Origin of the sequence: Paenibacillus sp. GXUN7292 (assembly GCF_050864975.1) — a bacterium.
Classification (GTDB): Bacteria; Bacillota; Bacilli; order Paenibacillales; family Paenibacillaceae; genus Pristimantibacillus.
Genome location: NZ_JBOZWO010000002.1, coordinates 1 through 57,671, shown reverse-complemented (window position 1 = coordinate 57,671; position 57,671 = coordinate 1). Strand labels below are relative to the sequence as shown.

The window sequence follows — 57,671 nt, the reverse complement described above, 5'->3', positions numbered from 1 at the left end:
TTGAGAGTCATGGTCATTATGACTGATAATTCTGCCTGCTAAAAACGGCTCGTCCGGACCATTGAAGACGAGAAGGCCTTCTCCGCCAGCTGTCTTGTACTGCTGCATTTCGAAGGTGCTTTCTCCCGACATTTTAACACCAATTACTTTTTTTTGCAGCGCTAATCTGCTTAAAAGCTGTAAAGACAAATGAAATCCGGTTGTTTGCGGAATACGATATATAATAAAAGGCAATCAAAAGCAGCACGTCAATCTTAAAAAAAGGATACACAGCGCCAAATAATGCAGCATCATTGCCCAGTTTGGCAGCTTTCAATTCTGTACAGGAAAAACAGCAAGCTTAACGAAGGAACGACCGCATCGTTGCGCATCCCTTTTCGGCGGCAGAAAAACAATCCATTTAAAAAAAAATTATATTTATGACTTGACAAAGCAAAAAATGGTCAATATAATAAGCAATAATTTCAAATAATCAAATGTGCTGATTAGAAATAGTAAATATGTATTGACTTATCAGAGAGTCGCTGGGTGGTGCGAAGCGGCAGGTTGAACATGTTGAACTCGTCTATGAACAGTTGCCTGATATGTAGGGTCAACCGGAATTCCACCGTTACAGGGATAGATGGTGATAGCCATCGAATTGAGCTCATTCCTTTTTAGGAATGAATTAGAGTGGTACCGCGGGTTAACCTCGTCTCTATAACAGAGATGAGGTTTTTTTGTTTTCAATTAAGGCTGCGCGCGCTGTAAATTGATTTCGAATCATGCTGCTTAACCCTCAATTAAGCTTTATTTTAATTAAAATACTTAGGAGGCGTTACCTATGACAAGAAATATAATTGTATTTGATACAACGCTACGCGATGGTGAGCAAGTTCCAGGAGCAAAACTGAATATGCAGCAAAAGATCGAGCTTGCCGCTCAATTGAAAAGACTGCAGGTTGACATTATCGAGGCTGGCTTCCCCGCCTCCTCTGCCGGAGACTTCAAAGCCGTACAGGAAATAGCACGCACAGTGGGCGATTCCGTATCGATTACCGCTCTTGCCAGAGCCGTAAAAAGCGATATAGATGCCGTCTATGAAAGTGTTAAATTGGCGCAAAATCCATTCATTCATATCGTGCTTGGCACCTCTAATATTCATGTCGAGAAAAAGTTCAGCCGATCCAAGGAAACCGTTATGCAAATGGGAGTAGATGCGGTGAAATATGCCAAGACGCTGTTACCTGAAGTGCAGTATTCTACGGAGGATGCATCACGGTCAGACTTTGAGTATCTATGGAGCACCATAGAAGCAGTCGTAAAAGCCGGGGCCACGATTATTAACGTGCCGGATACTGTCGGCTATGCCGTTCCAGAAGAATTCGGCCACCTTATTTATCGCATAAACGATCGCCTTAAAAACTTGAAAGACAAAGTAATTCTAAGCGTACACTGTCATAACGACCTTGGCTTGGCAACAGCTAATACGCTTGCAGCTATTAAAAATGGCGCTCAAAAAATTGAAGTGACCATTAACGGGCTTGGCGAACGCGCCGGCAACGCTTCTCTCGAGGAAGTTGTTATGGCGATGAAAGTGCGCGAAAATTACTATCAATGTGCCACAAATATTAATACGAAGGAACTGCTGCGCACTTCCAGACTCGTTACGCATTTAACAGGGCTTGATGTTCAGGTTAACAAAGCGATTACCGGCGAGAACGCCTTCGCGCATTCATCCGGCATACATCAGGACGGCCTGCTTAAAGATAAAAATGTTTATGAAATTATGTCACCCGAAGATGTCGGCGGAGAAAGCATGGAGCTTATTTTAACTGCCCGCTCCGGCCGTCACGCTTTTCGTAACGCTGTAGAAAAAATCGGCTTCAATGTGCAGGATGGGGAAGAATTCGAAAAGCTGTTTGCCAAGTTTTTAGCACTGGCTGACGCGAAGAAGGAAGTTTATGATCATGATGTATTTTATCTCGTAACGAATCATCGCACGATCGATACAAGCAATAGCCAGCTGTTTGAGCTTGCCTCCTTCCAAGTCGTTACGAATGACCTGCATCCTACTGCTACTGTCACTCTGTCCAAAGGCAGCGAGCATTCTACAAGCAGCGCTGTCGGCGACGGGCCAATCGATGCGCTTTACAGCGCCATCAAGCATGTGGCTGATATAGATGTGCAGCTTAAGGATTATAAAATAAGCAGTCTTTCCCGAGGCAAGGAAGCAATTGGCCGCGTTAGCATTAGAATTGAAGTGGATGGTAAAACATATTCCGGCCGCGCCAGCGATACAGATATAATTAAAGCGAGCGCTATCGCCTTTCTTAATGGTATTAACGCCGCTGTTCTTGATCAGCATTAATAGAAGACAAAGAGAAGACGGGTGCATCCTGTCCCCTCTTCTCTCCTTCCCTTATTTAGAAGTTATTCAAATTACAGCTTTCCGGTCAAGGCTAGAACGATCAAGCTGGCACCTGACACAACAAACCATACGATTAATCCTAGTAAAATCGGCTTTACACCTGATTTCATCATTTTGCGAAAATCTGCGCTAAGCCCTATCGCTGTGAGCGCCATAACGATCATAAACTTCGCAATGATGTCTAAATAACGCAGCATTTGATCGCTAAACAAACCTGCTGTATTCAAGAATGACGCTGCAAGAAACCATATAATAAACCAAGGGAAAACCTTCGTCACACGAAATGTGACGGTCTGCTCTTCGCTTGCCTGCCTGCTTTTTTTAATGCCTACAATAATAGCTAAAGCAAAGCAAATAGGAATAATCATTGTCGTTCTTGTTAGTTTGACGATAGTGGCATAAGCTCCTGCAGCGTCGCTATAAATATAACCTGCAGCTACTACGGAAGACGTGTCGTTAATAGCTGTGCCTGCTAAAAGCCCAAATGCAGCATCCGACATGCCAAGCCAGTGGCCGATAGCCGGAAATGTAAGAACTGCGACAACATTAAATAAAAATATAGTGGAAATGGAATAAGCGATTTCAATTTCGTCCGCCTCAACGATTGGCGATACAGCGGCTATCGCTGATCCTCCGCATATTCCTGTGCCAGCACCGATCAAGGTTTGCATTTTTAACGGTATGTTCAAGAGTCTGCCGACCCCATAAGCAGCTATAAAAGCAGATATCAAGCTAATAAGCATGAGCAAAAACGATTCTGATCCAGTACGCCAAACCTCCGTTAAACTGAGTCCGCAGCCTAAAGCAATAATGGACCATTGCAGCACTTTTTTGGAGCTGAATTGGATGCCTGCCTGTGTATATGCCGGCTTGCTCAACAAATTATTAATAAGAACGCCTATTAATATGCCAAATACAGGTCCGCCAACAATCGGCACTAATGAACCTAGCCATGTTGAGAAAAGTGCGAGCAATAAGACGAATATAAAACCTGGCGCTATTTTTTTTATCACTACCAAATTAATTCTCCTAGCCTGGGACGTACGAGAAAGCCCCTTCTTTCTATTAATATTTTCCAAAGAATATGTAAAGCTTGTAACTAATCATACTATACATTTGTCCGAATCGTTTTGTAAATATTTATATAATGCTATACTGTTACTACAACTATTAGAGGATGGTATTTATATGGCTACTTTTGATGATTTTTTAAAACTGGATATTCGTGCAGGTCAAATTGTCCAAGCCGAGCCGTTTGCCAAAGCACGCAAGCCTGCCTATAAGCTGTGGATTGATTTTGGCGAGCAAATAGGGATTAAAAAAACAAGCGCACAAATAACAGAATGCTATTCATTAGACGAGCTTATCGGCGTGCAAGTGCTCGCCATCGTCAACTTTGAACCGAAGCAAATTGCCGACTTTATGTCGGAGGTGCTTGTTCTTGGTGTATATGCGGAGAAAGGCGTCGTGCTAATTCAGCCTGGACAAGCAGTCCGAAATGGCGACCGGCTAGGCTAATAAAGCTTTTAAAATTAAATATACAATTATTAATTAATGTACCCTGCTTATGCAGGGTATTTTTTAAAATATAGAAAAGTATGTTTTCACCTTATACTTGTTCCTATATTTCACCGAGAAACGGCACATCCTTAGCCAAGGACGCGCAGCGTTTCTTCTTGGTCGGTCCCAGCTGTGACCGCAGTTAGGTGCTACACTATTTTTTCATATTTAAGCGTTTTTAGACTTTCATCCAATTCATTAGAACGAGCTGCGAATAACATAACTAGTAATGTTTGAGCTTTATTAATACGTCTGATGAGGGAGCAAAGCTAATGAGACATAAGTATATTCTTAGTAAAATGAAAAAGGAGCGTCCATTAAAACAGGATTCCGAGCTTTCTAAGCATGTTCCTGCAACGAGATGGCTGAATTCCGCAAATTTAATATCTATGCTCAAAAAATATTCCACACTTTACGTCAAGCCTGACACCGGTTCTTCCGGCCGCGGCATAATTCGTATTAAAAGGCTAAGCGATTCGACATGCCTCATTTCCTCCAAAAATGGCACAGTAAAATGTGCTATAAATGATGCCATGAAGATACTGAAAAAAAGAATGCTGCGTAACAAAAAATATATTGTCCAGCAAGGTATTTCATTGGCAAGCTACAGAGGACGCCCCTTTGATTTTCGCGTAGTGCTGCAGTATACAGATAAAAAGTGGAGCATCACTTGGATGAGCGCCAAGGTGGCAAGCAGAAAAAATGCAGTAGTGACAAACGTTGCACAAGGAGCAAAAGACAAAAAGATAGAGCCGACGATAAGCGGAGCCGACCAAAATTTCCAAACTGATAAAGTCATGTCCGAGCTGAGGGCTATATCTAATCGTATTGCCAAAAAATTAGGCTCGCGTTTTCCAGTTGGCATATTAGGACTGGATATGGGGATTGATAAGAAAGGAAAAATATGGTTTATCGAAGCGAATACCAATCCTAGCTTTCATGGGCTAAGAAAGCTGGATCCTGTGCAATACAGGAGATATTTAAGAGCAAAAAGAAAAATGAGAAGAAGCGGAATGATAAAATAGTTAATAGCTTGTTATATTTTTAAGAAGCAGACCTGCAGGTCTGCTTCTTTGTTTTTTCTGCTTATACCGTTACAACATTCACGCCAGATTGCTGCAAGCCGGCCAGCAGATGCGGATCGGCAGCCTGATCCGTTACAACATGCTGGATCTCACTTTCAGGAGCAAATATAAATAGCTGGTTTGTGCCGAATTTAGTATGATCCAGCACAATATAGCTTTCTCTTGCGTGTTTTATAGCAAGCTTTTTAATTTCTACTTCATACAAATTTGAATTGCTGAAGCCTTGCTGCGGCGTATAACCGGTGGCTCCAAGAAACACGCGGTCGAATCCCATTCTGGCAATTGTTTCGGTCGTAATCGGGCCTACCATGGAGGCTGTAGCCTGGCGCAATATGCCTCCCGTCAAAATAACCTGGACGTTGGCATTCAAAAGCTCGGTTGCTACGTTGAGTGCATTGGTCACGACAATAATATCAGGAATTTGCGTCAAATTGCGGGCAACCTGCAAGGTAGTCGAACCGCTGTCAATAAAAATAGATTCCCCGGGCTTTACGAAAGCTGCCGCTTGCTTGCCAATGCGTATTTTCTCATCCATCAGCACACCGGAACGAACCTGCAGCGTAACATCCTTGCCAATCCATACAGCTCCGCCAAAAGTACGCCGAATATCGCCCAGCTTCTCCAGCTTTTCCAAATCTCGGCGAATCGTCATTTCCGTTACGTTGAAGCGATCCTTCAGATCGCTTATTTTCAGCTCATTTTCCGCTTGTATTTGATCCAGCATTTGCTGCTGTCGCGTATTTAAGTTCATTATTATACCCGCCATAATTATTTAATCTTTCAGTTCTATAATATTATTGATCATATACCGTTTGCTAAACGCTTGCAACACATGCTGACAGCTTACTAGAAAGCGCAAGCCGGCTGGCCAGTGCTGCGTTTCATAAACCGTTCCTGTCCTCCGGCCCTCTCCATAGTCCCAGCAGATCATCATATTGCCAATCCGTAAGCTCAAGCAGCTGCTCTCTTTGTCTCCAGCCCTGCGCCAAGCGCTTCTCCACGGCCTCCCATTTTGGAACGCCGCTTGTCGCATCGGCTTGCTCCACATTGCATGCACCGACCGCGACCGCGCTATGCAAAGCCTGCTGCGGTTCCAGGCCCTTTAATATTGCTGTCAGGAAGCCTGCAATTGTGCAATCGCCAGCGCCTGTCGTTCCAACAACTTGAACGTGGTAACACGGAATTAACAGCTCGCGCCCTAGCCAAGCACTGCTGCTTGGCGCGCAAGCTCCCATCGCTTGAATACGCTCCTGCCTTGCAGTCGTACGCATATATAATCCATGCTCGCCAAGCTTGATCGCCACGACTGCGGCTCCAAGCCCGATTAACCGGTCTGCAAGCGAGGACAGCGTTGCCCCGTATATTGCGCTGAGCATACGGCTGCCGTATTGATCCTCCAGCTTCTCAAATTCAGCAGGGTCCAGCATATACAGCACCTCTTCAAAGCTAGGCAAAAATAAATCCGTATGAGGAAGGATACGCTGCAAGATGCCAGTCCAATCTGCTTGGCCAGCGTCAGAATCAGGGTCAGGCTTCGCAAGATCCAATGAGGTTGTAATGCCGAAAGACTTTACCCTGCGCAATAAAGCCTCCAGCTCAGTACCGTCATTTGTATACATCTTGCGCATGAGCGGAGGGTAGCCAAAATGAAAAAGCCGCACGCCTTCCAGCTTCTCGCTATCAACATCTTTACTTTCAAACGTATCATTCGTCCCGGTATGATGCAGAAAAACGCGGTCAAATCCGGGCGGACTTATAACGACTGTATAAGAGCTGTTCTCTCCTTCAGTAACGATCATTCCATCAGATAAGCCAGAGCCTGATTCCTGCAATAAATTCAATATAGCTTGGCCGAACTGATCCTTCCCCACTTTGCCCATCAAACGAACGGAGGCTCCCAGTCTGTGCAAGGCTATCCCTGTATTGGACACCGCCCCGCCAGTAGCGGTAAGTGCAGCGCCCACATCAACGAGCTTGCCAGGCACAAACAGTTTATTCAAATCGCTTGGCTGGTGCCGAATAGTCGGAATGATGTCTAAGCAGATATGGCCTGCTACAACAACATCTGTCTTTTGCTTGGACATATTAATCCCTCCAGCGTGCTTATCATTTAGTAAAGCTTAACCGTCTGTCCCGTTCTATTTGATTCCAGCGCTGCTGAAAATAGCGCGTGGCTGGCTGCCGTTTCCTCTGGTGTCGCACAATAAAGCGGCTGATTAACCGCGCCATGGGCCGCTTCATCACAAAACGCTGCCCACATTTGCAAGATGGAATCGGAGAAGCCAAACTCAAATATGGATCCCGTTATGCTGCTGTAAGCCGTCTGATACGGGGCGTCCATCACATGCCACGCTTGAGGACCGCCTGAAGTATAAGGGAGTGAAGCAATTTGTTTCGGATTTTTCGTGTTAAACTCTGCTGAAAACTCCGTACCGCTTATTTTAAGAAACCATGTATTGGCATGGCCAGGCGCTATGCGCTTCATCGAAAGCACCATCGGAAAAGTGCCAGACTGCTCATTTGACACCTCACAAGCCAAAATCGCATTATCCCAAGTCTCGCAAGGGACCATTACACCTGTATGATCCGGTCTTTCACTCACAACCTTGGACAGCAGAGCGCGCACATTATTAGGCTTCCAGCCTAAGCGAAGAGGCAAATGCAGCACATGCATGCCTAAATCGCCCATACAGCCATATTCACCATTCGTGCTGACTTTCCTCTTCCAATTAATCTGTTTATTCGGATCCAAATCACTGGAATGCCAGAAGCCCGCTTCCACTTCAATAATTTTACCGAATCTGCCTTCCCTCACCCATTGGCTCAGCTGATAAGCGCCAGGGAAGAAAGGAAATTCCGAAGAACAGCGCACGAGCACATGAGGATTACGTTCAATTGCATTCAAAATAGCAGCATTCGCCTTCTGATCTATGCCAAACGGCTTCTCCCCTAGCAAATGTTTGCCTGCTTCAATAATATCAATATATATTTGCTGATGGAGATGGTGCGGTACAGCGCAATAAACAGCATCTACCTCTGGGTCAGCAAGCAAATCCTTATAATCAGTATAAGTTCGTTTAACAGAATCAATATGCGCAGTAAACCACTTTGCTGCCTCTTCATTCGCATCGCATACAGCTGTAATTACAGGCTTCACATCCACAGTTGTCAGATGGCACCATCTTGCTGCCGCACTGGCAAACTCCTTGCCCATCAATCCGCAGCCAATAACGCCGAAACGCAATATGCGACTAGACATTAGCGGCCTCCCCTTTCAAAACAGCTAACGCTTCGTCCAGTGAAGCACCGTTATGTACAATAGACATAAGCGCTGAAGTCATGCCCGCCGGATTAGGATGCTGGACGACGTTGCGACCGTAAACGATACCTGCTGCACCCTGCTTCATCAGCTCAACTGTACGGCTTAATATCTCCTCGTCGCCCGCGCGTCCGCCACCGCGAACAAGCACAGGAATACCTGATGCCACTTCAATTACTCGATGATACTGCGTCACATCATCACAAGGATCCGCTTTAATAATATCAGCACCTAGCTCCACGCCCTGACGTACAAGCGGCATAATTTTTTCTATATCACCGTCAACCATATATCCGCCCTTCACATCGTTTGGCAGCATAACTAGCGGCTCTACCATTAGAGGCATGCCATATCTCTCACACTCAGTCTTTAATTTTGCTATATTTCTTACACATTGATGATGGAGCTCCGGCTGCTCCGGAAGCAGCAATAAATTTACGCATATCGCTACCGCATCCATACGGACAGCATGCTCTACCGCTTGATCAATCAATTCGCTAAACAAGGTGCGGGGAAGCTTAGTGCCATAAATATTTGCAGCATCCGTTCTTAATACAAGACCCGGCTTCTTCTTGCCCGGAATATCTTTATAAATTCTTGCCTGGCCCAAACTAAGCTGAATGCAGTCAGGATTAGCCTGAACGACGGTATCAATAGCTTGCTTCATATTTTCAATGCCGGATAAAAAAGAATACTCATTAAAAAATCCGTGATCGATTGCAACGTCAAAGCATTTGCCATCCTCTGCAAACATGCGATTTAATCTAGCTGTTACCGCTGACATAACTCCATCTCCTCCAAATGTTATTTTACAACACTTACTATAACCTGTTTCGACTATAATGTCCATATACAACTCCCTAAATGTTATAAACGAACATTTTATTTCACAAAAAAGCAGTATTACAGTCATTTACTGTAACACCGCCTTTTAAATCAGCACATTAGCATTAAAAGTCGCCCATGCCTAAATTAAACTGCCAGGAAATGCCGAATTTATCGGTTACCATACCATAGTAACTGCTCCAAAATGTCTCTTGCAGCTCCATGCCGACTTGTCCGCCAACCTTTAGCTTATGAAACGCAGCTTCAATTTCTTCCTTGCTGTCAGTTACAATAGAAAGCGAAATATTATTGCCTGCTATAAATGGCATGCCGGGAAACACATCCGAAAACATCACATTGCTTCCGCTTATATTCAGCCTTGTATGCATAATTAACGATTTTGCTTCCTCTGGCAGCGGATAATCAGGATGCTGGGGAGTTTCGCCAAACGTCATTATTTTGGGCATCTCCAATTCGAACACCTCTGCATAAAACTCCACTGCTTCTCTGCAATTCCCATTGAAATTCAAATATACATCTACCGACATCACCATTCACTCCTTTTCGTGTTTTAGCTAAAATCTGCCGGATCGAAAAATAGCAAATATTAACCATAAAGCAAGTATACCAGAAATGGACAAGCCAATCTCAACGATTGGGAAGTTCCATATTTCCGAATGCTGATTGCTAATAGCAGATCCAATAATCAAGCCTACCATAATAATGCTGAACGAAAGCAGCACGATGCTGAGCGATATTTTATTCGTAATTTGATCCATTTTATTTAAAACCTGAGCCAATTCCGGAGTAGTAATATCAAGCTTCAGCTTTCCGCGCTGCAAAATGGTGCTGAGCTTTTTCAGGTTTTTAGGAATTTGCGACAGCAATTCTATAAAATCAGGAATTTCCTCCATCCATTTCAATCCGATACGAACCGGGTTGAGCTGTTCCAGAAACAGGCGCCTGCCATATGGTTCTGCTACATCTATAATGCTTATAGCAGGATCAAGCATCGTTACTACACCTTCCAATGTAAGCAGCGCTTTTCCTAATACCGTTAATTCCACGGGCATTCGTATTTGATGCCGAAAAGCAACAGCTAGCAAATCATTGACAGATTCTCCGATACTTACGTCGCTCAACGGAATTTCGTAGTACTTGTCCCGCAGCTTATCGATATCGGCAAGCAGCTGGTCCTCATCAGCGTCCTCCGGTACGATGCCCATCTTGGATATAGCCCGCAATATGCCTTTGGAGCTCTTATTGCGCAGAGCGATAACCAGAGAAGCGAAATGGCTCTTCATATTGATGGACAGCCTGCCAACCATACCAAAATCGAGCAGACATAATGAACCATCCTGCAGCACTAGCACATTGCCTGGATGCGGATCGCCATGAAAAACGCCATCAATTAATATTTGATGCAGCATTAAGGAGGCGTATTGATACGCAAGCCCGCTTTTGTCTATACCGGTCTCTGTCAGACTTTCCAAATCAGAAAGCTTTATTCCTTTCATCAGTTGCATCGTTAACACTTTGCGCGTGCTATAAGAGGAATAAATAACTGGAACATGAACATTCTCGTGCTTGGCGCATGTTTTGGCAAACTTTTTTCCATTTTCCGCCTCAGCAGAATAATCAAGCTCCTCTTTTAACGAGCGTGCAAGCTCTGCCACAACCTCCTGCAATCTGTAGCTGCTAGCCCATTCGAAATGGCGCTCAGCTATTGCAGCCAGCTCTTTAAGCATCTCAAGATCAGTTGCCATATTCGCTGCTATGCGCGGGCGCTGCACTTTTACGGCGACAGCTGTCCCATCCCATAATCTCGCCTCATGAACCTGGCCGATCGAAGCGGATGCTATAGGTGCTTTGTCAAAAGCTTGAAACAGACTGTCAATACTGGCTCCAAGCTCTGCTTTAATAATGCGTTCGACATCGTCGTAAGGGAAAGGAGCTACTTTATCCTGCAACTGCTGGAGCTCCATAATTAACTCGGCTGGCAGCAAATCTGGGCGCGTACTTGCAATTTGGCCAAGCTTAACATAGGTCGGCCCTAAATCCTCAAGAATATGTCTAATTCTTTCCCATACGGAATGCTTCTGTTTTTCCTCATAATCGTTTTTTTGAAATTTAAGAATGACGTTAGGCAAGCCGAGATCATGAATGAGGAATCCAAACCCGTTGCGCATAAGCGCAGCTGCAATATGATGATATCGCTGCAAATGACGAATTTTTTTGTTCATGCTCATGTTCATTCCCACCTTCCGTCGTCATGACTGGCATTTTCTTAAAAGTTCGGCTGATCAGCTTTGCATTAATTGCTCCAGCTTTTCAATTCTTGCCGTTAAGGCTTGCAGCTCTTCCTTCGTGGCAAAGTCATTGCGGACGGCTTGATCATTCAGCTTGTTTTTAACGATCGTTTCTAGACGGCCTCTCAGCTGCTCGCCCTTTTCTACCATTTCATTAACGACCGATGCCGACTCCTCCCTGCTAAGCTCACCTTTTTTTACAAGCTCGTCCACAGCCTTTTCAATTTGCTCCTTGCTTTCTACAACGATGCCTAGGCCTAATGAAACCGCTCGATTGACAAAATCCTTCATCTGATTCGCTCCTTTGTTAAAAGACATGGAAAGTCTCTCCTAGCTTTCCACATTTCGCAATTCCCATACTCTGATTTAAAAGAAGTGTTATATTAGACGAAGCTAGATGAGCCAACAAAAAAAAGCTGACGATTTCGTCAACTTTTTCTATAGCGATGAAGTCCGCTTATCATTTAAAATTCGTCACCTAGCAGCTGCTTGAATTTTTCAATATCATAAATAAATATTTTTTTCTTATCAATTCGAATAATGTTTTGACTTTGGAGATCAAGCATAAACTTGGTTACCGTTTCCCTGACCGTACCGCTCATATCAGCAACTTGCTGATGGGTGAGCTTTAAATCGATCAAAACGCCGGACCCTGATTTCAAGCCATGCTTTTCAACGAGGCGATACAAACCGTTCACGATTCGTTTACGCGCATCGCGAAAAGTAAGATCCTTTATAAGCTCATTGGAAGCCCGCAAGCGCTCAAGCGCAGTATACATAATTTTAATTGCGATTTGCGGATTTTTATTCATAACCCATGTAAAATCTTTTCGTTTAAGCACATACAATACAGACTGCTCCATAATCATTGCAGAGGCTGAGCGTGTCTGTTCATTTTCTAAAACAGCCATCTCCCCAAAAAAGTCGCCTTCCCCGAATAAAGCCAAAATAATTTCTCGAGTATCACTTTCTTTATATATTTTCACGACACCGCTTTGAATGAGATAAAACTCATCACCCTCGCCTCCTTCTAGAAAAACATTCGTACCCCGATCATATTTGCGAGTAATCAGCAAAGAAGCTACTTTTTCCAATTCTTCTATTTCAAGATTTGCAAAAAAAGGAACTTCCCTCAAAAAGGCAATCGTTTTATCCATACTTCTTTCAAACCCCTCTCTTCATGTTGCAACAAACCGCTATAAAAATATAAAATAATAGCATTCTTTTTAATATATTTTATCATTCATTTTTAAATAAAGTAATTCATTCCACAATATATTTGCTTCATCCAGAATAAATGCTGCGCATCCTGTTACAAGCATGACTACTGACTATCAACAAACAGTTGATACAGCAAGGCTTAACGATGATGGAATCACGATCCATTATTGGTAAAAATGAATATTAATTTCTTGAATTTTGCACTTGATTTTACTATAATTAGATAAAAGTTAATGCGGAGGACAAGAATGACTCAGAAACAAGACGAATCCAAAAAGAGAATTCTTGATGCTGCCAAAATTTGTTTTGCGACAGAAGGCTTTAGCGGGACATCCATTCGTAAAATTTGTGAAATGGCCGAAGCCAATCTTGCACTCGTATCCTACTATTTTGGCTCAAAGGAAAAACTTTACCTTAGTGTAATTGATTATTTATATCATGATACGGAGCAGAAGCTTGCTTATATGGATAATATTCAAGACGCTAAAGCTGCACTGCATAGATTTATAGATATATTTTTACATATGCGCGCGCAAGACAAACAATTCCTTATGCTGCTCAAACATGAACTATCCTCTGGGAGTTCCCGATCTGAAGCCGTCAGCAAAATCATTACCCCCTATTTCGACCGTCTCAAAATGATTTTAATGAAAGGCAAGGAAGAACATGTTTTTCGGTATAATTCACTCAATTTAATGCTGTCCTTTATAGCCTCATTACTAATCTTCCCTGTTTATGATACGTTTCTTTTTCCTGAAGCTGTTTTTGAGCCGCAGGAAATTCAACAGGAGGTTAACGACACTACACAGTTTGTGCTTGCCGGCTTAGGCTGCTGACCTTGGCGCACACACTTATCTCTGCCATTATTATTTAAACCTTTTAATTATTGAACTGCTTCACCTCAGAAGCGCAATAGTTAAAAGGTTTTTTTTACGTATAGCTAGTAACAGCCAACTGCAGCTGCACCCATTTTATATTAAATATCATTCAGTACCTTGCATTGAACAGTACCATATGTTATGCTCTTCTTAATTCGTACTAGTCATGACACAGTATTGTTCAATGAACAGTAGTGAAGGGAGGAAGCATTTCGTGAATGTACAATTTAAAAAAGGCGTATTAAACTTATGCGTGCTGGCATTGCTGGATCAACAGGATCGCTATGGCTATGAATTGGTCCAAATGATCTCCGATCAGATAGAAATTTCGGAAGGCTCGGTCTATCCCCTTTTGCGCCGTTTAATGAAGGAAGGCTATTTGACCTCCTATCTGAAGGAATCGTCAGAAGGCCCTCCCAGGAAATATTACACGCTAACGAAGGAAGGACGAAGCTACTTGAATGATCAGCTGCGTGAGTGGATGACTTTTACAAACGGAGTGAACACATTAATTGCTGAGGGGAGAACAAAATCGGTATGAATAAGCCGGAATTTTTTCAACAGCTTAATAAGCTGTTAGCTAAACTGCCTCATAATGAAAGGCAGGAAATACTGCAGGATTATGAAGAATATTTCACCTTTGGACTGCACGATGGCAAGACGGAGGAGCAAATGATATCTGCACTGGGCTCGCCAAAGCAAATAAGTAAAGAGCTGCTCGCCGCCTATCATATAGAACGCGCTACCTCAACTACTACAGCTGGCAATATGCTGCGTGCGACATGGGCTGTCATTGGTCTCGGCTTTTTCAATTTAATTATTGTGCTTGCACCTTTTGCCGCATTGCTTGGACTTGTTGTTGCAGGCTGGCTGGCGGGCATCAGCTTCGTATTGGCGCCATTGTTTTTCTTGTTTAACATCATTATTGATTTCGAAATGTTTAATTTATTTGAATTGTTTATTTCATTGGCGCTATGCGGCCTAGGCTTTTTTATCATTATTGGAATGGTTACGGCAACAAGAGCGATTAACAATAGCTTCATTAAATATCTCAAGTTTAACATGAGGCTTGTCAAGGGAGGACTTCAAGATGAATAAATTCAAAAAAGTATCAATTATCGCGCTCTTGCTGCTGATTATAGGATTGGTTGGGGCCATCGCTACAAATAGCGAACAGAACCGTCAATTGCCTGTGCAGGAAATTGAAATTAAAGATCCGAATTACAAGCAGATTGAACTATTAACCTACGATGCCAAGGTAGAGCTTTTGCCAACTAATCGAGCCCATGCCTATATTGAAGTATCGGGTCATAAAACGAATAAAAAATTGTCCGTTTCCGTTCAAGATTCGCTTCTATTCATTAAATACGACAATAAGCAATTTAAGCTGTTTAACTTTAACATTTTTCCAAAAACAGAAGCTATTAAATTATTTGTGCCTGCAAAGCAATACGAGCAAATTAAAGTCAGCAAGCATGACGGCACACTGCTGATCGAGCAGCTTCAAGCGGAGCAATTAGTTATTACAGGGCGCGATGGGCTTATTAGATTGAAAAATACGGTGGCAGCTCAAACGACGATTAAAGGCAATGACGGTATACTTGAGCTGGAAGAAGCGGCTGGCGCAATTAACGCCGATATGAAGGACGCTATTATTAAAATGCATACAGCGAAGCTGCAGTTTCCGATCAGTCTTGCCGCAAGAGATGGTCTCATTCAGTTAACGGTCGTTGACGAGCCGGAAAATGCATTTATTAGCACTAGCATTCAAGACGGGTTAGTATCGCTATTCGGAGAAAGAAACTCAAGTATGCTATATGGCAATGGCGAAACAAAAGTAAATTTGAAGCTGAATGATGGAAAAATTACAATAAAGCGCCAATAGCCTTAATATTGCAAAAAAAAAGAGCGGACAACCGCTCTTTTTTGCTTAAAAAGTATAAGTTTTTTCACCTTATAATCTGTTCTTATATTTCATCGGTAAACGTGCCCGTCCAAAGGACGGCGGAGCCGTTTATCCTTGATTTATATTTAATTGCTCTGCTGCGAGCAGAACCGCGCCAAAAGCCGCATCCTGCTTAGCCGGATAGCACAATATTTGCGGATAATGCATACGCAATTGCTCCACTACGGCCTTTTGTATCCGATTATTTTTTAGAAGAACACTGCCTGCAAAAGCGATAGGCGCGCCTTCCTCAGCACCGAACTGGTTCATAATCGGAATCACAAGCTCGACCAGGGAAGCAGCGCTCTTGTCTGCAATTTTCAGTGCAGCATGATCATGCGCATCTAGTGCAGTAGACAGCAATGGAGCTATCGCGGCAATATCCCCTTTACTCGTTGACGGTGCATAAACAAAACCGACTATTTCTTGTATCGTGCTCAGCTGCAGCTTTTCAAAAACAAGCTGTTGAAAAATGGTTGGCTCTGCTCTGCCATCGCTTGCTTGCAGCACTGCGCTAAGAATATCGCGCCCTATACTGTAGCCGCTTCCTTCATCATCAAGCAAATAGCCGAAGCCTCCTACCCTATGCATAGAGCCGGATTTGCTTTTGCCAAAGCAAATAGAGCCTGTACCTGCAATTAAAATGACGCCTGAGCTCCCTTTGCCAGCACGATGCGCTCCATAAAGCGCGGTTACCTGATCTCCAACAATCGTTAATGGACCTGTATATCCCATCTCACGAACAAATTTCTCCAGCTGCGCCTTGACCAATGGATTGCTGATGCCTGCTGCACCAATAGCAGCATATTTGCAATCCGCCCAATCCATATTGCGTGAAATCATTTGACTGGCAATATCCTGAAAGCTTTGCTGTACTCCCGCTTCAGATTTCCCGTTAAGATTAATCGCTCCTGCCGAAAAACGGTGAAGCTCCGTTAATTCCAGGTCAGCGATAACGACTTCGGTTTTAGTTCCGCCGCCATCTATTCCTATAACATAACTCATTCGCTACACATCCTGACTACTTGTATAGATGGTAATCTTTTTTCATCGCTGCAAAACGCTCGCTTTCCTCTGAAAACTGCTCGCGAAGCTCAGCCGCTGTCCCATTATGCTCACGTAATATTTTGTCACCAGCCAAAAGATCGATAAATGGACGAGAGCCTTCTTTAATAGGTGGAAGAAATGAAAATTGCTCGGTCTGCTCTTTCACAGCAAATAACAGCTCTAATCCAATATTGACGGATTGAACGGCCTTTCTGTCCAGCACATGCAGCTGCACGCCTTGGCATAATATGCCCGCATGCTTGGAAAAGGAAGGTCTGAAGTATGCCGGGCGGAAGTGTACGCCTGCAAACTTCTTGCTATTCATTGCGGCAGCGAGCTTAACCGCATCAATAAAAGGAGCTCCGATCATTTCAAAAGGGAATGTCGTTCCGCGGCCTTCAGAAATATTAGTGCCTTCAAACAGGCAGGTGCCTGGATACAGCAATGCAGCGTCAAATCTTGGAATGTTCACAGAAGGCTGTATCCATACCTTTCCTGTGTCAGGAAACTGCAGCTCTCTGTTCCAGTTGGCCAGCTTGGCTACGTGAAGCTTGCAGCCGTAATTCATTTGATCATTGACCATAAGTGCTATTTCGCCGCAAGTCAGCCCGTATCTCATTGCAAGCGGATAATTTCCTACAAAGGATTGAAAGCCGTCCTTCAGCACATTGCCTTCAACCGTAACGCCATCCAATGGATTGATACGATCCAGTATAACCAGTTCTCTGCCTAATCGCGCGCAATCCTCAATCATATAGATCATTGAATATATATACGTATAAAATCTGGTGCCTATATCTTGAATATCATATACAACTACATCTACATTATCCAGCATTTCATTCGTTATACGTTTTGAATCTTTGCGATACAAGCTGTATACAGGAACCCCTGTAGCCGGGTCAGTATAGGTATCGATAAGCGCGCCGGCCTCTTGATCTCCTCTAACGCCGTGCTCAGGCGAAAACAATGCGGTCAGCTCATACCTTTCATGAATAATATCAATCGTGGAGCGCAAGCTAGCATCCACTCCGGTTGGCGAGGTGAGCAGGCCAATTCGCTTGCCTTGCAAAATAGAATGCACCTCAGAGAGCTGATCAATACCATTGCCAATAAATGTACTCATATATAAGTCCCCTTCCGCATTAAGCAAAATCATTCATGGAATAGACGGTTAATTGGCAGCATAATAATGCTGGATCGCCTGCTTCAAACGGCCTTCATGCAGTTCCAGCTGCTGTTTGGCCGCATCTGCATCAAGTCCGGTTTTTATCATCATAATGGCCAGCTTGCTGCTTAAAGCGGCCTGCTCCAAATAGCTTGCCGCAGTATCATAATCGACGGCAGTTACATTTCTAACGATGCGAATGGACCGGTCATAAAGCTTCTTGTTGCTTGCTTTCAAGTCAACCATTAAATTATTATAGGTCTTTCCCAGTTTAACCATTACGCCAGTAGACAGCATATTGAGCACAAGCTTCTGAGCTGTGCCGGCCTTCAAACGAGTCGAGCCCATAATGACCTCCGGACCAACGACAGGCGCAATGCAAATTTCACATGCCTGCTCAAGCCTCGAATGCTTGTTATTTACGACACTGATGGTCAATGCTCCCATTTGACCGGCTTTCTCTAATGCAGCTATTACAAATGCAGCGCTTCCTGATGCAGATATGCCAATGACAGCATCCTTGCTCGTAACCCCGCATTGTTCTATAAGAGCCATACCTTCTTCAGCATTATCTTCAAAGCCTTCGACTGCGGTACGCAGTGCAATATCTCCACCTGCAATATGTCCCTGCACTAATAGAGGGTCCGTGCCGAACGTCGGCGGGCATTCAGAAGCATCCAGCACGCCTAATCTGCCAGAAGTGCCTGCTCCGACATAAAGCATTCGGCCGCCATTTTTTAGAACTTCATATAGTCGATCGATAGCTTCTGCAATTTGCGGTATTTCGGACTCAACAGCAGCTGTCACTTTAGCATTCTCACGGTTGATCAATTGCAGCATTTCTTCTGTCGTGCTTTCGTCAATCATACCCGTCGCTTCATTAATCTCTTCCGTGGTCAGCCCTGCAAAGTATTCATTCATAAAATCATTCCCCTACCTAGATAATATACGCGAAAACTGCTGTAAGCTGATTTTTCTTACTTTTCCCCTTATATACATCGTAATATTGGGACTGATTTCTTGTCAATAGATTTTGAAATTTTATTTTATTATAATATATTATTCTGATATTTTATTTTAAATAAAAAGAGACATTATTTCTGCTGAATAATGTCTCTCATCGTGTAATTATAATGGCAGGTCTCTTTTAGTTTTTGTGCTTGCTTGACAGTATATTATGTGTCTTGGTTAAATACTTTTTAACATTTTGATATTCTGCGCTTGCTACGCCTGCAAATAAAATATCAATTACAGTAAGCATAGCGATACGCGAACCCATTGCTCCGCTTCTTATTGAAATCTCAGGCGTCGATATACTGAGCACAATATCGGATTTGTTGGCGAGCTCACTTTTATTATATCTCGTAAGCGCAATGGTATGAGCATGATTCTTTCTAGTCGTTTCTAATGTTTCTAAAATATCGGACGTATCTCCTGAATTTGAAACAAAAAATGCAACATCATCACGGCCAAGCAGCGTAGCTGCTGTCAGCTGGCTGTGGCCATCTGTATAGGCATGGCACATTTTATTAATTCTTGAAAACTTTTGCTCGGCATCCATACATACTAGTCCAGAGGCCCCAATGCCGAAAAATACGATTCTGTTGCATTTAATAAGTAAGTCGACGGCTCGGGCAATTTCGTTGCGATCGATAATACTTAATGTATCCTCAATCGATTTGCTGTTATTGTGACAAATATTTGCAATGATTGTAGTCAATTCATCCCCAGGCTGAATATCCGTATATTGATCTTTCTGTTCCTCATCCATAGAACCGATTGAAGCAGAGATGCTTACAATAAAAGCTCTGTAGCCGCTATAGCCGAGCGATTTGCAAAAACGAAGCACAGAGGCATCGCTTGTTTTGCTCGCAATCGCCAGATTTTTAATGGACAAATGCGGTATTTCATCTAAATTTGCCAATACGTACTCCGCTACCATTTTTTCTACTGGAGTAAGGCTTTCTTTCATATCACGTATTTTTATAAGAATATTGTCATTTATCGCCATTTTGACTACCTACTCACATTAATTATTTTTCAACTCTATTATATCAGCCTAAAATTTTATTTCAATTCACATTTCTTCATTAATAGTAACAAAGCCAAATGGCTTTAGCGGAATGTAGAACAAAAAAAGAACGCGTTGCCCGGATGCTTCATCCAGGATGCGCGTTCTTGCCTTGCAACTTCCTATTATGGCGTATAAGTTCCTGTACTCGTAGCCTTTACATTATACATTTGGACAGATGACTCTATAACATACTCTGGCGGCTGCTGTCCTCTTTTTTCACGGTGCCCCGCGATATGAACCGGACTTTTCTCCCAGTTTTTCCAATCCTCTTCCGACTCCCAGCGAATCATCGCCACTACTTCCTCGCTATCCTTGCTGCGACGATTAACCATAACGGTGCGATCGATAAAGCCCTTCATTTCATCGACAGCCCCCTGACGGCTAAATCTCTCTATCACTTCATCTGCAAAACCAGGCTGAACAACTATTTTCCTTAATTGAATAAGCATTGCATTTCCTCCTTTATAAACAGCGCTGCATAATCTTCCTTTGTATCTCTTCCATATTATGATATCGATAACGATTCTCATTGTCAAATAATTTGCCATTTCCAAGCATATATTCGCTATTATTATTCGACTTTCATTGCTTAGACGTTCCCGCTTCGATATAATGAGCGAAGATATAAATTATTGTCGAGGAAGGAATTAATAACGATGTATGTTGCAAACAACTGGACAGACTATGAAGTATTGGATACGGGAGACGGAGATAAGCTGGAACGCTGGGGAACTTATATCCTGCGCCGTCCGGATCCGCAAATTATTTGGCCTATAGCCAATGAAACAGGACTTTGGAAAAAAGCCGACGGCCATTATTTCCGAAGCTCTTCAGGCGGCGGCAATTGGAAGATGAATCCTTCCCTGCCTGAACGCTGGACGATCTCCTATGAAGATCTATCCTTTCATATAAAACCAACCAATTTCAAGCATACCGGTTTATTTCCAGAGCAAGCTGTCAATTGGAGCTGGATGATGAACAAAATCCGCAGCGCTAATCGTCCGATCCGCGTGCTGAATCTGTTCGCTTATTCAGGCGGAGCAACCGTGGCAGCTGCCAAGGCGGGCGCTGAGGTATGCCATGTTGACGCTGCCAAGGGCATGGTGCAGTGGGCCAAAGAAAACGCCCAGCTATCCGGCTTGGAGTCGACTCCAATCCGATATATCACTGATGATGTATTCAAATTTGTTCAACGCGAGCAAAGACGCGGCAGACAATATGATGCGATCATTATGGACCCTCCGTCTTACGGACGCGGACCACAGGGCGAAACATGGAAGCTGGAGGACAGTCTTTTCCCATTTCTGCAAACATGCACCACTATATTATCAGACACCCCTTTGTTTTTGCTTATTAATTCTTATACAACAGGCCTGTCCCCTTCGGTCCTGCATAATTTGCTGCATATGACGATGAAGGCGAAGTACGGCGGCCAAATAAATTGCGGTGAAATTGGATTGCCGATTACAGCATCTGGACTGCACTTGCCTTGCGGCATTTTAGGACGGTGGGAAGCTAATTGATCCCTATTCCTATTATTTACGAAGACAACCATTTGCTAGTGGTTGAAAAGCCTCAGGGCATTCCTTCCCAGGAGGATGAAACGAAGGATGCAGATATGCTGACGCTGCTTAAAGAGGACCTTAAGCAGCGTTACAATAAGCCTGGCAATGTGTACTTGGGTTTGGTGCATCGGCTGGACAGGCCGGTTGGCGGCGCTATGCTGTTTGCCAAAACATCTAAAGCGGCTTCCAGAATGTCCGAGGCCGTGCGCAGCAGGCAATTTGACAAAACCTATCTATGTGTTGTCAATGGCCAGCCGCCAGCCAAGGAAGCTGTGCTTGTGCATTATTTGCGCAAGGACACAAAACGCAATCACGTCACCGTGTTCAACAAGCCTGCCCCTGAAGCCAAGGAAGCTATTCTTGAATACCAGGTTATAGCGATTAAAAACAATTCAAGCCTGCTCGCCATTTCGCTCCATACTGGACGATCACATCAAATTCGCGCACAGCTTGCCCATATCGGCTGTCCTTTAGCAGGAGATTTAAAATATGGCAGACAGGGCAAGTCATCCGCGTTATCAACGATTGCGCTTTGGTCAACCTCTATAACCACAGCACATCCCGTTACAAAACAAACGATGACTTTTCAATCCATTCCAAAAGGAATTCATGTGTTTGCTGAATGGTCGGAGGACGAGCTGCAAGCAGCAGCAACAGCCTATCTATCTTCAATACATGCTGAAGGGAATTAAGATGGAATGAGAAGAAAAAGAAGAAAAAAAAGATTTCTGCTCAAAACGATCATCTCTCTAGTGCTTGCAGCGCTAGTTTACGGTGTTGTTTACTTGGCTTCTGATCTAATCGATAAACAGAATGAAAAAGGCAATGACTTGACGGTCAATACTTCCAGCACGCCAAGCATAGTGCCTACAGCTACGCCTGAGCCAACGCCGGAAGCTCCCGTATTTCAAGAAGCGGTCTGGGTCGGTGTCGGCGATATTATGAGCCACTCGCCGCAGCTGCCAGGCGCTTATATTAAAGCGGAAGACCGTTATGATTTTGATCCCTTCTTCAATGAAGTGGCGCCAATTCTTAAGCAGGGCGACTGGATAATGGCAAATTTAGAAACACCAGTCGCAGGCGCTGATATTGGATATTCCGGTTACCCGACGTTTAATGCGCCGAATGAGCTGGTCGAAGCGCTGCAAAATGCCGGCTTCAATTTGTTGACGACGGCCAATAACCATTCCCTGGACAAAGGCGAGCGGGGCATACTGCGCACACTGGAGCTGCTGCAAAAGCTTGGCTTGCAATATGTAGGCACGGCTGCATCGCAGGAAGAAGCGGAAAAGCTTTTATTAGTGGAAAAGAACGGCATCGTGATGGGGATCTTATCCTATACGTATGGTACGAATGGCATTCCGATCCCTACCGGAAAGGATTATCTTGTTTCATTAATCGATGAAACAAAAATTAAAGCGGATATTCATAGAATCCGAGAGGCCGGCGCCGATGTCGTTACAATAGCCTTGCATTTTGGCACAGAGTATCAGACGATGCCTAATGAAGAACAAAAAAGACTGGCACGCTCCCTTGTAGCTGCTGGTGCAGACATTATCGCAGGCTCTCACCCCCATGTGCTGCAGCCTTATGAGCTGGTTGAAACAGTTGATGACAACGGAAATGCCAAGCAAGCTGTAATCATATATTCTATGGGCAATTTCATCTCCAATCAACGCGGCAACTCCAAGGATTACGGAGCCATATTTAAAGTGAATATACGTAAAAATATGACGGACAAAACGATTGAAATTACAGATGTCGAAGTGACGCCAACCTGGGTGCACCGCTACAAGCCGGATCAGCATTACAGATATCGCATTTTACCTGTAGAAGAGACGATAGCTGCTTCTTCAGATAAGCTGCTGAAGCCTTCTGATTATGAAATGCTGAAAAAGGATTTTGATATGCTTGTAAAAAGGCTGGAGGCTCTAAAATAAAAATTATGGTGTAAAGCTCCCGGCATTAACAAAAAAGCTGATCAGCCTCTCTCTGCTAATTGCAGTTAAAGGTTGATCAGCTTTTTAATTATCGGCAGCTTGCAGTGGCATTTATGAGCTTTTGGCAACCTTGCCTAATAAATAGACAAGCAGCTGTTGATTATGCTCGGATATTCTGTCCAGGGACTCCGAAATCAGCGAGCTCCTGACAAGTCTTCCGCGCTCCGTTTCCTGCTTTCCTTTCTCAGATACGCTAATCCATACTACACGCCGATCCTCTTCATCCCTGGTGCGAACAATAAGCTCATTTCGTTCCATGCGATCCAGCAGCGTAGTAATGGCTGCAGGAGAGGTAGATAAATGTTGGATAAGATCAGACGGCTTTAACGTCTCAGCTTCCAATATTAGCTCAAGCACATTAAGCTGTCCCTCCGTCAATGGCGCAAGCGCCTGCTCCAAGCTCAGCTTCCAATCTCTCGACATTCTGGTCCATAATCGTGTGAAATCATCAGCAATCAAGCTATTCACCCGCTTCCTATCAATTTCCGCGTTATCTACTTTTAATTATAGCAATTGATAATGTCGAATAAAAGATTAACGCGATTAATAGTTTCAGTCAATTGCTGAGGTATTCGTTCACTCCATGACAGATTGAGACAAGCATACTGTCGTTTTTTGTTGCTTAAACGATTATGCTTGTCTCCAAAAAGTTCATGTCTTCTCTTTAATTATTTTCCGCTCCTGCTTCCATCACATAGGAAGGCTTTTCAAACGTAACTTCAATTGCTTCCTTCTTATCCACTGCAAGCAGCTGCTTTCCTACAGATTTCCGATCCTCAATCGGCGCTTTTTCCGAGGAAGCCTCAAGCTTTGTATTGTGGTTCGTTATCGCTATAATATGTTTTTCTTCTGTGCAATAAAATGCCGCTGCAAGAACCGTACCATTTGGACGGACTCGCTTGCCTTCTTTAAACTCAAACGTTGGAACGCCTTTACCGCCTCTGCCTTGAATCGGATAGTCCAGCAGCAGGGTGCGCTTCGCATAGCCTGAATCCGAAATGACTAACAGCTCTCCTTCGTCGTCTGCTACCCATAATGCAGCAATGACTTCATCATCGCTTTTCAGCTGGATGCCTCTTACACCGGAAGCGACGCGCCCCATTGTATTAACTTCACTCTCAGCAAACCGGATGCTCATGCCATCCTTTGTGACCAGCAAAAGCTGCTTCATGTTGTCGCTTAGAGCAACCTTAATTACTTCATCCTGATCCGCAACCTTGCAGGCGGCAATCGAATTGGAACGAGTCGTAAAATAATCCTTTAGCTCAGACCGCTTTACCTGCCCGCGCTTTGTAACAAAAACGATCGTTTCTGTTGACTGCTGAATATCTTTAACTGGAATGACTTCGACAATACTGTCTTCCTTTGGCAGCGGTACAATATTTACGATAGCTGTTCCGATGTCCTTCCACTTGAACTCCGGTATCTGGTGAACAGGAAGCATATAATACTGCCCTTTTTTTGTGAAAATAAGCAGATTGTCCAATGTATTTACCGGCAGCACCTGACGAATCATATCGCCTTCCTTCACACCGGAGCTTTCTATATCACCGCCGGATCTTGTGAAGGACAGCATGCTTGTCCGTTTCATATAGCCGTCCTCGCTTAATGTGACGAGCACTTCTTCCGCATTGACAAGCACCTCTACATTTACTTTAAGCTCTTCTACCTCGCCGCGGATCACTGATCTGCGATCAATGCCAAATTTGTTTCTAATTTCAGTCAGCTCGTCTTTGATTACGCCGATGAGCTTTTTTTCATTTTCCAAAATAGAACGCAAGTAAGCGATTCGCTTCATCGCTTCCTTATGCTCTTTTTCTAAAGAGGTAATCTCCAAATTAGTAAGACGATACAGCTGCAAAGTCAAAATTGCATCCGCTTGGCGCTCCGTAAATTGGAACAGCTTTACTAAATTGTTTTGGGCATCCGCTCTATTTTTGGAAGCTTTGATAGCAGCGATAACTTCATCCAGTATATTTAACGCTTTTACGAGCCCTTCCACGACATGAGCACGGTCTTCCGCCTTCTCTAATTCATAGCTCGTTCTGTGCGTTATAACTTCCTTCTGGTGCTCGATATATGCAGACAGCATGTCCTTAAGACCCAGCTGCATCGGTGTCTTGTTGACAATCGCCACCATATTGAAATTGTACGTCACTTGCAAATCGGTACGTTTCAACAAATAAGCGAGAATGCCTTGCGCATCCGCATCCTTGCGCAGCTCAACAACGATTCTAAGACCATCCCGGCCGCTCTCATCACGTACCTCTGCGATTCCTTCTACCTTGCGTTCAATTCTTATGTTTTCCATCGCCGTTACTAGTCTTGATTTTACGACGCCATACGGTATTTCAGTAATAACAATTTGCTGCTTCCCGCCGCGCAAATCTTCAATCGCTGTTACCGCACGGACATAAATGCGGCCCTTGCCTGTACGGTAAGCTTCTTTAATGCCTTCTTCTCCCATAATAATGCCGCCCGTAGGGAAGTCAGGCCCGCTCACATATTGCATCAGCTGCTCTAGCTCCAAAGCCGGCTTTTCCATTAATGCAACCGCTGCATCAATAACCTCGCGCAAATTATGCGTAGGAATTTCTGTGGCAAAGCCCGATGAAATGCCGCTAACACCGTTAACAAGCAGATTAGGATATCGAGATGGCAGGACGACAGGCTCTTTCGTTGTATTGTCAAAGTTATCCTTAAACGCCACCGTCCGCTTATCAATATCTCTTAACAGCTCCATAGCAATGCTCGATAAACGTGCTTCCGTATAACGCATTGCAGCTGCCGGGTCATCATCCTGCGATCCCCAGTTGCCATGACCGTCAACAAGCGGATGTGCCATCTTCCAAGGCTGCGCCATCCGCACCATACCTTCGTATATGGACGAATCGCCGTGCGGATGATAATTACCCATTACGTCGCCGACTGTTTTGGCTGACTTGCGGTAAGGCTTATCCGGCGTGTTGCCTGCATCATACATCGCATATAGAATACGCCTTTGTACAGGCTTCAAGCCATCTCTCACGTCGGGAATAGCCCGATCCTGAATAATATATTTTGAATAGCGACCGAAACGATCACCAACAATTTCTTCCAAATAAGCAGGCAAAAACTGCTCTAGAATGCTCATGGACAGATCCCCCTATTCTTCAAATTGTGTAAAGTCGACATTTTCGATAATCCAGCGCTTGCGGGGATCAACCTTATCTCCCATCAGCGTCGATACTCTGCGTTCTGCCTTGGCCGCATCCTCGATCTGCACCTGCAGCAGCGTTCTGGATTCAGGATTCATTGTCGTCTCCCACAATTGATCAGGGTTCATTTCCCCTAAGCCTTTGTAGCGCTGTAGCTCATAGCTCTTGCCGTATTCTTTCAAATAATTTTGCAGCTGCTCGTCCGTCCACGCATAGCGGACCGTTTCCAGCTTCCCTGATTTTTTTGTTATTTTATATAAAGGCGGCTGCGCAATATATACTTTTCCCGCGTCGATAAGCGGCTTCATATAACGGTAGAAGAAAGTTAGCAGCAGCACCTGAATATGCGCGCCGTCCGTATCGGCATCCGTCATAATAATAATTTTGCTGTAATTGCTTTCATCGGCTTCAAATTCAGAGCCGACACCCGCTCCGATCGCCCCGATAATAGCCTTGTACTCATCATTTTTCAAAATATCTGCGAGCTTTGCCTTCTCAGGGTTCATAGGCTTCCCTTTAAGCGGCAAAATCGCCTGATGCTTGGAATCGCGCCCTTGCTTGGCCGAGCCGCCAGCAGAATCTCCCTCAACAATAAACAACTCATTGCGCGAATAATCCTTGGATTGAGCAGGTGTAAGCTTACCGCCAAGGTTGGTGCTCTCGCTCCGCTTTTTGCCGCTGCGGATTTCCTCCCGCGCCTTGCGTGCTGCTTCTCTTGCCTTCGAAGCTTGCATGGCCTTCTTCAGCATAAGCTGGGCTACCTGCGGATTTTCCTCGAGAAATTGCTGCATTTTTTCTGAAACTACCGCATCGACAGCGCTGCGCGCCGATGCGCTGCCCAGCTGATCCTTTGTTTGTCCAACAAACTCTACTTCAGACATTTTAATATTAATTACAGCCATCATGCCTTCACGCAAATCAGTGCCCTCAAGATTTTTCTCTTTTTCCTTGAGCATTGCCGCCTTGCGCGCATAATCGTTCAACACACGCGTATAGGCAGTTTTGAAGCCTGTTTCATGCGTTCCTCCGCCTCTTGTAGGAATAGAGTTAACGAAGGAAACAAGCGTTTCTGTATAGCCGTCATTATATTGGAATGCTACTTCGACCTCAATATCGTCACGTTCGCCGAAGTAATGCACCGCCTCGTGCAGCACCGACTTATTTTCGTTCAAGTATTCCACGAACTGCTTGGCGCCGCCCTCATAATGGAACACATCCTCCGCTGCACTTCGTTCATCCTTGATCGTTACTTTTAGGCCAGAATTCAAAAAGGCAATTTCTTGCAGCCGCTCAGAAAGCATATCATAGTTAAAGGATACTCCGCTTTGAAATACACGCTTGTCCGGCAAAAACGTAACTTTCGTGCCTGTGCGATTTGTATTTCCTACAATTTCCAACGTTGATACCGGTTCTCCAACATGCTCCTTGCCCTGCTCATCCACCCAATATTCAAAGCGCTGGCGATGAATTTTTCCTTCCCTGAAAATTTCGACTTCAAGCCACTCGGACAAAGCATTCGTAACCGATGCGCCTACTCCGTGCAATCCGCCTGATTTTTTATATCCACTGCCGCCAAATTTACCTCCTGCATGCAGCATCGTAAATACGACCTGAGGAGTCGGTATGCCCATCTTGTGCATGCCTGTAGGAATACCTCTGCCGTTGTCATAAACCGTAATAGAGCCGTTCTTATGTATCGTCATTTCAATTGCGGTACAATATTTGGCCAAATGCTCATCAACTGCGTTATCCACAATTTCCCATACCAAATGGTGCAAGCCTGAGCTGCTTGTGCTTCCTATATACATGCCCGGCCGCTTGCGAACCGCTGTCAATCCTTCAAGAACCTGTATATCATCAGCGCCATACTGCTGATCAGTGCCAGCAGGCTGCGTGAATAAATCCAATTGCTCTGTCATAAGTTCCCCCCGTTCAGTAATACACCTTCCGCTATTTTAATGCAACAGCCCGCATTCGTAAAGTAACTCGTCGTTTATAACGACATTTTATACGATTAACGGCTAAAGTGCTAATTTTCTTAAATAACGATGCAAGCAATAAGAGGAAGACTGCCAAGCCAGCCTCCCTCAAGCATCATTCGTATAGTGCTGCCAGCATAATGCCCAGAGCTGCCTCATAAATTTCTTCGAACTGGCTAAGCGGCAAAGGATTAACACCTTCACCCAGCTCAATCGTAAACCCGGGCCTGCGCCAATTCTGAATAAACCAATCCTTATAGCCTGCGGTGCTGTCTACATACCGAACGGCGCTATAACCGCTCACTCTGGCAAATTCATTGGCCATGGTCTCTGCTTCAGGCGGCTCCAACTGCTCGAACCCCCAATATATCACTTTTCCTTGCGTATGAAAAGCAAGCACATGAGCAAAGTCCTTGCGCCTGGTGAATTCCGCCAAGCCCTGAACCTCCGGCTCAGTAAGCGGGGCTGTTCCGGAGTAATCTCTGGGAGCCGGCTGTTGAGGGCCTTGTACCGCATCCCGCTCCCATAATGCAGGAAATTGCTTATTCAAATCTACGCCGCGAATATTAGCTTTCCAGCCGCTAAATATTTCATTGCCGTCATTTATTTGCAGTACATTGCTGCGATAAGGCTCCTCGTCTGGCGGGCCTTCTATCACTAAATCTACTCCATCGGGATTCAGCATAGGAATAACATACATCGTAGCAGCCGCATACCATTGCCTCATATTAAGCCCGCGAATGTCCGTTCCGGACGTTAAGGCCAAGGCATACTCATTAAGAAATCTGACGAGCACAGGGGTAGTTATCCACTCATTAGCATGAATCGAACCGTTCATATGAACGCGCTTTGGGCCGCTGCCAATCGACAAAGCGATAATTTCCTTGCCCATAACTGACGTCGCAGCTTGCTCCAGCTGCATGAATGGATAAAGCTCAGCGAGGCGTGCAATATCTTCATTTAGAGCTCCATAGGTATAAGGACGATTCGTATTCACTACCATTGTCGATACTGCAATTGGCAGCTGCAGCAGAAGGCCAATCGGCAAACCGTAAACGGAGACGCCCGGATTCAAATGCATAAGCTGATTATGCTTAACTCCAAATCTCTGTTCTATCGCCCATAAGGAATCACCGGCTTTAACCGTGTAGCTTTGCAGGCGATAACCGGGAATTTGCACCGTTTGCCCAATTTGCAGCGCCTTGGCATTTATTTGCCGGTTGGAATCGATAAGCAGCTGCAAGGGCAGCTCAAACAGCTGGCTATACAACCATAAAGAATCTCCGTGCTGTACATATATTTTCAAGCAGCAATCCCTCCATATGCCTATTTGCAATATCATATGGCGAAACGCTGCTTCTCGTGTTATTTATATTTACTCCAGTTCGGATCGCTATTGTCCAGCAAATATGAAAAATCATTTTCTAATTTTTTTTGCGCCTGCCGCTTGGCTTCCGCTTCCTTTTCTTTTTCCCGCTGCTTGCGCTCCTGCTCGGCTTTCTCTGTCTCCTTGGCTTGCAGCTTCAGCTTATCCAGCACATCGGCATTGAGTAAATCCTTAAGCATATTGCCGCTTGGCTGCGCATCCATTTGCTTGTTATGATTCACAGCTTTGCTTTTCTTTTTTGCCATAGCTTTTCCCTCACTTCTTGCTGTAATAATTGATGGAGAGAGCTTCAATTGCTGCTCGCGCGTTCGTTCTTGCCTCTTCAACATTAGCTGCGCTGCACAGCGCAACAGCCATTCTCCTGCCTTCGAGCGCAACCGGCTTCCCAAATATTCTTACTTGCGCAGATGGAACTGCCAACGCTTCCTGAACGCCTTCTATCGTGTAGCCTTCACTTGCGCGGTCTGCTTTGAGCGTTCTCGAAGCGCCAGGCGATACGAGCTTAATAGAAGGGATCGGCAGTCCTAATATAGCGCGGACATGCAGGGCAAATTCAGACAGCTCCTGCGTTGCCATCGTTACCATGCCGGTGTCATGCGGACGCGGCGATACCTCGCTAAACAATACCCCGTCTTGCGTTATGAACAGCTCGACCCCAAATATTCCGAAGCCGCCCAGCTCGTCGGTAATTGTTCTGGCAATAAGCTCAGCCTCTTCAATTTGGTCCGCGGTCATAGGATGAGGCTGCCACGATTCAATATAATCGCCGTCCTTCTGAATATGGCCGATCGGCGCGCAGAAGCTCGTGCCAGATACAGAACGAACGGTCAATAGGGTAATTTCTGACTCGAAACGCACAAATCCTTCGACTATGATGCGCTGCTTGCGCGCCCGTCCGCCTTCAAGCGCATATTGCCAGCAGGCTGCAAGCTCCAGCTCGGAGTGGCAGACGCTCTGCCCTTTGCCTGATGAGCTCATAATCGGCTTGATTACACAAGGAAAGCCCAGTACAGCCGCAGCGGCTTGCAGCTCCTCAAAGCTGTCCGCAAAGCGGTATGGCGCCGTTGGCAATTGCAGCTGCTCGGCAGCCAGCCGGCGGATGCCTTCCCTATCCATCGTTAATTTGGCAGCTCTTGCAGTTGGAATAACGAGAAAGCCCTCTGCTTCAAGCTCAACTAATGTATCTGTAGCGATTGCTTCTATTTCCGGAACGATATAATCAGGGCGCTCTCTCATAATTACATTTCTTAGCGCCTCGCCATCAAGCATATCTATCACGTAGCTTCTATGCGCAACATGCATCGCAGGAGCATGCTCGTAGCGGTCCACCGCAATCGTCTCAATTCCCATTCGCTGTGCTTCTATCGTGACCTCTTTGCCCAGCTCGCCTGATCCAAGCAGCATTAATTTACGTGCATGAGCATGTAGTGGAGCAGAATAACCCATAAAAAATAGAACCTCCCGAAAGCTTTTTCTTTCATTGTGGAGGTTCTAAATTGAAAAATCAACTATTTCTATTTGCAGCGCTTATATAAATCGGTACTGGGCTTCGATTAGGCCATGGTAATAGCCTTTCTTTTCCATTAATTGCTCGTGGTTGCCCTGCTCTACAATTTTGCCATGATCCAAAACAATAATATCATCGGCATTGCGGATCGTAGACAGGCGATGAGCGATCATAAATGACGTTCTGCCTTTCAGCAGTGCTTTAAGCGCTTCTTGGATTTTCAGCTCCGTATCGGTATCGATGCTTGCGGTAGCTTCATCCAGAATGAGAATACGCGGATCAGCGAGCAACGCTCTGGCAAACGACAGCAGCTGGCGCTCTCCCATTGAAAGCACATTGCCCCGCTCCTCTACCTGCGTGTCATAGCCGTCAGGCAAGCTCATAATGAAATCATGCGCATGTACAGCTTTGGCGGCCTCCACGATTTCCTCGTCGGTCGCATTCAGTCTGCCATAGCGGATATTGTCCCGAATAGAGCCGCTGAATATGAACGTATCCTGCAGTACAATACCAACCTGAGAGCGCAAGCTTTCAATTGTTACATCTCGTATGTCCGTACCATCAATTAATACTCGGCCTTCTACAGGATCGTAGAAACGGCATAGCAAATTAATGATTGTACTTTTGCCAGAGCCAGTATGACCTACGAGAGCAATAGATTGGCCTGCCTTCACATCGATCGTTACAGATTTAAGCGCCTGTCTGCCTGGCTCATACTCAAAAACGATATGGTCAAACAATACATCGCCTTTAATGCTTGGCAACGGCTTCGCTTGATCCGCTTCCCCGACATTAGGCTTTTCGTCAATAAATTCAAATATTCGCTCGGAAGATGCCATTGCGATCAGCAGCTGCGAGTACATTTGCCCGAGCCTGTTGATCGGCTCCCAGAAGTTACCCATATAATTGGCGTAGCCTACTAGAAAACCGACTGTAATAGCGCTTGCTTGAACTAGAGATGTTCCATACCAGAACAAGATGCACGTGCCTACTGCTGCAGTAATTTCTATGACTGGCCCGAACAGCTGATTAAGCGCGGAAGCTTTATTCCAGGACTTTAGATTAATCGTGTTCATATGGTCAAAAAAGCCCATATTATCTTTCTCTTGCACGTAAGCTTGTGTCACCTTCATCCCTTGAATGCTTTCATTCAAGTGCGCATTGATGCGCGACTGCTTCATCCGAACATCCTGCCAGGCAAAGCGGATTCGCTTGCGCAGGGAAGTCGATACAATAAACATCAGCGGGACGGTAATCATTACTGCCAAGCCAAGCTTCACATTCAAAACTAGCAAAATAATGACGATACCTACAAGCTGTATGCAGTCCATCAGCAGGTTAACGACGCCGTTGGTAAACAAATCCTGCAGCGCATTGACATCATTGGTTACCCTTACGAGCACCGAGCCTGCTGGACGCTTATCATAAAAGTTAAACGACAGCTTCTGAATATGCTGAAACAAATGATTGCGCAAATCATAGATAACTTTTTGGCCGATAATGCTTGTATATTTGATGCGATAGCTGTTGGACACCCATTGCAGCAAATATAGCGCCAGCATTGCGCCGCCAATGATCAGCAGCAGCGTAGTATCATTTTTTCCAATCGCCTTGTCAATAGCTACTATAATAAGAAGCGGAATGGTTAAGCGAGTAATCGTGCCTAGTACCATCATTAGAATGACCGGCACAAGCTCCTTTCGGTAAGGCTTCATATAATTGAACAAGCGGGCTAATTGCGCCCAGTTAAAAGGCTTTTCGATCTGATCGTCATCCTGATAGACAAAGCGTTCGTTGCGGTTTCTCAGCTTTGACTTTGACATTGTACTCATTACACCGTACCTCTTTTCTGCTCCAAATGCACAACATTCGACTCAGCGGCAGATGCCCGGGCTTTTCGCTGCTGCAGCAGGTAATCCGCATATTGAATTTCATACGTATTGCGATATGGGCCCGGCTCGTGAATAAGATCAGCATGCTTCCCGCGCTGAACAATGTGACCGTTATCCAGCACAATGATTTCATCGGCATGACGCAAGGAGGATATGCGATGGGCAATAATAAACGTCGTGCGGCCCTTCATCAGCTCCTTGAAGCCAGCTTGAATTTCATGCTCCGTTTCCATATCGACTGCGCTTGTTGCGTCATCAAGCACCAAGATGCGCGGATCGGTCAACAGCGCTCTGGCAATTGCAATACGCTGCTTCTGTCCGCCGGACAGCCCCATTCCCCGTTCTCCAACAATCGTGTCATAGCCTAGCGGAGACTCCATAATAAAATCATGCGCTTTCGCCAGCTTGGCTGCCCGCTCAATTTGCTCCTGTGTTACGTTGCTGGCGCCATAAGCAATATTGTCGCGGATAGAGGCTGAGAACAGGAACGTTTCCTGAAACACAGTTGCAATTTGCCTGCGCAGGCTTCTTACATTCACATCTCGAATATCGATGCCGTCGAGCGTAATAGAGCCATCCTTCACATTGTAAGCGCGCATTAATAGCTGTATAATAGTTGATTTGCCTGAACCGGTTGCGCCAAGCAACCCGATTACTGACCCTGCAGGAGCATCCAGCTCAATATCGGTTACAGCATTGCTTTTATCCGGATAGTTGAAGCTGACATGATGAAAGCGAATATGTCCGTGAACTTGATCTTTATTAAGTACGATGGCATCCGGCTTATCCTTAACATGGATATGCTCATTCAGCAGTCCCAGCACCCGCTCCCCCGAAGCCTTGAATTGTGTATAGTTGTTAATGTGGAATCCCAGTCCCCACATCGGTCCGATAATGTACCAGATTAAGCTGAAAAACGCAACGAACTCGCCAAGTTTAAGCTGATTATTAATGACGAGCAAGCCGCCTGATATGAGCAAAATAACTGCGCTAAGGTTGGCGACCAACTCCATCACCGGAAAATACTTCGCCCAAATCTTAGCGGCTCCTACCTGATTTTTTTGATAAGCATCGCTTCGAGTGGAAAATTTCGTTACCTCATGGGACTCTCTCGCAAACGACTTTACTGTTCTAACGCCTGTAATATTTTCTTGTACAGCTGTTGTCAAGTTACTAAGCGCCTGTCTCATCTCCCTAAATGCGGGATGAATATGCTTTTCAAAACGCAGCGCCAAAAATCCGAGAAAAGGAATCGTAATCAACGTGATCAATGTTAACTGCCAGTTAATATAGAGCATCATTGCTCCGCCAAAAACAATCATAAGCACCATGTTCAAAATTTGTGCAAAACCAAAGCCAATGAAGTTTCTGATCGCTTCCAGATCAGCGGTCAAGCGGGACATTAAGTCTCCAGTCTTGGCCTTGTCGTAGTATTGATAGGACAAGCTTTGCAGCTTATCATACGAAGCATTGCGGAGATTATAAGCGACTTTGTTGCCTAATCTTCCGCCAAAAAAACCATGTAAAAATTGATTGATCGCTTTTGTCGCAATTACGCCGACAACGAGCAGAGCCAGCATTGGCACCAGTTCAAATTTCTTCGGCTGAATGACATCGTCAATCAAATACCGCAGCAAGTTTGGATAAATGAGGCCGAGCGCAGTAGCACACATTAAAAATAAAATCGAAGCAATTAAAAACTTACGCTCCGGCCAATAAAAGGCCTTTAATTGCCTTAGTACGTCCAACTTGATCCAACTCCCCATCTTTGGTTTTTTTGTTTGTTTTTACTTGTTTGTTATTGATATGAATGAATATTAACAGCATCGCTTAAGAGGAGCAAATTCCAAAATGTTGCGAATATGTGAACGAAACAGCTTATTACGGCGATAACAGAATATAGCGCTGGAAATACTCCTAAATCGTCTAAAAACATAGCCATCCATACGTATTGCTCACTTTTTGAAAAATTAACATAGTTCGCAAAAAAAAGCGCTAAAAGGATTGACAATCCTTTTAGCGCATCGAGCGAATCATGATATAATTTCGGTAAAAAGTGCTATCGATTAGAGATGAATGAGCTGATCGTGCAGCGCTCTCCACTCTTCAACTTTTGAATGATTTTGCAAGGAATCGCTCATTCCTTTAATATGAGCCTGCAAATCTTTTTCAAGCTTCAGCTGCTCTTCTTTCGTTGACTGTCTCCAGCATTGCTCATAATAGCTGGTCCAGCTTAAAGTATGCTCGCTCATCCAGCCTTGCAATCCAGGAAGCAGCAGCTTTTCCAGCTCTGCGCGCAGCAGTCCCTTGCCCTCGCCCTCAAAGAAATAGCGCGGTGACTTGAATTTGCCCCACAGCCACTTCACATCAATTTCCTGGGCCTTGAAGCTGTTTAACAGCGCGGGAGCCGCCTCCAGCCCGGCCCCTTCATATTTCGGCGCCTTATAAGCCAGTACCTGCTGTTCAAGCGATTCAGCCATATCTGCATACAGCTTGCCCTGCTGCTTGTGGAGATTGCGCTCTACCCGCAGAGAGGTAGCCTGCAATTCCTGTTCCAGCTCGCGCTGAAGCTGACGCTCAAGCTCAAGCCAGGCTGTCAGAAGCATCTTTTTCATGTCGCGGCCATCATCCTGTAAAACAGCTGGATTGAAGGAATAATTATAAAATTCGCCAAAGCGGAACTGAATCCGCTGCAGCACGTAATAGTGCAGCTCGCTTATGTCCTGCTTGAGCTGTTCGGGAGCAGACTGCTCGCCGAACAAGCTGAGGCTTTGCATGGCACCCTTTGAAGCGGCAGCCAAACGCTCCAGCTCTGCAGCACGATCTGCAGCAGCTCCGCGTGCGCTTGTCAGCCAGCCGCTAACGGTAGCTTTAATACGCTCCAGCTCCTGCTCTGCCGTTTCAATGGCAAGCGCCCCCAAGTCCTGCTGTACAAACGACAGGAAGGCTTGCTCAAACAGAGGCAGCCCTGAATTCTCCAACAGCATGCTATCGCCAGCCAGCTTGCCATCAAGAGCCTGCAAGCTGGAAACTGGAAATAATCTTGGAAAACGGATTTCATGCTGCAGCAAATTAGCCTCAACATGCTTTAATACCCCTTCCAGCTCTTCTTTGTCTGCTGCGAGGTCTGCCGCATTTACGATAAAGAACATTTTATCCAGCTCAAATTGATCCTTCACTCTTCCCAGCTGCTGCAAAAATTGTCTGTCAGCCTGAGAGAATGCATGATTGTAATACGTGACAAATAAAACAGCATCGGCGTTTTTAATATAATTAAAGGCTACTCCTGTATGCCTTGCATTTACAGAATCGGCGCCTGGCGTATCGACAAGCACGATTCCTTCGGCTGTCAGCGGGCAATTATAGTGAAAATCAATAGACCTCACAAAACAGGAGCGCGACTCCTCTGCAACAAACCGTTCGTATTGCTCATGATCAACCTTCAGCTCCTGGCCCAGGTCATCCTTATGCTCTGCCCAGCCGTTGCTTGCTGCTCGCAAAAAGCTATAATGCGCCCTGCCGCTTGCACCTATTTTGTCAGGCGTCAGACGGTCTGCCGCAGCCAATATGCTTTCAATATTGGTGTAAGCATGCTTATTAGCCTCTTCTCCTAGCAAGGCCAATGAATAAAGCAGATCATCAAGCAGCTCTTCTTCGGACTTCATCACGATGCGAGCCGTACGGTGAGGATACTGCTTTGTAGGAGGCAGCAAGCGATTGATGGATGCAGTCGTCGGATTAGGCGAGACAGGCAATACAGGCTCTCCAATTAGCGCGTTAGCAAGCGATGACTTGCCAGCGCTGAACGCACCGAACAAAGCAATCGTAAAGCTGCTGCTTTGCAATCGGTCCGCTTTATCTCTTAATGCGGCGGCAGCCTGCTCAAGGGCTGCGTGGCCTTGCAGCAAATCGGCCGCACGCTGCAGCTTGTAGCCGGCATCACGCTGCTTGCCAAGCGCATTGCCGCTTGCAAACGCCCCAGCCGCGTCTTTCGCAGCGGCAGCAGCATCTGACGACGTCTTAGCAGCTGAAACTGCGTCGGCCAGGCTTGCCTCCTGACGGCTGCTTGCCTGCCCGTTATCAGCAGTCGCCTTATAGGTCTGAGCCTTTGCTTCAAACCGGGCTGGCTTAGGCAGAGCAGGCTTGCTCGATCTGTCCGGCAGCATCCCTTTCAGCTCCTGCTCCCGCGCATCAGAAAGCTGGTCAAGCTCTTCCAGCTTGACCACAGCAGCAGCTTGAGTGCCGAGCTGTGCCAGCTGTTCACGGACGGCAGACAGCTTGTTTTCGTTTTGAGCAGCAAATTGTACAACAATCATATCAATAAGTTCAATTGCATTTTTCCGATAAATGCTTTTAATATCAGCAGCCAGATCCTTGCAGAAAGTCATCGTGTATTCATTGCCGAATACTGCGCCAGTATGGATTCGACGCAATAGCCAATCGTCATCAGGCAGCCAAGATATAGCGGCCTGCAGCTGGCTTTCCAGCTGATCCGACTCATAACCTGCCTGCTCTGCAGCCTGCCGCAGCAATTGCTTGAGATGCCATTCAATCGCCGCGCTAATCAGACTGTGCAGCTCGCTGCGGAACTGACTCAGCCTTTTTTCCTTTTCGGCAGCCGTTTTGTTGCCTGCAAATAAAAAACCGCTCTTGAAGCCCGGTTTTTGGCTCTCTAGAAATAACTGAGCCAAGTCCCTCAGCGCTGCCGGTGTAATATTTGCATTATCAAGCAGCGATTGAAGCTGCTGGCGCAGTTCCTTGCTCATAACGTCAGGCCCGGCTTCCAAGCTGTCTTTGCTCGCTTTAATACGCTCAAGCTCCAGTTTGGCTTGCGCTGCAGCTTCAGGCCCTCCAGCCTGCTCAAGCAGCGATGCCCGCTGCTGCTCCTCCTGCTGCTCCAGCCACTTGATATGCTCTTGCATAACATGATGCAAGGACGCCTCTACGCTGTAGCTGCACAGCGTTTGACGCTGCACCTCAAGCTCCTGCAGCAGCTTCAGCAGCGCATCCCATTGATGGTATGGATGCTCCGGCTTCCGCAGCGATAAATAAATAATGCCTTCCGGCTCCAAATGCCAAGCGTGAAAAGCATCCTCAACGCTTTGACAGTACGACTCAAAGCTTATTTCATTCTCTCTATGCTTATCGATTTGATTTACGACAAAATAAAGCGGCTTTCCCCAATCCTTCAGCTGTTTGGCAAAAGCAAAATTTATTTCTGACTGTACATGGTTATAATCCATAACATAGAACACTACATCTGCCAAATGAAGCGCAGATTCTGTTGCCAGCCGATGCGCATCATCCGTTGAATCGATGCCGGGGGTATCCAGCAACGTAATATGCTCGCCGAGCACTTCACTAGGGTAATGGATGGACACATGCGTAAAGGTCTCTCCATCCACGCAATATTGCTCGAGCTGATCTATCGCAACTTCAGCCTTTGTACGTTGACCGTCTTTCATCGTTTCTACTCTAGCGATTGCCTGGTCGCCGCCTTGAATAGAGACAACGTTGGCACTCGTTGGAATCGGGCTTGATGGGAGCAGCTTTGCTCCGCATATCGTATTAATCAAAGTAGATTTGCCTGCCGAAAAATGTCCGCATAAAGCAACAGTAAGCCGACCCTCGGTCAGCTTACTGCTCAGCTCTTGCACTTGCTTGGCTCGCCTTTCGTCATTACTGGCTGCCATTGCGGCGGCGGCATCGTATAACGCTTGCGCTATGCTTTGCACCGTCATGAATGTCATTCCTTTTCAATTAGTTCGATTCTTCATCCTGTGATGGCAAACAAATTTCAAATACATTGCCATGCTGCAAAATCATTACTCCGCGTTCCTTTTCCCTCATAACTACAACCTCAGGCTTAAGGCGCATTCTTTCGATGTATTGGTCCGGCACGTTGCCAGAACCGCTTACTGTTACACCTTGTACAGTAATATCTTCATTTTCTTGCGGCGGTGATTCAAGCACCTCTTCGTAAAGATCGGAAAAAACTTCAAAATTGTTTGTGTATACAGAAATACATTTCATTAAAATCATCCCTCGTTCGCTAGTTTAGGGTGCAGGGTACAGCATAGCTGCAGTCCATAAGCAGAAAAGTCATATGTAATAACTTCTACTGCAGTTGCATCTATAAAAAACAATACAACAGCTATTATGCTAGCTTACCCTTTTTTTTGGATTTAACTATTGGCTTCATACGTTGCTTTCCTTCTTTGCACAAATCAAGCAGCGGGCAAATTGCACATTGCGGACTTTGCGCCTTGCAATGATAGCGACCGAAAAAGATTAAGCGATGATGAGTAATTGTCCACTCGTCTCGCGGCACCAGCTTCATCAGCTTTTGTTCAACTACTAGCACGGAGTCCTCCGTCTTTGCAAAACCGAGACGCTTGGATACTCGCTCCACATGGGTGTCAACCGCTATTGCTGGTACACCAAAGGCATTAGACATGACGACATTGGCAGTCTTGCGGCCAACCCCAGGCAACTCGACTAAACCTTCATAAGTTTGAGGCACTTCACCATCGTATTTATCGATTAGAATACGGCATAGCTTCTGAATATTTGAGGCTTTGCTCCGAAACAAACCAATGCGTCTAATATCCTGCTCAAGCTCCTCGAGAGGAACACTTAAATAGTGTTCAGGACGTTTATATTTCTGAAATAACGTCGCCGTTACCTTGTTAACCGTCTCATCTGTACATTGTGCGGATAACAACACAGCAATCGTCAGCTCAAACGGATTCTCATGTACGAGCTCGCAATGGGCGTCCGGAAACATAAGAGCTATTTGATCTAATACAACACGCATTTTTTGCTTAGCATTCATTGTTCTCTCTCCTCAAAAATTAGGCAGCATACGAGCAAATCTGCAACTGCAACAGATTTGCAACTGCTTAAGCGAACACTCATAAACACTATCGTTCAAAGTGTAGCGAAATTTGTCACTGTGCGCAACCCGAAAATGATAAAAAAACAAAAAAAACTGCTCATAAGAGCAGTTTTTCACAAAATATTAATTTGATCAATCCTAATTAACCATTTGAAGAAGTATTTACCGTTTGAAGCTTCTTTAATTCATCGCCTACGAATGTCGCATCAACCGTAGAACCTACCTTAATTTGATTAATTGTTTGCTTGCCGCCGGCTGCAGTAAGCAGCTCAGCATCAAGCAGCATATAATCGTTTTCTTTCGTTGTCGCATTTTTCATCGTTATTTTTTTGTTTATTATATCCACAGCTGTAACCTGGAACTGTTCCGTCACATGAACACGAATGGCGCTGGCTTCAACCTTTGTAAAATTCAGCGAAACAGTAACTTTCTCGCCTTGGCGCATATCACCAATCGATGCCGCTGGTCTGCCTTTATAGTATACAGGGGCATTGGTGTAAGGCAATACAACCTCTTCTCCGCCATCTAGGCGCATAGTAATTGTCTTTGCGTTCGTATCCCAACGAACCATTTCACCCGTATAGCTGTTCACAAAATTCAAAGACACAATCTCATCATGCGTGTAGCTTACTGTAACGTTAACGTTTTGGTTAAGCATCTTCAAAGCGGTGTCTTTTTCCATATTATTACCAAAATAATTAAATTTTGTTCTGCCGCTGAAGTATAGAACCTTGGCTTGTTTTCCAAAGGCATCTGATACAGTAATAAATTCAGGCAGCTTTTCATTGTAATAAGCTTGATAGCCAGCTAGCGTCTCAACCTGACGATTAACAACTTTGATCGCTGTCACCTGGTCTTTTTCATTTAGACTAAGCTCAACGTTATCCTTTTCTATTAGTAAATCATCTAGCTTGGCGTTGTTCAGGCCTTCAATTGTAACGACCGTGTTTGGCGCTAAAAATTTAGTAACAAATCCAGTATCATCTTGAATTGTAACTATTTTGTTGTTAAATTCGTACAAAAGACCTTTTGCCGTCGTTACAACCGGTGCAGAGGAAGCCACAATGCTAATTGTACGAGGCTCCTCGCGGAACGTATCACTTGTAATAACAACCTGGCGATCACGCTTCAAATCAGAAATTTGCAGCGTTGTCCCTTCCTCATTCTCAATGACGATAGACGGATCGTATTTGAACTCTACCGGCTTTTCATCCACTAGCACATAAAGAAGCTTCTCTGCTTCATTATAATGTACAACAGTGCCATTTACCGGTTTAATATGCTGAACGTCGCCTTCCACTTCAACATATCTTGCTACGCCGTCCCTAGCAATAATCGTCACGTCTCCATACTCTAGCAATTGCTCTTTGCTGCTGGCAGACTCGGAATTATAATGATAGTACGCTGTAGCATCAGACAGGCTATATTCCGTTTCTTTGCCGTTAGCATACAAAGTAATCTTATCTTCCGTCAGATTTGAAATGACGCCGCTCTCTTGTCCTGTATATTCTACTCCGATATGACCTTGCGCTCTGCTGAACAAAGTAGCAAGACTTGCACGATTAATGTTTGATTTGGGGCCGAAGCGATCCTCGGACAGCCCTTTAACAAGACCTAATTGAGTTGCAGCGTTAATAAAGCCAATATATTTGCTGTCCATAGCTCCGGCATCGCTGAATCTTGATTCCGTATTTTGCAGCTGCTTGGCTACTGCCTCTTCGCCAATCGCTTTGACGATCAGCTTCGTTACCCATTCACGGCTGGCTGGACGAGAGCCCCATGCCTTGCTGCTGTCATCTTCAGCTATTTGATACTCTTCATCGCGATCAAGCAACCCTTGCTCAAAAGCAAGCTGTATGTATGGCTTATAAAAATTATCTACTACAAATGACTCTGTAAATTGAATCATCGCATGCTCATCGATTTGATTGGCAAGTCCAGCAAAACGTAGAGCCATAATGACAGCTTCCTGCTGTGTAATACTTCTCTCCGGCCTAAACGTAAAGGTGTCGTTATTTTCTTGATAACCATTAATAATGCCTTGTAATGATAGCTTAGCAATATGCTTCTCTGCCCAATGACCAGCGGCTACATCAGTAAAGGGTGTCGCTTGCTTTACAACAGCTTGGTTGGCATAAATCGCAACCGGGTTCGCTCCCAAAACTGCAGCGGAGCTTGAACCGATAAGTGTAACAGCAAGCGCACCGGTAATAACTTTTTTCCATGTGTAATGCAGTGGCATTCAACATATCTCCTTCAACTCTATTATATTTATCTCTATTGTCACTCTCTTGTCATAGGATAGTCAAGCCCTACGTGACCCATTAGGCTCTCTGTTTCGTTCCCATCCACCAAAATTTCAATTCCATCTACAAAATCAAGCTGAAACAACGTTTTCTTAAGCGATTCTAGCAATTGCATCTCTCCGGGCGCGCCAACTCTCGCTTCATCCGGAAGCGCAATATCAATCGTAACGATGCCATCCTTCAATTGAGTAGAATGAATCGGAATAGGCTTCCACAGCGATGCAGAGCCGTTGCCCGGATCGGCTTGCAATGAGGCTATAGCAGCTCCCAGCAATTCATGGTCATTGCTGTAAAATACTTTTTCCGTTCGTTCAGTCAGCTCCATGCTTTCGTTTTCCACCGCATAAATCGTTAGTTCCATAGATTGCTGCTCCACAACTGGAGGCTCTGGCGAAGGGGATACCGACCCTCCGGTCCCGTTATCCTTCTGCACTGCTCCACAGCCGGAAAGCAGCAGCACTAGTGCTGCTGCTGCAATCCAAACCTTCTTACGCTTAGTCATATCCAGCATGTTATTTTCACCCGCTTTAATTCAGTTTTAAAAATTCTTTGATGCCTAATACCAATTCAGCAGCGATACGATCCTGGTTTTTATCGTTATACAACACTTCCAAGTCGTTCGGATTGGAAATATATCCTGTTTCCACTAGAACAGCCGGCATAGTCGTTTCCTTGATTACGACAAATGGCGCTGTTTTTACGCCGCGATTGGCAAGCCCTGTTCCTGCAACGAGATGCTTCTGCATAATGTTGGCAAGCTCCTTGCTGTTATCGCGATAATAATACGTTTCACTGCCTGTCGCTGTGTCTTTGGTAAAGCTGTTAACATGAACTGAAACAAACACATCGGCCTTAACTTTTTCTGCAAAAGCAACACGGTCACGCAGCTCGATCTTCACATCGTCAGGCCTGCTCAAATGTACTTGCACCCTCGGATCTTTTTCAAGAATTGCCTTCATTTTATTAACTACAGTATACGTAAAATCTTTCTCCAGCTTTTTCTTATCCTTGCTTACTGCTCCCGAATCCGTGCCGCCATGGCCTGCGTCAAGCACAACATGATATATCTTCCCTTCGCCTGGATCAGAAGGCTCCGGAGTTGGCGTTGGCGTAGGCGTAGGATCTACCGGATCAGTGGTCGGCTCCTCAGGAACTTCACTGACAGGCATAAGCTGAATCGTAATTTGACCATCTGATTGGGTCATGACATGTCCGATATCATCCTTGAGATCGATTACAACTCTAGCGATTAAAGGGTCGCTGCTAAAGGCGGAATGACGATAGGAATCTATAAACGGATTATCCTCTACCTGCACCTCGGAAAAGTGATTTCCGGTATAGCTTGTACCTGGCAAGTCAATAACAAGCCTTCTAGGATTGCTCAAGTAAAATGGTTTGCTTGGCTTTACCTCGCCTGAGTATGTAATGTTTAAGGTTGAAGCTTGGTCAAAATCTACCGACTCTACATAGCCTGTCGGCACAATAGGCTGGCTGCCATTATCCGATGGATCAGGATCGGGATCAGTCTCCGGATCCTTATGGCTAAACATATGTACTTCGCGCTCTGCATCTTTCCATTCAAACTCCAGACCCAGAAGCTCTCCGATAAACCGTACAGGAACCATCGTCCGCCATTGGATCAATTGCGGAACGGCATTCATAACCTGAGGCTCGCCGTTAACCATAACCGTCGAATCATTAATAATTAATTGAATGAGCGTATCATTGCTTTTAACGGTTACGCGCTTTAAATCTCCCTCCCATTCTACCTCATAGCCCAGCCCTTCTGTCAAAATAGCTAAAGGAACGAGCGTTGAGCCTTTAATAATGGTCGGTTCTACATCACTATACAGCCTTTTGCCATCCAAAAACAGTTTAGGGGGAACGGAGGCATGTCCAACATTAACAAAAGAAGCAAAAAAGAGACAAGTAAACATGACGACAGCAACAATTTTTTTCATTCCACACCTCGAATACGATATTGCCCGCTCCGCATGTGTTCTTTCGACATGCACAGACATATAATAAGACGCTTTTTGTCATAAAAGGTTGCGCAAAATTGAGAATTTTTTCTATCAATCTTTCTATCAATCTTTCTATTAAGCTACTGGAATGCAGCACATGCTGTAAGTTTTCGAGGTAAAACTATTCATATCAAATGCTGCTTCGTACAAAATCGATCCGTTGCTCATCAATTCATGAATAGCTGTAACAATTCTGAAGGGGCTATTACTTTTAAAATATCCCTTTTGAGATTTTAACGAATCGTGAATGAGCTATTTTTCATAAAATGCCCCTTTTGAAATTCTAACGCAACGAAGAGGTGCTATCTGTGAACAAATGCTCATTTGGGCAGTGTTTTATAGCCAATAAGCAAACCACGATTTGTTACAATTTTAAAACAAGCTTTTTCAGCATAATAGCGCTGCTAACATTCGCTAGAGTTTCCATTTCACAAAAAACCCTCTGGCAAATGCCAGAGGGTTTTTCAGAGAACTCTTGAAATTATTTATTTGCAAGCTTATCAGCGTGCTTTGCTTCATATGCTGATATTTTGTCTTCATGCTGAAGAGTTAGACCGATATCATCCAAGCCTTGAAGCAAAAATTGTCGGCGGTGCTCATCCAAATCGAAGGAGATGCTTAGGCCGAATTCATCGGAAAGCTGTTTGCTTTCAAGATCAACATTAAGCTTGTAGCCTTCATGCTTAGCTGTACGCTGGAACAAATCTTCTACTTGCTCCTCGCTTAGCTTAATTGGAAGAATGCCGTTTTTAAAGCAGTTGTTATAGAAAATATCCGCATAGGACGGAGCAATAATTACTTTATAGCCATAATCAAGAATCGCCCATGGAGCATGCTCACGGGATGAGCCGCAGCCAAAGTTAGCGCGGGAAATCAAAACCGATGCACCCTCATAACGAGCTTTATTTGGCTCAAAATCAGGATTCACATCACCGTTCTCGAAAAAGCGCCATTCATAAAATAGAAATTGACCGAAGCCGCTGCGCTCAATGCGCTTTAAAAATTGTTTTGGAATAATTGCATCTGTATCTACGTTTACGCGGTCTACTGGAGCAACGATACCCGTAAGCTTTTTAAATGGTTCCATATTAATTGTTCCCCTCTCCTGCTAATGTAAGTTCATTAGTTCGCTACTGCTTCTTTGATTTCCCAATCACGCACATCTGTAAAGCGGCCATTAATCGCAGCTGCTACTGCCATTGCAGGCGATACTAGATGCGTTCTTCCGCCTCGGCCTTGACGGCCTTCAAAGTTACGGTTGGAAGTTGAAGCGCAGCGCTGACCTGGTTGCAGCACGTCAGGGTTCATAGCAAGACACATGGAGCAGCCCGCATCGCGCCATTCAAAGCCTGCTTCTACAAATATTTTATCTAGGCCTTCTTTTTCTGCTTGCAGCTTAACGCGGCCGGAGCCCGGTACGACAATAGCCGTTACCTTGTCGCTGACTTTGTAGCCGCGAGCGATTTCAGCAGCTGCTCTAAGGTCTTCAATACGGCCATTTGTACATGAGCCGATAAATACATAATCGATTTCAATTTCTGTCATCGGCGTGCCTGGCTTAAGATCCATATACTCAAGCGCTTTTTCTGCCGCTTTACGTTCATTTTCAGTAGCCAAATCAGCTGGGTTAGGTACAGAAGCTGTAATATCAGTACCCATGCCAGGGCTTGTTCCCCATGTTACTTGCGGGATAAGTGAATCAACATCAAACTCAACAACAGTATCGTATTGAGCGCCTTCATCAGTCGTTAGCTGTGACCAAGCTTCTACCGCTTTGTCAAAGTTCTCAGGGGCATACTCACGGCCGCGCAAATAGTTAAAAGTAGTTTCGTCAGGAGCAATCAAGCCTGCGCGAGCTCCTGCTTCGATGGACATATTACATACTGTCATGCGCTCTTCCATCGTAAGGTTAGTAATCGCTTCGCCTGTATATTCGATAACATATCCGGTTGCAAAGTCAGTGCCGTATTGCGCAATTACGCCAAGAATCATATCCTTAGCTGTAACGCCAGGCTTGCGCTTGCCGTTGAAACGGACTTCCATCGTTTTAGCTTTGGATTGCTGCAAGCACTGTGTAGCAAGCACATGCTCAACCTCGCTTGTGCCGATACCGAACGCCAAAGCGCCAAAAGCGCCGTGTGTTGAAGTATGGCTGTCGCCGCAAACGATTGTTTTGCCTGGATGCGTCAGGCCGATCTCAGGTCCCATTACGTGAACAACACCTTGATCAATATTGTCTAGATCAAACAGCTTTACTCCAAAATCCTTACAATTTTGAGTAAGGGTATCGATTTGCTGCTTGGAAATTGGATCTGTAATATTGAAACGGTCCTTTGTCGGAACGTTATGATCCATAGTAGCAAACGTCAAGTCTGGACGGCGCACTTTGCGGCCGGAAATGCGAAGCCCTTCAAAAGCTTGTGGAGATGTAACCTCGTGCACCAGCTGCAAGTCAATATAAATTACGCTCGGCTTGCCTTCTTCCTGGTGAATGACGTGATTGTCCCAAATTTTTTCAAACATTGTTCTTTTTGTCATTGATACTCACCCCATCGTTTCATTCAGTCGATTTCAATAGAATTTAATTAAACCAATCATATCATGTCTTTCTTCATAGAACTAAGATATAATATCTATAAGCTCTATAGTTATTAACTATAACAATTCCAAACTGTCGCGTCTATATATCAATTTCGGAAATAAAAACTAATCTAATTCAAAAGGATTGATCCCCTATGGAATTCAGACAGCTGCAATATGTCATTCAAATAGCAAAGGACCACAATTTCTCGCGTGCCGCAGAAAAACTTCATATTGCCCAGCCTTCGCTCAGCCAGCAGCTTTCCAAGCTGGAGCAGGAGCTTGGCCTGCTTCTTTTTAGAAGAACGACTAATTCCGTAGAGCTTACGCAAGCGGGACAAGTGTTTGTAGAAAGAGCCCAGCAAATCATAGATACGATTGAACAGCTCAAGCAGGAGATGGATGATATGGCGCAAATGCGCCGGGGCAGGCTGGTCGTTGGCACATTGCCGATAACCGGCGCTCATGTTCTGCCGCTTGTTCTGCCTGTGTTCGGCGAGAAATACCCGCAAATCGAGGTTGTGCTTGTAGAAGAAACGACCGCCAAGCTTGAACAGCTCACCGCTAGCGGAGGCACGGATATCAGCTTACTGTCGCTTCCATTAATCGATGCATCCTTGTCTTGGACACCTTATATGGAAGAAGAAATATGCCTTGCCGTTCCGCCAGCCCATCCACTGGCGCAAAGGAATGAAGCCGTTCCTATCGCTGAGCTGAGCGATGAGCCGTTTATCGGTTTAAAACGTGGACAAGGCTTTAGACAAATTACAGTCGGATACTGCCTGGAAGCAGGCTTTAATCCGCAAATTGTGTTTGAGAGCAGCAATATTGAAACGGTGCAATCGCTCGTTGCAGGCGGCATGGGAATTGCGTTTGTTCCTAAAATGTTGACAAGAGCGGCAGGCTCCGATTTTACACCGGTATACCTGCCGCTCCTGCCTCGCCCTTCGCGCACGCTTGTAGTAGCCAGCCGCAAAGGCCGATATTTATCCAAAGCGGCTGAAGCGTTTATTCACACGCTCAACGAAACGATTAAAACCAAATAAACGGTTCATTTAGCTGAGCACTTATTATTCGTAAATTTCGGGACGACGGTCTTTGAAAATCGGTATTCTGGCACGCACCTCGTCAACGAGGGCCAAATCTATATCGGCATAAATGATCGTCTCTTCCTCCTCAGCATGCGCGATGACCTCTCCCCATGGGTCTATGACCATCGAATGGCCAAAGAAGTGCGTATCCCCGCTCTTGCCTGTTCTGTTGCATGCGATGACAAACATTTGATTTTCAATGGCGCGCGCCATCAGCAGCGTTTTCCAATGATGCAATCTTGGATGTGGCCACTGAGCAGGCACAAATACGATTTTAGCCCCATTCAAAGCTAGCTTGCGCGACAGCTCGGGAAATCTAGTGTCGTAGCAAATAAATGCGCCGGCTTTTTCCCCGTCCACCTCAAACAAAGCTGTTTTCTCACCCGCACTTAAATACTTTTCCTCATCCATTAAACGAAACAAATGTATTTTGGAATAATCAGCCACTTCATTGCCATCGCGGTCAAATGCAATCAGCGTATTGTAGACTTCATCCCCGCGCAGCTCTGCAATCGAGCCGCCAATTATATTTACTTTGTATGCTCTGCTCAGCTCGGACAGCAGCTGTCTCGTTCTTTCACCATTTCGGTCTGCCAGCTCTTTTATTTGATCCAGTTGAAATCCTGTATTCCAAAGCTCTGGAAAAATAACGACATCTGGTTTGACTGCTTGTCCTGCCGCCTCTGCAATCATGGACTTCACTTTTTCGTAATTGGCTTCAACATCGCCGATTTTAATATCCATTTGAAGCAATGCAATTCGCATGGCTGTTGACATTAGAGCCTCATCCTTCCTTAGTTCCTTTATTTCTCTAATGATACCTGCTCATGCTTACATGTCAAGATGGGCAACGTAATAGCAATGACATGAAAATCCATCTGTAAAGGAGAATAAACGATGTATTATAAACAAACCGCGAAGTGTGCCGCTTTTTTGCTGCTGCTTTTTCTTTCATTGGGAATGTTCCAAGCAGCTGCAGCAGCCCCGGCGCCAACCCAATCGGCGCCCTCCAACCTGTCACGCCCTGTACAAATATTTGATGTGAAGGCTGGAAAAGTAATTAAAAGCATACCAAATGATGAACAGTTTCAAACAATGGCCAGAGGTTTTCTGGGCACAGTCACGGGGCTTGCGCCACAAATCGCGCCTGACAAAAACTGCAGCTACGTGTACCGAATACCTTTGAACGAGAGCTATGCTCTTAAGGTTGGCGAGTTATCTATTCAAACAAATGATGTATTTATTTTTCATTGCGAAAATTCAAAACCGATTATCCTTTGCTTCAATGAACAGCGGAAACCCTTTGTACTTGAATTCCAATCTGATTTGACCCCGCTGCTCATCAAGCTAAAAAATGCCTGACCAGCTTGCTTCTTCTCAACTAAAAAGAAACATGTTAAAGTATACTAAAATGATATGTTTACTATGAGGGTGTGAAGAAGTGGTTAATCAACAAGCAATTCAATTTAAGCCGGCAGATCGACTCGCGTCCTTGCCTACGCAATTTTTTTCCAAGCTCGTTGCGAAAGCTAACGCTCAAATAGCAAAAGGACGCGATGTCATTAATTTGGGACAAGGAAACCCGGATCGACCTACACCTGCCCATATTATATCCAAGCTGCAGGAAGCCTCGACCAATCCGCTTTATCATAAATATCCGCCTTTCAGCGGATATGCTTTTCTGAAAGAAGCAATAGCTAAACGTTATAAGGACGATTACAACGTGGACTTAGACCCGCAAACGGAAGTAGCTATTTTGTTTGGCGGCAAAACTGGCTTGGTAGAAATTAGTCAATGCTTGCTGAATGAAGGCGATGTTTGCCTTGTTCCTGATCCTGGCTATCCGGATTATTGGTCAGGCGTTGCACTCGCCGGCGCCAGCATGTCCTTCATGCCGCTTAAAGAAGAAAACGGTTTTTTGCCTGATTTGCAGGCTATTGACCCGCATATAGCTAAGCAAGCCAAATTAATGTTTATGAATTATCCCAACAACCCGACAGGTGCTGTTGCAGATAGCAAATTTTACGATGAAGTTATTGCATTTGCCAAAAAGTATAATATTGCTGTTTCAAGTGATTTCGCCTATGGCGCGATTGGCTTCGACGGAAAAAAGCCGATCAGCTTTTTGCAATCTGAAGGAGCAAAGGATGTCGGTGTTGAATTTTATACGCTGTCCAAATCCTACAATATGGCTGGATGGCGTGTCGGATTTGCGTTAGGCAACAAAGAAATCGTTGCGATGATCAATCTTATTCAAGACCATTATTACTGCAGCTTGTTTGGCGGAATCCAAGAAGCGGCAGCCCTTGCGCTAACTGGCTCTCAGCAATGTGTTCAAGAGATTAACCAGCGCTATGAGCAAAGAAGAAATTGTGTCTATCAAGAGCTTGAGCAAATTGGCTGGAAGGCTGCGGCGCCAGGAGGCTCATTTTTCTGCTGGCTGCCAGTTCCCGCTCCTTATACGTCTGAGCAATTTGCTGATTTGCTGCTCGAGAAAGCCGACGTTGTAGTAGCACCTGGAATCGGCTTCGGTACTCATGGGGAAGGCTATGTCCGCCTAGGGCTATTAGCGGATGAAGAGCGCCTTCAAGAGGCTATTGCGCGAATTGGCAAATTAAATCTTTTCTAAAGCCAATCCCTGCTGCACAAAGGCTTCGGTCAGCTTTACAGTAATAATGGATCGTGATATGCTTGAATGTATAAGCAAAATAAGAACGTGAAACGTAATGATGGGACTATTAAGCTTGATACGGTCATGACAGAGAGCGAATTCCACCGGCTGCAAGAATTCGTCTTGGCCACTTGCCGAACCTACCCCTGAACGGCCGATGAATAATCGGACAGCGCCTGCTGTTACAAGGCATAAGCTGGATGCTTCCCTCCGTGGAAGCATCAATAAAGGTGGTACCGCGGAAGATAGACTTTCGTCCTTTTTTGGACGGAGGTCTTTTTCTATTTCATTATCTTTTTCATTATAAGTATGTAATTATTAGCTATGGGATGGGATTTTATGACGGAACGTATAGTAGTGAAAATAGGCAGCAGTTCGCTCACTTCCGAAGAAGGCGGGCTTAATCGGGAACGAATCCATTTTTTTGCAAGCGAGCTTGCCAAGCAGCATTTGGCTGGCAAGGACGTTATGCTCGTCACTTCGGGTGCGGTTGCAGCAGGCTTCAAAAAAATTGGCTACCCTGTCAAGCCGAAGGCCGTACATGAAAAACAGGCTGCTGCTGCAGTCGGTCAAGCGCTGCTTATGCAAGCTTACCAGGAAGCATTTTCTGAGTATGCTATTACTTCAGCACAAATATTGCTGACCAGAGCTGATTTTTCCAATCGCAGAAGAATTCAAAACGCTCAAATGACAATAGAAGAGCTGCTCAAACAGAAAATTATACCTATTATTAATGAGAATGATACAGTTGCCACCGATGAGCTCGTACTTAAATTTGGAGATAATGACAATCTCTCCGCACTTGTCGCAGCAATGACCAAATCAGCCAATCTCGTTATTATTACAGATATGGATGGTCTGTATACAGAAGATCCACGCATTAACCCGACTGCAAGTAAAATTGATCGCGTTGAGCAAATTTCCAGTGAAATATTGGCTTTGGCTGGAGGGGCAGGATCAGCAGTAGGAACAGGCGGCATGCGATCAAAAATTGAAGCGGCTAGAATAGCAATGCGCGGCGGCGTGAATGCTTTTATCGGCAAGGTCCAGCAGTTGGGCGATTTGGAGCTTGCCCTATCCGGCAACGGCAAAGGCACCTATTTTGATACGAAGCTGCACAGCCTGTCTATGAAGAAGCAATGGCTCGGCTTCCATTCCTTATCCGAAGGCCGCATCATTGTTGACGAAGGCGCAGTTTCGGCGCTCGTTACAGGCGGCAAAAGCCTCCTCCCTGCCGGCGTCATTAGCAGCACAGGAGATTTTCACCCTGGCGATGTTGTTGAAGTATACAGCAAAAGCGGAAATATTGTTGGCCGCGGTGTAGTCAATTATTCTGCGCAGCAGCTGCTGGCTGCTGCAGGATTGTCTACAGAGGAAGCAAGCCGCAGAGTGGACGCTGCAAGATTAGAAGTCATTCATCGCGATGAGTGGGTATCTTTGTAAACACCAAAATCATTCATTTTAAATAAGGAGGCTATGATAATGTCTAATGAAGTAGTTATGAAAGCAACATTGGCACAAAAAGCGGCTAGAATTATGAATAATGTAACCACGGAGCAAAAGAATGAGGCATTGCTTGTAATGGCGGATGCATTGGTAGCTGCAAGCGCCGCAATTATTGAAGCGAACAAATTGGATCTGAAGCGCGGCCAGGAGCAGGGCACCAGTTCCTCTATGCTGGACCGGCTTGCCCTTGATGAGAAACGGATTGAGGCCATCGCGAATGGCCTGCGTGAAATTGTACAATTGCCTGATCCAGTCGGAGAGCTGCTGGAGCAGTTTGAACGTCCTAACGGCATTCATATACGCAAGCTGCGCGTTCCGCTCGGCGTTATCGGCATGATCTATGAAGCCCGTCCTAATGTTACAGTTGATGCTACTGGGCTTTGCTTGAAAACTAGCAACTGTGTCGTACTGCGCGGCGGTTCAGCTGCGCTTGAATCCAATCGGCAAATCGTAGCGGTGCTGCGCAGTGCGCTCGAAAATACGGCTTTGCCTGCTGATGCTATACAGCTCATTGAAAATTCAGACCGTTCCTCTGTCAATGAAATGCTGAAGCTGAAAGGCTTGCTTGATGTAATTATACCTCGAGGCGGAGCAGCGCTAATTAACAATGTAGTTGAAAATTCGATTGTTCCGGTTATTGAAACGGGCGCAGGTGTATGTCATACCTATATTGATAAAGATGCTGATGTACAGATGGCTTCCGAAATTGCATTTAATGCCAAAGTGCAGCGTCCTTCGGTTTGCAATGCGATGGAAACTTTAATTATTCATCGTGATTTCGCAAGCCTTCATTTGGAGCAACTTATCCAAAAAATGATTGAAGCTGGAGTTGAGCTTCGCCTCCCTTCGCCTTACGATCAGCAAGTAAAAGGCTCTAAGCTGGTTACCGAGCAGGATTATGCTACAGAATATAACGACTATATTCTGAACATTGCTATAGTGGACAGTCTGGATGAAGCACTAGTGCATATTAACCGCTACAGCACGAAGCATTCCGAATGTATTGTTACAAATAATAAAGCTCTTGCTGAACGCTTCATTCAAGAAATAGATGCAGCAGCAGTATACCACAATGTGTCCACCCGTTTTACCGACGGTTTTGAATTCGGCTATGGCGCTGAAATCGGCATTAGCACACAAAAACTGCATGCAAGAGGTCCAATGGGTCTGCCTGCTCTAACTTCGACGAAATATCAAATTACTGGCAATGGACAAATCAGGCAATAAAGGAGTATTCGATATGAGTGAAGACATAACAAATCCTTCCCCTCTTAGCAACCAGCGCATTTGCTTTTATGGGGCTGGAGCTATGGCTGAAGCGATTGTACGCGGAATACTTAAGCAAAATTTAATCGAAGCAGGCAATATTTCGATGCTTAATCGCAGCTCTGAGGAGCGATTAACGTTTTTGCAGAAGGAATATGGCGTGCAAACGATTCTTAACGGCATAACTCAGGAGCAGCTGCTAGTGCATGCGGATATTATCGTACTGGCTATGAAGCCTAAGGATGCGGTTACTGCGCTGGAGGTTTTAAAGTCCCACTTAAGAGAGGAGCAATTAATTGTATCGGTTATTGCCGGTTTATCGATTGCTTCCATCAAACAGTTGACAAGTGAGAAGCAGCCTGTCGTTAGAGCTATGCCGAATACGTCCAGCACGATCGGTCTAGGAGCTACAGGAGTCAGCTGCTCGCCAGATGTAACAGACAGCCAGCTTGAAGCTATGAAAGCTATATTCCAATCTATCGGGTATTGTACGGTAGTTGAAGAAACACTGCAGCCTGCCATAACTGGCGTATCTGGCAGCGGACCAGCTTATGTATACCGCTTCATGGAGGGCATGATCAGCGGAGCGCAGTCGCTTGGACTTTCCTATGTTGAAGCCAAGCAACTAGTCGCCCAAACCGTGCTTGGTGCCGCCGAGATGGTTCAGATAACGAATGAAGACCCCGCGGAATTGCGCCGAAAGGTCACCTCCCCGAACGGAACGACAGAAGCAGCATTGAATGTGCTTGGCGAGTTTCAATTTGCCGAAGCGATACAAGCTGCAGTCAAGCGTTCAGCTGATCGTTCCGTTGAGCTTGGAGCCGCTATTGAAAGGAGTATTTCACAATGATAGGACACTGTATTGCAACTTATCGCGCCTACGATGACAAAGCAGATTTTAATAAAAAAGCACAGGGCATCGCAGTTGGACTGACAGTAGGCAGCTGGACAGAAATGCCTGAGGCACAAAAACAGCATATGGAGAAGCATTTGGGCAAGGTTGTTTCCGTTCAGGTGCATGAACCCGCAGACTTGCAGCCTGGCGAGCGATATGCGGATATTTCTATCGCTTACCCAGACATTAATTTCAGCCGAGACATTCCCGCTTTGTTAGTTACAGTTTTCGGAAAACTTTCGATGGATGGAAAAATCAAGCTAATCGATCTTGAAGTATCTGAAAGCTTTGCTTCCGTATTCCCTGGTCCTAAGTACGGGTTGGAAGGCATAAGAAATATACTAGGGGTGCATGACCGCCCACTTCTGATGAGCATTTTTAAATCTGTCATCGGTTATGATCTGCCAAATTTACAGGAGCAGTTTTATAGACAGGCGCTTGGCGGCGTCGATTTGATCAAGGATGACGAAATTTTGTTTGAAAACCCGCTTACGCCGCTGGAAAAGCGTGTTGAGGCGTGTATGGAAGCAGCGCGCAAGGCAGAACAAGCAACAGGGCAAAAGCTGCTTTATGCGACAAACTTAACAGGACCCACCTCTAAACTGGCGGAAAACGCTCGCAAAGCAATTGCAGCTGGAGCGAATGCGCTTCTATTTAATGTGTTGGCATACGGATTCGATGCTCTGCATGAGCTAAGCAGCGATCCGTCGATAAACGTTCCTATTGCAGCCCATCCTGCTATGGCTGGCGCTCTATATCCATCCCAGCATTACGGCATAAGCGCCCCCTTGCTGCTAGGCAAATTAATGCGTCTTGCAGGAGCGGACCTAGTCCTGTTCCCGTCACCATACGGTTCAGTTGTCATGCCAAAGGAAGAAAACCTGGCTGTTCAAAAAGCATTAATAAACGATATGCATCATTTGAAAGCAAGCTTCCCCGTGCCTTCCGCCGGCATTCACCCTGGGCTGGTCCCTTTAATAATCGGCGACTTTGGTCTAGATGTAGTTGTGAATGCTGGAGGGGGCATTCACGGTCATCCGCTTGGAACAGAAGCTGGAGGACAAGCATTCCGACAAGCGATCACTGCAGCTATGAAAGGCGTATCCTTGCGTGACGCAGCCAGCCAGCCAGGTCATGAGCCTCTTGCAGCAGCAATTGAAGCTTGGGGGGTCAGAGAATGAGCAAGCAAAAGGTTATCTTTTGTGATTTCGATGGAACCATCACTATAAATGACAATATTATCGCAATTATCAAGCACTTCAATCCGCCGGGCTGGGAAGAGCTGGTACAAAAAACGTTATCAACAGAGCTCTCGATCAAGGAAGGCGTCAGCCAATTATTTCGGCTGCTTCCTTCTTCGATGCAGCAGGAGGTCGTTGATTACAGTGTCGGCAACGCGCGTATTAGAGACGGATTTGCGCAATTTCTGGATTATTGCAAAACAAACAATATTTTATTTTACGTTACGAGCGGCGGTATAGATTTCTTTGTTTACCCGGTTCTAGAACCGTTTGACATTCCGAAGAACCATATTTACTGCAATGGCAGCAGCTTTGAAGACGAGAAAATAGAAATTTTATGGCCTCACCCATGTGATGAGCATTGCAGCAACAACTGCGGAATGTGCAAGCCTGCCATTATGCGCTTATTTCCGGCAGAGCAGTACGAGCGGATCGTAATTGGGGACAGTGTAACGGATTTTGAAGGAGCAAAGCTGGCAGATCAAATATTTTCCCGTTCGCATTTAACAGAAAAATGCAAGGAGCTGGGCCTCACTCATACTCCTTTTGAAACTTTTTTTGACATAATCGATGCAATGACGAGCTCAGAAAGGAATTAAGATTATGAAGCTGGATCAAATATCTTTAGAAGAGAAACAAAGCGCATTAGCTGAACTGAAGGAAGTTAAACAATTATTCGCCTCACGTGGCTGGTTTGCCGGCACAAGCGGTAATCTTTCGGTGCGTGTCGGGGATTATGACGCAAATGAATTTAATTTTGCAATTACCGCCAGCGGCAAAGATAAAACGATTCATACGCCTGAGGACTATTTGTTTGTTGATCAAGATGGAAAGCCAAGTGAAAAAACAAACCTTAAGCCTTCTGCCGAAACGTTAATTCATTGTGAAATATACCGTTTAACAGGCGCTGGCGCGATTTTTCACGTCCATACCGTCTATAATAACGTCATTTCAGAATATTTCTGGGACCGCAAATCAGTTCCAGTCGATGGTGTTGAATTGATTAAAGGCTTCAACATTTGGGACGAAGAGGCGCAAATCGAAATTCCGATTGTATCTAATTTTGCGCACATCCCTTCAATTGTTCCTGAAGTGACTGAGCGTCTAGATAAAAAAATACCGGGTATCCTTTTGCGTAAGCATGGCATATATGCTTGGGGCGCTAATGCATTTGAAGCGAAAAGACATTTGGAAGCTTTTGAGTTTATTTTTGAGTATGTGTACAAGCTGGAGCTTCTGAAGCGCGGATTATAAACTTTTGAACTTTAATCTAAATACATCTCATGCGTCTAGATTCACTTTTTTTAAAAAAAGATTCTAAATGAACTTCGTCAGGCTGATAAAAAACCGAAACTAGTACTTTTCTATGATGGAAAACTTTAATTTTGTGTAAGTGCCGATTTTGACGTGGTGCTAACCAATTATGTATGAATTTTCATATACAATTGTGTTTTTTGGAGCATTTCAGCGTATTGTGTATGAAATTTCATATACATTGAGCTATTTTAGGTGGTACCAATCAATTATGTATGAATTTTCATATACAATTGTGTTTTTTGAGACATTTCAGCCTATTGTGTATGAAATTTCATATACATTGAGCTGTTTTAGGTGGTACCATTCAATTATATATGAATTTTCATATACAATTGTGTTTTTTGGAGCATTTCAGCGTATTGTGTATGAATTTTCATATACAATTGTGTTTTTTGGAGCATTTCAGCGTATTGTGTATGAATTTTCATATACATTGAGCCGTTTTAGGTGGTACCAATCAATTATGTATGAATTTTCATATACAATTGTGTTTTTTGGGTCATTTCAG

General features: G+C 44.9%; 51 protein-coding genes and 1 other annotated feature (1 of these 52 running past the window's edge). Of the genes, 19 read left to right on the top strand and 32 right to left on the bottom strand.

From position 1 onward, the window contains the following. Positions 1-234, bottom strand: the 5' portion of a protein-coding gene (locus ACRRU2_RS02930) for a dihydrodipicolinate synthase family protein (protein ID WP_432499881.1). 54 nt of this gene lie to the left of the window's left edge; only the first 234 of its 288 coding nucleotides appear in the window; the start codon lies at positions 232-234; its stop codon lies beyond the left edge, outside the window. Between the two features lie 238 nt (positions 235-472). Next, positions 473-702: a binding site (T-box leader), on the top strand. Between the two features lie 121 nt (positions 703-823). Here ACRRU2_RS02930 and ACRRU2_RS02925 point away from each other — a divergent pair. Then, the gene (locus ACRRU2_RS02925; RefSeq protein ID WP_432499880.1) at positions 824-2,350 is read left to right on the top strand and encodes a 2-isopropylmalate synthase; all 1,527 of its coding nucleotides are present in this window, start codon (positions 824-826) and stop codon (positions 2,348-2,350) included. Positions 2,351-2,421: 71 nt separating this feature from the next. Here the strand turns inward: ACRRU2_RS02925 and ACRRU2_RS02920 are convergent, their stop codons facing one another. Further along, on the bottom strand, positions 2,422-3,423 hold the full coding sequence (locus tag ACRRU2_RS02920) for a YeiH family protein (protein WP_432500088.1): 1,002 nt from the start codon (positions 3,421-3,423) through the stop codon (positions 2,422-2,424). Between the two features lie 175 nt (positions 3,424-3,598). Between ACRRU2_RS02920 and ACRRU2_RS02915 the strand changes: the two genes are divergently transcribed. Next, on the top strand, positions 3,599-3,928 hold the full coding sequence (locus ACRRU2_RS02915; RefSeq protein ID WP_331698771.1) for a tRNA-binding protein: 330 nt from the start codon (positions 3,599-3,601) through the stop codon (positions 3,926-3,928). A 314-nt stretch (positions 3,929-4,242) separates the two neighbouring features. Continuing rightward, positions 4,243-4,995: a YheC/YheD family protein gene (locus ACRRU2_RS02910; protein ID WP_331698770.1), complete on the top strand. Its 753-nt coding sequence runs from the start codon at positions 4,243-4,245 to the stop codon at positions 4,993-4,995. A 61-nt stretch (positions 4,996-5,056) separates the two neighbouring features. Here ACRRU2_RS02910 and ACRRU2_RS02905 read toward each other — a convergent pair whose 3' ends face one another. From ACRRU2_RS02905 to ACRRU2_RS02870, 8 genes are all read right to left on the bottom strand, one after another. Further along, on the bottom strand, positions 5,057-5,806 hold the full coding sequence (locus ACRRU2_RS02905; protein WP_432499879.1) for a DeoR/GlpR family DNA-binding transcription regulator: 750 nt from the start codon (positions 5,804-5,806) through the stop codon (positions 5,057-5,059). A 130-nt stretch (positions 5,807-5,936) separates the two neighbouring features. Continuing rightward, positions 5,937-7,139 (bottom strand): carbohydrate kinase family protein, encoded by a 1,203-nt coding sequence (locus ACRRU2_RS02900; protein ID WP_432499878.1) that lies wholly within the window; start codon positions 7,137-7,139, stop codon positions 5,937-5,939. Between the two features lie 26 nt (positions 7,140-7,165). Further along, complete coding sequence (locus tag ACRRU2_RS02895) at positions 7,166-8,314, bottom strand: Gfo/Idh/MocA family protein (protein ID WP_331698767.1); 1,149 nt, start codon at positions 8,312-8,314, stop codon at positions 7,166-7,168. Beyond that, positions 8,307-9,158: a class I fructose-bisphosphate aldolase gene (locus ACRRU2_RS02890; RefSeq protein WP_331698766.1), complete on the bottom strand. Its 852-nt coding sequence runs from the start codon at positions 9,156-9,158 to the stop codon at positions 8,307-8,309. The genes ACRRU2_RS02895 and ACRRU2_RS02890 overlap by 8 nt, the downstream gene beginning before the upstream one ends. A gap of 166 nt (positions 9,159-9,324) precedes the next feature. Next, entirely contained in the window at positions 9,325-9,747 is a 423-nt protein-coding gene (locus ACRRU2_RS02885; protein WP_331698765.1) for a VOC family protein, read from the bottom strand. Positions 9,748-9,774: 27 nt separating this feature from the next. Then, the gene (locus ACRRU2_RS02880) at positions 9,775-11,448 is read right to left on the bottom strand and encodes an ABC1 kinase family protein (protein ID WP_432499877.1); all 1,674 of its coding nucleotides are present in this window, start codon (positions 11,446-11,448) and stop codon (positions 9,775-9,777) included. A 54-nt stretch (positions 11,449-11,502) separates the two neighbouring features. Then, positions 11,503-11,826 (bottom strand): phasin family protein, encoded by a 324-nt coding sequence (locus ACRRU2_RS02875; protein WP_432499876.1) that lies wholly within the window; start codon positions 11,824-11,826, stop codon positions 11,503-11,505. Between the two features lie 146 nt (positions 11,827-11,972). Then, positions 11,973-12,665 (bottom strand): Crp/Fnr family transcriptional regulator, encoded by a 693-nt coding sequence (locus tag ACRRU2_RS02870; protein WP_331698762.1) that lies wholly within the window; start codon positions 12,663-12,665, stop codon positions 11,973-11,975. Positions 12,666-12,977: 312 nt separating this feature from the next. Between ACRRU2_RS02870 and ACRRU2_RS02865 the strand changes: the two genes are divergently transcribed. The 4 genes from ACRRU2_RS02865 to ACRRU2_RS02850 all read left to right on the top strand — a co-directional run bounded on the left by ACRRU2_RS02865 (position 12,978) and on the right by ACRRU2_RS02850 (position 15,492). Further along, the gene (locus ACRRU2_RS02865; RefSeq protein ID WP_331698761.1) at positions 12,978-13,565 is read left to right on the top strand and encodes a TetR/AcrR family transcriptional regulator; all 588 of its coding nucleotides are present in this window, start codon (positions 12,978-12,980) and stop codon (positions 13,563-13,565) included. Positions 13,566-13,821: 256 nt separating this feature from the next. Next, on the top strand, positions 13,822-14,148 hold the full coding sequence (locus ACRRU2_RS02860; RefSeq protein WP_331698760.1) for a PadR family transcriptional regulator: 327 nt from the start codon (positions 13,822-13,824) through the stop codon (positions 14,146-14,148). Continuing rightward, entirely contained in the window at positions 14,145-14,705 is a 561-nt protein-coding gene (locus ACRRU2_RS02855; RefSeq protein WP_331698759.1) for a DUF1700 domain-containing protein, read from the top strand. The genes ACRRU2_RS02860 and ACRRU2_RS02855 overlap by 4 nt, the downstream gene beginning before the upstream one ends. Beyond that, positions 14,698-15,492, top strand: coding sequence for a DUF4097 family beta strand repeat-containing protein (locus ACRRU2_RS02850; protein WP_432499875.1), 795 nt, complete (start codon positions 14,698-14,700; stop codon positions 15,490-15,492). Before ACRRU2_RS02855 ends, ACRRU2_RS02850 begins: the two co-directional genes overlap by 8 nt. A gap of 129 nt (positions 15,493-15,621) precedes the next feature. Here ACRRU2_RS02850 and ACRRU2_RS02845 read toward each other — a convergent pair whose 3' ends face one another. The 5 genes from ACRRU2_RS02845 to ACRRU2_RS02825 all read right to left on the bottom strand — a co-directional run bounded on the left by ACRRU2_RS02845 (position 15,622) and on the right by ACRRU2_RS02825 (position 20,290). Next, positions 15,622-16,557, bottom strand: coding sequence for an N-acetylglucosamine kinase (locus ACRRU2_RS02845; protein WP_432499874.1), 936 nt, complete (start codon positions 16,555-16,557; stop codon positions 15,622-15,624). Between the two features lie 16 nt (positions 16,558-16,573). Further along, a complete protein-coding gene (locus ACRRU2_RS02840) occupies positions 16,574-17,725 on the bottom strand; it encodes an exo-beta-N-acetylmuramidase NamZ family protein (protein WP_331698755.1) in 1,152 nt (383 codons plus the stop codon). Positions 17,726-17,773: 48 nt separating this feature from the next. Beyond that, positions 17,774-18,688, bottom strand: a complete 915-nt coding sequence (gene murQ / locus ACRRU2_RS02835) for an N-acetylmuramic acid 6-phosphate etherase (protein ID WP_432499873.1) — start codon at positions 18,686-18,688, stop codon at positions 17,774-17,776. Positions 18,689-18,914: 226 nt separating this feature from the next. After that, complete coding sequence (locus ACRRU2_RS02830) at positions 18,915-19,778, bottom strand: MurR/RpiR family transcriptional regulator (protein ID WP_331698753.1); 864 nt, start codon at positions 19,776-19,778, stop codon at positions 18,915-18,917. A 185-nt stretch (positions 19,779-19,963) separates the two neighbouring features. Then, positions 19,964-20,290: an antibiotic biosynthesis monooxygenase gene (locus tag ACRRU2_RS02825; RefSeq protein ID WP_331698751.1), complete on the bottom strand. Its 327-nt coding sequence runs from the start codon at positions 20,288-20,290 to the stop codon at positions 19,964-19,966. 207 nt (positions 20,291-20,497) lie between these two features. On the opposite strand from ACRRU2_RS02825, the gene ACRRU2_RS02820 reads away from it, so the two are divergent. The 3 genes from ACRRU2_RS02820 to ACRRU2_RS02810 are packed head-to-tail and all read left to right on the top strand — an operon-like array spanning position 20,498 to position 23,346. After that, complete coding sequence (locus ACRRU2_RS02820; RefSeq protein ID WP_432499872.1) at positions 20,498-21,364, top strand: class I SAM-dependent methyltransferase; 867 nt, start codon at positions 20,498-20,500, stop codon at positions 21,362-21,364. Beyond that, the gene (locus ACRRU2_RS02815; RefSeq protein ID WP_432499871.1) at positions 21,361-22,098 is read left to right on the top strand and encodes an RluA family pseudouridine synthase; all 738 of its coding nucleotides are present in this window, start codon (positions 21,361-21,363) and stop codon (positions 22,096-22,098) included. Before ACRRU2_RS02820 ends, ACRRU2_RS02815 begins: the two co-directional genes overlap by 4 nt. 6 nt (positions 22,099-22,104) lie before the next feature. Beyond that, positions 22,105-23,346 carry a CapA family protein gene (locus tag ACRRU2_RS02810; protein WP_432499870.1) on the top strand — a complete coding sequence of 414 codons (1,242 nt, stop codon included), beginning with the start codon at positions 22,105-22,107 and terminating at the stop codon, positions 23,344-23,346. A gap of 111 nt (positions 23,347-23,457) precedes the next feature. On the opposite strand, the gene ACRRU2_RS02805 is transcribed toward ACRRU2_RS02810, so the two are convergent. The 16 genes from ACRRU2_RS02805 to leuC all read right to left on the bottom strand — a co-directional run bounded on the left by ACRRU2_RS02805 (position 23,458) and on the right by leuC (position 47,134). Further along, positions 23,458-23,865, bottom strand: coding sequence for a MarR family winged helix-turn-helix transcriptional regulator (locus ACRRU2_RS02805; RefSeq protein ID WP_331698747.1), 408 nt, complete (start codon positions 23,863-23,865; stop codon positions 23,458-23,460). 205 nt (positions 23,866-24,070) lie between these two features. Continuing rightward, positions 24,071-26,539 (bottom strand): DNA gyrase subunit A, encoded by a 2,469-nt coding sequence (gene gyrA / locus ACRRU2_RS02800; protein ID WP_331698746.1) that lies wholly within the window; start codon positions 26,537-26,539, stop codon positions 24,071-24,073. Between the two features lie 12 nt (positions 26,540-26,551). After that, on the bottom strand, positions 26,552-28,522 hold the full coding sequence (parE, locus tag ACRRU2_RS02795; protein WP_432499869.1) for a DNA topoisomerase IV subunit B: 1,971 nt from the start codon (positions 28,520-28,522) through the stop codon (positions 26,552-26,554). A 175-nt stretch (positions 28,523-28,697) separates the two neighbouring features. Continuing rightward, entirely contained in the window at positions 28,698-29,888 is a 1,191-nt protein-coding gene (locus ACRRU2_RS02790) for a M14 family metallopeptidase (RefSeq protein WP_331698744.1), read from the bottom strand. A gap of 59 nt (positions 29,889-29,947) precedes the next feature. Beyond that, positions 29,948-30,214: a YqkE family protein gene (locus ACRRU2_RS02785; protein ID WP_331698743.1), complete on the bottom strand. Its 267-nt coding sequence runs from the start codon at positions 30,212-30,214 to the stop codon at positions 29,948-29,950. 10 nt (positions 30,215-30,224) lie between these two features. Beyond that, a complete protein-coding gene (purT, locus tag ACRRU2_RS02780) occupies positions 30,225-31,415 on the bottom strand; it encodes a formate-dependent phosphoribosylglycinamide formyltransferase (RefSeq protein WP_432499868.1) in 1,191 nt (396 codons plus the stop codon). A gap of 81 nt (positions 31,416-31,496) precedes the next feature. Then, entirely contained in the window at positions 31,497-33,299 is a 1,803-nt protein-coding gene (locus tag ACRRU2_RS02775) for an ABC transporter ATP-binding protein (RefSeq protein ID WP_432500087.1), read from the bottom strand. Positions 33,300-33,307: 8 nt separating this feature from the next. Then, positions 33,308-35,116: an ABC transporter ATP-binding protein gene (locus tag ACRRU2_RS02770; RefSeq protein ID WP_331698740.1), complete on the bottom strand. Its 1,809-nt coding sequence runs from the start codon at positions 35,114-35,116 to the stop codon at positions 33,308-33,310. Between the two features lie 318 nt (positions 35,117-35,434). Then, positions 35,435-39,109, bottom strand: a complete 3,675-nt coding sequence (locus ACRRU2_RS02765) for a dynamin family protein (protein ID WP_432499867.1) — start codon at positions 39,107-39,109, stop codon at positions 35,435-35,437. A 19-nt stretch (positions 39,110-39,128) separates the two neighbouring features. Beyond that, on the bottom strand, positions 39,129-39,401 hold the full coding sequence (locus ACRRU2_RS02760; RefSeq protein WP_331698738.1) for an NAD/NADP transhydrogenase alpha subunit: 273 nt from the start codon (positions 39,399-39,401) through the stop codon (positions 39,129-39,131). A 124-nt stretch (positions 39,402-39,525) separates the two neighbouring features. Beyond that, entirely contained in the window at positions 39,526-40,203 is a 678-nt protein-coding gene (gene nth, locus ACRRU2_RS02755) for an endonuclease III (protein WP_432499866.1), read from the bottom strand. A gap of 205 nt (positions 40,204-40,408) precedes the next feature. Continuing rightward, positions 40,409-42,508, bottom strand: coding sequence for an S-layer homology domain-containing protein (locus ACRRU2_RS02750; RefSeq protein ID WP_432499865.1), 2,100 nt, complete (start codon positions 42,506-42,508; stop codon positions 40,409-40,411). 41 nt (positions 42,509-42,549) lie between these two features. Then, on the bottom strand, positions 42,550-43,083 hold the full coding sequence (locus tag ACRRU2_RS02745; RefSeq protein ID WP_432499864.1) for a GerMN domain-containing protein: 534 nt from the start codon (positions 43,081-43,083) through the stop codon (positions 42,550-42,552). A gap of 16 nt (positions 43,084-43,099) precedes the next feature. Beyond that, complete coding sequence (locus ACRRU2_RS02740; protein ID WP_432499863.1) at positions 43,100-44,533, bottom strand: N-acetylmuramoyl-L-alanine amidase; 1,434 nt, start codon at positions 44,531-44,533, stop codon at positions 43,100-43,102. 544 nt (positions 44,534-45,077) lie between these two features. Next, positions 45,078-45,683: a 3-isopropylmalate dehydratase small subunit gene (gene leuD, locus ACRRU2_RS02735; RefSeq protein WP_331698733.1), complete on the bottom strand. Its 606-nt coding sequence runs from the start codon at positions 45,681-45,683 to the stop codon at positions 45,078-45,080. Between the two features lie 35 nt (positions 45,684-45,718). Further along, entirely contained in the window at positions 45,719-47,134 is a 1,416-nt protein-coding gene (gene leuC / locus ACRRU2_RS02730) for a 3-isopropylmalate dehydratase large subunit (protein WP_432499862.1), read from the bottom strand. Between the two features lie 197 nt (positions 47,135-47,331). On the opposite strand from leuC, the gene ACRRU2_RS02725 reads away from it, so the two are divergent. After that, positions 47,332-48,222 (top strand): LysR family transcriptional regulator, encoded by an 891-nt coding sequence (locus tag ACRRU2_RS02725; protein ID WP_331698731.1) that lies wholly within the window; start codon positions 47,332-47,334, stop codon positions 48,220-48,222. A gap of 24 nt (positions 48,223-48,246) precedes the next feature. Here the strand turns inward: ACRRU2_RS02725 and ACRRU2_RS02720 are convergent, their stop codons facing one another. Then, positions 48,247-49,044, bottom strand: a complete 798-nt coding sequence (locus ACRRU2_RS02720; RefSeq protein WP_331698730.1) for a carbon-nitrogen family hydrolase — start codon at positions 49,042-49,044, stop codon at positions 48,247-48,249. Between the two features lie 120 nt (positions 49,045-49,164). On the opposite strand from ACRRU2_RS02720, the gene ACRRU2_RS02715 reads away from it, so the two are divergent. From ACRRU2_RS02715 to mtnB, 8 genes are all read left to right on the top strand, one after another. Continuing rightward, a complete protein-coding gene (locus tag ACRRU2_RS02715) occupies positions 49,165-49,629 on the top strand; it encodes a hypothetical protein (RefSeq protein WP_331698729.1) in 465 nt (154 codons plus the stop codon). Positions 49,630-49,708: 79 nt separating this feature from the next. After that, positions 49,709-50,896 carry a pyridoxal phosphate-dependent aminotransferase gene (locus ACRRU2_RS02710; RefSeq protein ID WP_432499861.1) on the top strand — a complete coding sequence of 396 codons (1,188 nt, stop codon included), beginning with the start codon at positions 49,709-49,711 and terminating at the stop codon, positions 50,894-50,896. A gap of 381 nt (positions 50,897-51,277) precedes the next feature. Next, positions 51,278-52,381, top strand: a complete 1,104-nt coding sequence (gene proB / locus ACRRU2_RS02705; protein ID WP_331698726.1) for a glutamate 5-kinase — start codon at positions 51,278-51,280, stop codon at positions 52,379-52,381. Positions 52,382-52,420: 39 nt separating this feature from the next. Further along, positions 52,421-53,671 carry a glutamate-5-semialdehyde dehydrogenase gene (locus tag ACRRU2_RS02700; protein WP_432499859.1) on the top strand — a complete coding sequence of 417 codons (1,251 nt, stop codon included), beginning with the start codon at positions 52,421-52,423 and terminating at the stop codon, positions 53,669-53,671. Positions 53,672-53,684: 13 nt separating this feature from the next. Next, positions 53,685-54,560 carry a pyrroline-5-carboxylate reductase gene (proC, locus tag ACRRU2_RS02695; protein WP_432499858.1) on the top strand — a complete coding sequence of 292 codons (876 nt, stop codon included), beginning with the start codon at positions 53,685-53,687 and terminating at the stop codon, positions 54,558-54,560. Then, complete coding sequence (locus ACRRU2_RS02690; protein ID WP_432499857.1) at positions 54,557-55,786, top strand: 2,3-diketo-5-methylthiopentyl-1-phosphate enolase; 1,230 nt, start codon at positions 54,557-54,559, stop codon at positions 55,784-55,786. The genes proC and ACRRU2_RS02690 overlap by 4 nt, the downstream gene beginning before the upstream one ends. Then, entirely contained in the window at positions 55,783-56,445 is a 663-nt protein-coding gene (locus ACRRU2_RS02685; protein WP_331698722.1) for a 2-hydroxy-3-keto-5-methylthiopentenyl-1-phosphate phosphatase, read from the top strand. The genes ACRRU2_RS02690 and ACRRU2_RS02685 overlap by 4 nt, the downstream gene beginning before the upstream one ends. A 4-nt stretch (positions 56,446-56,449) precedes the next feature. Then, positions 56,450-57,100: a methylthioribulose 1-phosphate dehydratase gene (mtnB, locus tag ACRRU2_RS02680; RefSeq protein ID WP_331698721.1), complete on the top strand. Its 651-nt coding sequence runs from the start codon at positions 56,450-56,452 to the stop codon at positions 57,098-57,100. Positions 57,101-57,671: the final 571 nt, after the last annotated feature.

Excerpts from the sequence above, each read along its gene's own strand:
- ACRRU2_RS02850 (WP_432499875.1), top strand. The coding sequence starts at position 14,698 with ATGAATAAATTCAAAAAAGTATCAATTATCGCGCTCTTGCTGCTGATT.
- ACRRU2_RS02825 (WP_331698751.1), bottom strand. The coding sequence starts at position 20,290 with ATGCTTATTCAATTAAGGAAAATAGTTGTTCAGCCTGGTTTTGCAGAT.
- ACRRU2_RS02900 (WP_432499878.1), bottom strand. The coding sequence starts at position 7,139 with ATGTCCAAGCAAAAGACAGATGTTGTTGTAGCAGGCCATATCTGCTTA.
- ACRRU2_RS02750 (WP_432499865.1), bottom strand. The coding sequence starts at position 42,508 with ATGCCACTGCATTACACATGGAAAAAAGTTATTACCGGTGCGCTTGCT.
- ACRRU2_RS02925 (WP_432499880.1), top strand. The coding sequence starts at position 824 with ATGACAAGAAATATAATTGTATTTGATACAACGCTACGCGATGGTGAG.
- ACRRU2_RS02720 (WP_331698730.1), bottom strand. The coding sequence starts at position 49,044 with ATGTCAACAGCCATGCGAATTGCATTGCTTCAAATGGATATTAAAATC.
- ACRRU2_RS02725 (WP_331698731.1), top strand. The coding sequence starts at position 47,332 with ATGGAATTCAGACAGCTGCAATATGTCATTCAAATAGCAAAGGACCAC.
- ACRRU2_RS02905 (WP_432499879.1), bottom strand. The coding sequence starts at position 5,806 with ATGAACTTAAATACGCGACAGCAGCAAATGCTGGATCAAATACAAGCG.
- gyrA (WP_331698746.1), bottom strand. The coding sequence starts at position 26,539 with ATGAGCATTCTAGAGCAGTTTTTGCCTGCTTATTTGGAAGAAATTGTT.
- ACRRU2_RS02785 (WP_331698743.1), bottom strand. The coding sequence starts at position 30,214 with ATGGCAAAAAAGAAAAGCAAAGCTGTGAATCATAACAAGCAAATGGAT.
- ACRRU2_RS02700 (WP_432499859.1), top strand. The coding sequence starts at position 52,421 with ATGTCTAATGAAGTAGTTATGAAAGCAACATTGGCACAAAAAGCGGCT.
- parE (WP_432499869.1), bottom strand. The coding sequence starts at position 28,522 with ATGACAGAGCAATTGGATTTATTCACGCAGCCTGCTGGCACTGATCAG.
- ACRRU2_RS02810 (WP_432499870.1), top strand. The coding sequence starts at position 22,105 with ATGAGAAGAAAAAGAAGAAAAAAAAGATTTCTGCTCAAAACGATCATC.
- leuD (WP_331698733.1), bottom strand. The coding sequence starts at position 45,683 with ATGGAACCATTTAAAAAGCTTACGGGTATCGTTGCTCCAGTAGACCGC.
- ACRRU2_RS02775 (WP_432500087.1), bottom strand. The coding sequence starts at position 33,299 with ATGTCAAAGTCAAAGCTGAGAAACCGCAACGAACGCTTTGTCTATCAG.
- ACRRU2_RS02820 (WP_432499872.1), top strand. The coding sequence starts at position 20,498 with ATGTATGTTGCAAACAACTGGACAGACTATGAAGTATTGGATACGGGA.
- ACRRU2_RS02745 (WP_432499864.1), bottom strand. The coding sequence starts at position 43,083 with ATGCTGGATATGACTAAGCGTAAGAAGGTTTGGATTGCAGCAGCAGCA.
- ACRRU2_RS02915 (WP_331698771.1), top strand. The coding sequence starts at position 3,599 with ATGGCTACTTTTGATGATTTTTTAAAACTGGATATTCGTGCAGGTCAA.
- ACRRU2_RS02760 (WP_331698738.1), bottom strand. The coding sequence starts at position 39,401 with ATGAAATGTATTTCTGTATACACAAACAATTTTGAAGTTTTTTCCGAT.
- mtnB (WP_331698721.1), top strand. The coding sequence starts at position 56,450 with ATGAAGCTGGATCAAATATCTTTAGAAGAGAAACAAAGCGCATTAGCT.
- ACRRU2_RS02910 (WP_331698770.1), top strand. The coding sequence starts at position 4,243 with ATGAGACATAAGTATATTCTTAGTAAAATGAAAAAGGAGCGTCCATTA.
- proB (WP_331698726.1), top strand. The coding sequence starts at position 51,278 with ATGACGGAACGTATAGTAGTGAAAATAGGCAGCAGTTCGCTCACTTCC.
- ACRRU2_RS02840 (WP_331698755.1), bottom strand. The coding sequence starts at position 17,725 with ATGAGTACATTTATTGGCAATGGTATTGATCAGCTCTCTGAGGTGCAT.
- ACRRU2_RS02855 (WP_331698759.1), top strand. The coding sequence starts at position 14,145 with ATGAATAAGCCGGAATTTTTTCAACAGCTTAATAAGCTGTTAGCTAAA.
- purT (WP_432499868.1), bottom strand. The coding sequence starts at position 31,415 with ATGGGTTATTCTGCTCCACTACATGCTCATGCACGTAAATTAATGCTG.
- ACRRU2_RS02880 (WP_432499877.1), bottom strand. The coding sequence starts at position 11,448 with ATGAGCATGAACAAAAAAATTCGTCATTTGCAGCGATATCATCATATT.
- ACRRU2_RS02765 (WP_432499867.1), bottom strand. The coding sequence starts at position 39,109 with ATGACGGTGCAAAGCATAGCGCAAGCGTTATACGATGCCGCCGCCGCA.
- ACRRU2_RS02845 (WP_432499874.1), bottom strand. The coding sequence starts at position 16,557 with ATGAGTTATGTTATAGGAATAGATGGCGGCGGAACTAAAACCGAAGTC.
- ACRRU2_RS02895 (WP_331698767.1), bottom strand. The coding sequence starts at position 8,314 with ATGTCTAGTCGCATATTGCGTTTCGGCGTTATTGGCTGCGGATTGATG.
- ACRRU2_RS02890 (WP_331698766.1), bottom strand. The coding sequence starts at position 9,158 with ATGTCAGCGGTAACAGCTAGATTAAATCGCATGTTTGCAGAGGATGGC.
- ACRRU2_RS02865 (WP_331698761.1), top strand. The coding sequence starts at position 12,978 with ATGACTCAGAAACAAGACGAATCCAAAAAGAGAATTCTTGATGCTGCC.
- ACRRU2_RS02715 (WP_331698729.1), top strand. The coding sequence starts at position 49,165 with ATGTATTATAAACAAACCGCGAAGTGTGCCGCTTTTTTGCTGCTGCTT.
- ACRRU2_RS02830 (WP_331698753.1), bottom strand. The coding sequence starts at position 19,778 with ATGGCGATAAATGACAATATTCTTATAAAAATACGTGATATGAAAGAA.
- proC (WP_432499858.1), top strand. The coding sequence starts at position 53,685 with ATGAGTGAAGACATAACAAATCCTTCCCCTCTTAGCAACCAGCGCATT.
- ACRRU2_RS02690 (WP_432499857.1), top strand. The coding sequence starts at position 54,557 with ATGATAGGACACTGTATTGCAACTTATCGCGCCTACGATGACAAAGCA.
- murQ (WP_432499873.1), bottom strand. The coding sequence starts at position 18,688 with ATGAATGAATACTTTGCAGGGCTGACCACGGAAGAGATTAATGAAGCG.
- ACRRU2_RS02870 (WP_331698762.1), bottom strand. The coding sequence starts at position 12,665 with ATGGATAAAACGATTGCCTTTTTGAGGGAAGTTCCTTTTTTTGCAAAT.
- ACRRU2_RS02875 (WP_432499876.1), bottom strand. The coding sequence starts at position 11,826 with ATGTCTTTTAACAAAGGAGCGAATCAGATGAAGGATTTTGTCAATCGA.
- ACRRU2_RS02740 (WP_432499863.1), bottom strand. The coding sequence starts at position 44,533 with ATGAAAAAAATTGTTGCTGTCGTCATGTTTACTTGTCTCTTTTTTGCT.
- nth (WP_432499866.1), bottom strand. The coding sequence starts at position 40,203 with ATGAATGCTAAGCAAAAAATGCGTGTTGTATTAGATCAAATAGCTCTT.
- leuC (WP_432499862.1), bottom strand. The coding sequence starts at position 47,134 with ATGACAAAAAGAACAATGTTTGAAAAAATTTGGGACAATCACGTCATT.
- ACRRU2_RS02685 (WP_331698722.1), top strand. The coding sequence starts at position 55,783 with ATGAGCAAGCAAAAGGTTATCTTTTGTGATTTCGATGGAACCATCACT.
- ACRRU2_RS02885 (WP_331698765.1), bottom strand. The coding sequence starts at position 9,747 with ATGTCGGTAGATGTATATTTGAATTTCAATGGGAATTGCAGAGAAGCA.